The 57,269-nt window shown below is 60.2% G+C and carries 49 protein-coding genes and 13 pseudogenes (2 of these 62 cut by a window edge); 25 read left to right on the forward strand and 37 right to left on the reverse strand.

The window, feature by feature from the left end; all coding sequences use genetic code 11:
• The 8 genes and pseudogenes from kdsB to RPG13_RS34560 form a co-directional block, all read right to left on the reverse strand.
• Nucleotides 1-416, reverse strand: partial view of a 3-deoxy-manno-octulosonate cytidylyltransferase gene (kdsB, locus tag RPG13_RS34525; RefSeq protein WP_337127135.1) — the 5' portion only. Its footprint begins 400 nt before the window's first position; the window shows 416 of its 816 coding nt (coding positions 1-416); its start codon is at nt 414-416; its stop codon lies off the left edge, out of view.
• Nucleotides 417-444: 28 nt separating this feature from the next.
• Complete coding sequence (locus tag RPG13_RS34530) at nt 445-1,704, reverse strand: sialidase family protein (protein ID WP_337127136.1); 1,260 nt, start codon at nt 1,702-1,704, stop codon at nt 445-447.
• A gap of 99 nt (nt 1,705-1,803) precedes the next feature.
• Complete coding sequence (locus RPG13_RS34535) at nt 1,804-2,766, reverse strand: KpsF/GutQ family sugar-phosphate isomerase (protein ID WP_337127137.1); 963 nt, start codon at nt 2,764-2,766, stop codon at nt 1,804-1,806.
• 582 nt (nt 2,767-3,348) lie between these two features.
• On the reverse strand, nt 3,349-4,692 hold the full coding sequence (gene ltrA, locus RPG13_RS34540; RefSeq protein WP_337127138.1) for a group II intron reverse transcriptase/maturase: 1,344 nt from the start codon (nt 4,690-4,692) through the stop codon (nt 3,349-3,351).
• 551 nt (nt 4,693-5,243) lie between these two features.
• Nucleotides 5,244-6,503, reverse strand: a complete 1,260-nt coding sequence (gene ltrA, locus RPG13_RS34545; protein ID WP_337127139.1) for a group II intron reverse transcriptase/maturase — start codon at nt 6,501-6,503, stop codon at nt 5,244-5,246.
• A gap of 574 nt (nt 6,504-7,077) precedes the next feature.
• Nucleotides 7,078-8,250, reverse strand: a pseudogene (locus tag RPG13_RS34550) (IS630 family transposase).
• 95 nt (nt 8,251-8,345) lie between these two features.
• On the reverse strand, nt 8,346-9,377 hold the full coding sequence (locus tag RPG13_RS34555; RefSeq protein WP_337127140.1) for a GlxA family transcriptional regulator: 1,032 nt from the start codon (nt 9,375-9,377) through the stop codon (nt 8,346-8,348).
• Nucleotides 9,378-9,680: 303 nt separating this feature from the next.
• Nucleotides 9,681-11,117, reverse strand: a complete 1,437-nt coding sequence (locus tag RPG13_RS34560; protein ID WP_337127141.1) for an amidase — start codon at nt 11,115-11,117, stop codon at nt 9,681-9,683.
• Nucleotides 11,118-11,785: 668 nt separating this feature from the next.
• Here RPG13_RS34560 and istA point away from each other — a divergent pair.
• The 4 genes and pseudogenes from istA (at nt 11,786) to RPG13_RS34580 (ending at nt 15,100) form a co-directional block, all read left to right on the forward strand.
• On the forward strand, nt 11,786-13,300 hold the full coding sequence (gene istA, locus RPG13_RS34565; RefSeq protein ID WP_442921407.1) for an IS21 family transposase: 1,515 nt from the start codon (nt 11,786-11,788) through the stop codon (nt 13,298-13,300).
• A pseudogene (gene istB, locus RPG13_RS34570) lies at nt 13,297-14,172 on the forward strand (IS21-like element helper ATPase IstB); the annotation flags it as partial. The gene istA and the pseudogene istB, both read left to right, overlap by 4 nt.
• 564 nt (nt 14,173-14,736) lie before the next feature.
• The gene (locus RPG13_RS34575) at nt 14,737-14,895 is read left to right on the forward strand and encodes a hypothetical protein (RefSeq protein ID WP_337127143.1); all 159 of its coding nucleotides are present in this window, start codon (nt 14,737-14,739) and stop codon (nt 14,893-14,895) included.
• Complete coding sequence (locus RPG13_RS34580; RefSeq protein ID WP_337127144.1) at nt 14,888-15,100, forward strand: hypothetical protein; 213 nt, start codon at nt 14,888-14,890, stop codon at nt 15,098-15,100. Before RPG13_RS34575 ends, RPG13_RS34580 begins: the two co-directional genes overlap by 8 nt.
• Nucleotides 15,101-15,307: 207 nt before the next feature.
• Here the strand turns inward: RPG13_RS34580 and RPG13_RS34585 are convergent, their stop codons facing one another.
• Entirely contained in the window at nt 15,308-15,529 is a 222-nt protein-coding gene (locus RPG13_RS34585; RefSeq protein WP_337127145.1) for a hypothetical protein, read from the reverse strand.
• Here RPG13_RS34585 and RPG13_RS34590 point away from each other — a divergent pair.
• On the forward strand, nt 15,528-17,021 hold the full coding sequence (locus RPG13_RS34590; RefSeq protein WP_337127146.1) for a recombinase family protein: 1,494 nt from the start codon (nt 15,528-15,530) through the stop codon (nt 17,019-17,021). The two genes, RPG13_RS34585 and RPG13_RS34590, sit on opposite strands and share 2 nt — an antisense overlap.
• 713 nt (nt 17,022-17,734) lie before the next feature.
• Complete coding sequence (locus RPG13_RS34595) at nt 17,735-17,965, forward strand: hypothetical protein (protein WP_337127147.1); 231 nt, start codon at nt 17,735-17,737, stop codon at nt 17,963-17,965.
• A 76-nt stretch (nt 17,966-18,041) separates the two neighbouring features.
• On the opposite strand, the gene RPG13_RS34600 is transcribed toward RPG13_RS34595, so the two are convergent.
• Nucleotides 18,042-19,274: a tyrosine-type recombinase/integrase gene (locus tag RPG13_RS34600; RefSeq protein WP_337127148.1), complete on the reverse strand. Its 1,233-nt coding sequence runs from the start codon at nt 19,272-19,274 to the stop codon at nt 18,042-18,044.
• 95 nt (nt 19,275-19,369) lie between these two features.
• Between RPG13_RS34600 and RPG13_RS34605 the strand changes: the two are divergent.
• The 3 pseudogenes from RPG13_RS34605 to RPG13_RS34615 all read left to right on the forward strand — a co-directional run.
• A pseudogene (locus RPG13_RS34605) lies at nt 19,370-19,588 on the forward strand (IS21 family transposase); the annotation flags it as partial.
• Between the two features lie 274 nt (nt 19,589-19,862).
• Nucleotides 19,863-20,335, forward strand: a pseudogene (locus tag RPG13_RS34610) (IS21 family transposase); the annotation flags it as partial.
• A gap of 116 nt (nt 20,336-20,451) precedes the next feature.
• A pseudogene (locus RPG13_RS34615) lies at nt 20,452-20,606 on the forward strand (transposase); the annotation flags it as partial.
• Nucleotides 20,607-20,643: 37 nt separating this feature from the next.
• On the opposite strand, the gene purD reads toward RPG13_RS34615, so the two are convergent.
• The 4 genes and pseudogenes from purD to RPG13_RS34635 form a co-directional block, all read right to left on the reverse strand.
• The gene (gene purD / locus RPG13_RS34620; protein WP_337127149.1) at nt 20,644-22,056 is read right to left on the reverse strand and encodes a phosphoribosylamine--glycine ligase; all 1,413 of its coding nucleotides are present in this window, start codon (nt 22,054-22,056) and stop codon (nt 20,644-20,646) included.
• A gap of 266 nt (nt 22,057-22,322) precedes the next feature.
• Nucleotides 22,323-23,000, reverse strand: coding sequence for a class I SAM-dependent methyltransferase (locus RPG13_RS34625; protein WP_337127150.1), 678 nt, complete (start codon nt 22,998-23,000; stop codon nt 22,323-22,325).
• Between the two features lie 693 nt (nt 23,001-23,693).
• The gene (locus RPG13_RS34630) at nt 23,694-24,371 is read right to left on the reverse strand and encodes a GntR family transcriptional regulator (protein ID WP_337127151.1); all 678 of its coding nucleotides are present in this window, start codon (nt 24,369-24,371) and stop codon (nt 23,694-23,696) included.
• 76 nt (nt 24,372-24,447) lie between these two features.
• Nucleotides 24,448-25,445 (reverse strand): annotated as a pseudogene (locus RPG13_RS34635) (D-alanine--D-alanine ligase family protein).
• Nucleotides 25,446-26,042: 597 nt separating this feature from the next.
• On the opposite strand from RPG13_RS34635, the gene RPG13_RS35095 reads away from it, so the two are divergent.
• Nucleotides 26,043-26,240 carry a hypothetical protein gene (locus tag RPG13_RS35095; protein WP_442921408.1) on the forward strand — a complete coding sequence of 66 codons (198 nt, stop codon included), beginning with the start codon at nt 26,043-26,045 and terminating at the stop codon, nt 26,238-26,240.
• A 606-nt stretch (nt 26,241-26,846) separates the two neighbouring features.
• Here RPG13_RS35095 and RPG13_RS34645 read toward each other — a convergent pair.
• The gene (locus RPG13_RS34645) at nt 26,847-27,212 is read right to left on the reverse strand and encodes a DUF2958 domain-containing protein (protein ID WP_337127152.1); all 366 of its coding nucleotides are present in this window, start codon (nt 27,210-27,212) and stop codon (nt 26,847-26,849) included.
• 320 nt (nt 27,213-27,532) lie between these two features.
• Here RPG13_RS34645 and RPG13_RS34650 point away from each other — a divergent pair, with 320 nt between their 5' ends.
• Complete coding sequence (locus tag RPG13_RS34650) at nt 27,533-27,859, forward strand: hypothetical protein (RefSeq protein WP_337127153.1); 327 nt, start codon at nt 27,533-27,535, stop codon at nt 27,857-27,859.
• Between the two features lie 84 nt (nt 27,860-27,943).
• Here the strand turns inward: RPG13_RS34650 and RPG13_RS34655 are convergent, their stop codons facing one another.
• From RPG13_RS34655 to RPG13_RS34680, 6 genes and pseudogenes are all read right to left on the reverse strand, one after another.
• Entirely contained in the window at nt 27,944-28,192 is a 249-nt protein-coding gene (locus RPG13_RS34655) for a DUF736 family protein (RefSeq protein WP_337127247.1), read from the reverse strand.
• A 95-nt stretch (nt 28,193-28,287) separates the two neighbouring features.
• A pseudogene (locus RPG13_RS34660) lies at nt 28,288-29,270 on the reverse strand (tyrosine-type recombinase/integrase); the annotation flags it as partial.
• The gene (locus tag RPG13_RS34665) at nt 29,267-30,187 is read right to left on the reverse strand and encodes a tyrosine-type recombinase/integrase (protein WP_337127154.1); all 921 of its coding nucleotides are present in this window, start codon (nt 30,185-30,187) and stop codon (nt 29,267-29,269) included. The gene RPG13_RS34665 and the pseudogene RPG13_RS34660, both read right to left, overlap by 4 nt.
• A complete protein-coding gene (locus tag RPG13_RS34670) occupies nt 30,181-30,441 on the reverse strand; it encodes a tyrosine-type recombinase/integrase (protein ID WP_442921413.1) in 261 nt (86 codons plus the stop codon). The genes RPG13_RS34665 and RPG13_RS34670 overlap by 7 nt, the downstream gene beginning before the upstream one ends.
• An 81-nt stretch (nt 30,442-30,522) precedes the next feature.
• Nucleotides 30,523-31,557 (reverse strand): IS481 family transposase, encoded by a 1,035-nt coding sequence (locus RPG13_RS34675; protein WP_337127155.1) that lies wholly within the window; start codon nt 31,555-31,557, stop codon nt 30,523-30,525.
• 105 nt (nt 31,558-31,662) lie between these two features.
• Entirely contained in the window at nt 31,663-32,106 is a 444-nt protein-coding gene (locus RPG13_RS34680; RefSeq protein WP_337127156.1) for a tyrosine-type recombinase/integrase, read from the reverse strand.
• A 907-nt stretch (nt 32,107-33,013) separates the two neighbouring features.
• On the opposite strand from RPG13_RS34680, the gene RPG13_RS34685 reads away from it, so the two are divergent.
• Nucleotides 33,014-33,316, forward strand: coding sequence for a DUF736 domain-containing protein (locus tag RPG13_RS34685; protein ID WP_337127157.1), 303 nt, complete (start codon nt 33,014-33,016; stop codon nt 33,314-33,316).
• Nucleotides 33,317-33,444: 128 nt separating this feature from the next.
• Here RPG13_RS34685 and RPG13_RS34690 read toward each other — a convergent pair whose 3' ends face one another.
• On the reverse strand, nt 33,445-33,897 hold the full coding sequence (locus tag RPG13_RS34690) for an RNA polymerase sigma factor (protein ID WP_337127158.1): 453 nt from the start codon (nt 33,895-33,897) through the stop codon (nt 33,445-33,447).
• Nucleotides 33,898-34,630: 733 nt separating this feature from the next.
• Nucleotides 34,631-35,122 (reverse strand): hypothetical protein, encoded by a 492-nt coding sequence (locus RPG13_RS34695; protein WP_337127159.1) that lies wholly within the window; start codon nt 35,120-35,122, stop codon nt 34,631-34,633.
• 307 nt (nt 35,123-35,429) lie between these two features.
• Here RPG13_RS34695 and RPG13_RS34700 point away from each other — a divergent pair.
• Nucleotides 35,430-35,707 (forward strand): annotated as a pseudogene (locus RPG13_RS34700) (TauD/TfdA dioxygenase family protein); the annotation flags it as partial.
• 382 nt (nt 35,708-36,089) lie between these two features.
• Here the strand turns inward: RPG13_RS34700 and RPG13_RS34705 are convergent.
• The 3 genes from RPG13_RS34705 to RPG13_RS34715 are packed head-to-tail and all read right to left on the reverse strand — an operon-like array spanning nt 36,090 to nt 38,609.
• Entirely contained in the window at nt 36,090-36,296 is a 207-nt protein-coding gene (locus RPG13_RS34705) for a hypothetical protein (protein WP_337127160.1), read from the reverse strand.
• 6 nt (nt 36,297-36,302) lie between these two features.
• A complete protein-coding gene (locus RPG13_RS34710; protein WP_337127161.1) occupies nt 36,303-38,204 on the reverse strand; it encodes a relaxase/mobilization nuclease domain-containing protein in 1,902 nt (633 codons plus the stop codon).
• Between the two features lie 3 nt (nt 38,205-38,207).
• Nucleotides 38,208-38,609 carry a MobC family plasmid mobilization relaxosome protein gene (locus RPG13_RS34715; protein ID WP_337127162.1) on the reverse strand — a complete coding sequence of 134 codons (402 nt, stop codon included), beginning with the start codon at nt 38,607-38,609 and terminating at the stop codon, nt 38,208-38,210.
• Nucleotides 38,610-39,284: 675 nt separating this feature from the next.
• Between RPG13_RS34715 and RPG13_RS34720 the strand changes: the two are divergent.
• The 10 genes and pseudogenes from RPG13_RS34720 to RPG13_RS34765 all read left to right on the forward strand — a co-directional run.
• Nucleotides 39,285-39,997 (forward strand): annotated as a pseudogene (locus RPG13_RS34720) (ParA family protein).
• A 112-nt stretch (nt 39,998-40,109) separates the two neighbouring features.
• Nucleotides 40,110-40,430, forward strand: coding sequence for a hypothetical protein (locus RPG13_RS34725; RefSeq protein ID WP_337127163.1), 321 nt, complete (start codon nt 40,110-40,112; stop codon nt 40,428-40,430).
• A gap of 30 nt (nt 40,431-40,460) precedes the next feature.
• Nucleotides 40,461-40,826: a hypothetical protein gene (locus RPG13_RS34730; RefSeq protein WP_337127164.1), complete on the forward strand. Its 366-nt coding sequence runs from the start codon at nt 40,461-40,463 to the stop codon at nt 40,824-40,826.
• Nucleotides 40,827-41,109: 283 nt separating this feature from the next.
• Nucleotides 41,110-41,607, forward strand: a complete 498-nt coding sequence (locus tag RPG13_RS34735; RefSeq protein ID WP_337127165.1) for a helix-turn-helix domain-containing protein — start codon at nt 41,110-41,112, stop codon at nt 41,605-41,607.
• A gap of 109 nt (nt 41,608-41,716) precedes the next feature.
• Nucleotides 41,717-42,059: pseudogene (locus tag RPG13_RS34740) on the forward strand (nucleotidyl transferase AbiEii/AbiGii toxin family protein); the annotation flags it as partial.
• A 257-nt stretch (nt 42,060-42,316) separates the two neighbouring features.
• Complete coding sequence (locus RPG13_RS34745) at nt 42,317-43,429, forward strand: DNA cytosine methyltransferase (protein WP_337127166.1); 1,113 nt, start codon at nt 42,317-42,319, stop codon at nt 43,427-43,429.
• 78 nt (nt 43,430-43,507) lie between these two features.
• Nucleotides 43,508-44,404 (forward strand): annotated as a pseudogene (gene drmB / locus RPG13_RS34750) (DrmB family protein); the annotation flags it as partial.
• 8 nt (nt 44,405-44,412) lie between these two features.
• Nucleotides 44,413-45,174, forward strand: coding sequence for a DISARM system phospholipase D-like protein DrmC (gene drmC, locus RPG13_RS34755; RefSeq protein WP_337127167.1), 762 nt, complete (start codon nt 44,413-44,415; stop codon nt 45,172-45,174).
• 1 nt (nt 45,175) lies between these two features.
• Nucleotides 45,176-45,652 (forward strand): very short patch repair endonuclease, encoded by a 477-nt coding sequence (locus tag RPG13_RS34760; RefSeq protein WP_337127168.1) that lies wholly within the window; start codon nt 45,176-45,178, stop codon nt 45,650-45,652.
• A gap of 88 nt (nt 45,653-45,740) precedes the next feature.
• Nucleotides 45,741-45,933, forward strand: a pseudogene (locus RPG13_RS34765) (hypothetical protein); the annotation flags it as partial.
• Nucleotides 45,934-45,940: 7 nt separating this feature from the next.
• Here RPG13_RS34765 and RPG13_RS34770 read toward each other — a convergent pair.
• The 6 genes from RPG13_RS34770 to RPG13_RS34795 form a co-directional block, all read right to left on the reverse strand.
• The gene (locus tag RPG13_RS34770) at nt 45,941-46,102 is read right to left on the reverse strand and encodes a hypothetical protein (RefSeq protein WP_337127169.1); all 162 of its coding nucleotides are present in this window, start codon (nt 46,100-46,102) and stop codon (nt 45,941-45,943) included.
• A 94-nt stretch (nt 46,103-46,196) separates the two neighbouring features.
• Entirely contained in the window at nt 46,197-46,694 is a 498-nt protein-coding gene (locus RPG13_RS34775) for a hypothetical protein (RefSeq protein ID WP_337127170.1), read from the reverse strand.
• Nucleotides 46,695-46,794: 100 nt separating this feature from the next.
• Nucleotides 46,795-47,850 (reverse strand): DNA cytosine methyltransferase, encoded by a 1,056-nt coding sequence (locus RPG13_RS34780; protein ID WP_337127171.1) that lies wholly within the window; start codon nt 47,848-47,850, stop codon nt 46,795-46,797.
• A complete protein-coding gene (locus RPG13_RS34785) occupies nt 47,847-48,560 on the reverse strand; it encodes an MAE_28990/MAE_18760 family HEPN-like nuclease (protein ID WP_337127172.1) in 714 nt (237 codons plus the stop codon). The genes RPG13_RS34780 and RPG13_RS34785 overlap by 4 nt, the downstream gene beginning before the upstream one ends.
• Nucleotides 48,557-49,654: a DUF262 domain-containing protein gene (locus tag RPG13_RS34790; RefSeq protein ID WP_337127173.1), complete on the reverse strand. Its 1,098-nt coding sequence runs from the start codon at nt 49,652-49,654 to the stop codon at nt 48,557-48,559. Before RPG13_RS34790 ends, RPG13_RS34785 begins: the two co-directional genes overlap by 4 nt.
• Nucleotides 49,655-49,950: 296 nt before the next feature.
• Entirely contained in the window at nt 49,951-51,099 is a 1,149-nt protein-coding gene (locus tag RPG13_RS34795) for an RHE_PE00001 family protein (protein WP_337127174.1), read from the reverse strand.
• Between the two features lie 353 nt (nt 51,100-51,452).
• Between RPG13_RS34795 and RPG13_RS34800 the strand changes: the two genes are divergently transcribed.
• A complete protein-coding gene (locus tag RPG13_RS34800; protein ID WP_337127175.1) occupies nt 51,453-52,547 on the forward strand; it encodes a hypothetical protein in 1,095 nt (364 codons plus the stop codon).
• Between the two features lie 9 nt (nt 52,548-52,556).
• Nucleotides 52,557-53,726, forward strand: coding sequence for a site-specific integrase (locus RPG13_RS34805; RefSeq protein ID WP_337127176.1), 1,170 nt, complete (start codon nt 52,557-52,559; stop codon nt 53,724-53,726).
• 87 nt (nt 53,727-53,813) lie between these two features.
• Here the strand turns inward: RPG13_RS34805 and RPG13_RS34810 are convergent, their stop codons facing one another.
• From RPG13_RS34810 to repC, 5 genes and pseudogenes are all read right to left on the reverse strand, one after another.
• Nucleotides 53,814-54,980: a hypothetical protein gene (locus RPG13_RS34810; RefSeq protein ID WP_337127177.1), complete on the reverse strand. Its 1,167-nt coding sequence runs from the start codon at nt 54,978-54,980 to the stop codon at nt 53,814-53,816.
• Nucleotides 54,980-55,597 carry a hypothetical protein gene (locus RPG13_RS34815; protein ID WP_337127178.1) on the reverse strand — a complete coding sequence of 206 codons (618 nt, stop codon included), beginning with the start codon at nt 55,595-55,597 and terminating at the stop codon, nt 54,980-54,982. Before RPG13_RS34815 ends, RPG13_RS34810 begins: the two co-directional genes overlap by 1 nt.
• Nucleotides 55,598-55,772: 175 nt before the next feature.
• Nucleotides 55,773-56,251: pseudogene (locus RPG13_RS34820) on the reverse strand (RES family NAD+ phosphorylase).
• Nucleotides 56,248-56,676 (reverse strand): DUF2384 domain-containing protein, encoded by a 429-nt coding sequence (locus RPG13_RS34825; protein WP_337127179.1) that lies wholly within the window; start codon nt 56,674-56,676, stop codon nt 56,248-56,250. The pseudogene RPG13_RS34820 and the gene RPG13_RS34825 overlap by 4 nt, the downstream one beginning before the upstream one ends.
• A gap of 90 nt (nt 56,677-56,766) precedes the next feature.
• Nucleotides 56,767-57,269 carry the 3' portion of a plasmid replication protein RepC gene (gene repC, locus RPG13_RS34830; protein WP_337127248.1) on the reverse strand. The gene runs 703 nt beyond the window's last position, so only the last 503 of its 1,206 coding nucleotides appear in the window; its start codon lies beyond the right edge, outside the window — the gene reads right to left on this strand; it ends in the stop codon at nt 56,767-56,769.

Raw genomic sequence — 57,269 nt, forward strand, 5'->3', positions numbered from 1 at the left:
CGCATGTCCATTCGCACCGCGGCAGTAGCGATTTCCACCGTCGGGTTGCGATGCATCTCATCGATCAGAGCGGTAATGGTCCAGGGCGGCGTGAGGACGGCGTCACCCTGGAGATTCAGGACTATGGCAGGCGTCGTGGCGAGCATCTCAGCTGCTCTTAGCACCCGCTCGGTGCCGTTTGCGCATTCTTTGGAGGTTATCACCACATCACCACCAAAGCTTCGGACATGCTCGGCGATGCGCTCATCGTCAGTGGCGACGCAGACCTCGTCGACTCCAGGTACAGCGCGGGCCAATGACCAGATACGATTGATCATGGTCCGGCCAGTGATCATCGCGAGCGGCTTGCCGAGGAAGCGGCTCGAGCCATAGCGAGCCGGAATGATGATGGCGACGGAGCTCGAAGCTTTGGTCATGTTTCCTCACTTTCAGCCACGCAAAAGCTCAGTAGACGAGGTTGCGGAATTCCTTGACGCGATGGAACGTAATCAGGTTTGCATATTGGGGATCCCTCCCCTCGTCATCCGCTGACCGGCACAACACGAGAAGATCATTGCCGTCGAACGCCATGCTCGGGTAGTTCCGTGCGTGACGTTCGGTCTGACCCGCGGCGACTAGTCCTGCAAAGCACCAATCGACGCAGTTTCTGGAGAAGTGAAGTTGCAGCCTGTGGCGCTCATTGTTCGGCAAATTGTAGCGCGCACGCGACATGTGCGTGAGGCGCACCATCGAGTCGGTCGCTTGTGAACTCAGCAACCAGTAGAGCCGGCTCTTGTCATCATAAAGCACAAAGAACTTCAGATGACCTCCCGGGAAAGGAATGAACAGAGCCCTTTTCCCGGACGGCATGGTCTCAAATGCCGTGGCCAGACGACCATCGTGCTGCTCGATAACCTTGACCAGGGCAGCATAGCCCGTTCCGCCCGTATTCGCCCGCAAGAAGAGGTGCAATGTGCGCCCGGCCGGATCGTGCCACAGATGTGCAGGATCCTGGAACTGGACGATATTCGGTTCAAGCCAGCCCATCGGTGCACACAGGCGCCCCGATCCGAGCTCGGCCGGAGCTCGGGTTGGTGTGCTATAGAATGGGATGCCAAAGAGATCGAAATCGCCATGCGACACTATCTCGTTGAACGCAAGGGCCTCCGAAATGGTCCAGCTCTTGGGGTCAAGGAGATCGCCGTCAATTCTCGCGCGCAACACCCGCGGTGCCAAACCGGCTGTGTTCCATCCCTCGATTGAAAGATCGCGCCGCTCGTCCAAGGCGAGGTAAACGTGCCGATTGGAGTAGTGCACGTTGCAGGACGACCCATGCCATTTCATGTTCGAGGTTAGTGCGACCGGCGCGCTCCATGTCTCCCCTTCATCGCCGGAAGCCATGATCATGAGATCGCCGGCATGACCAAGGATGTAGAGCCGCCCTCCAGCTATAAATGGCCGAGCATGCCAGAACGGAAACGTGTTTCGCTCAGCCCAGGAACAGCCACCATCGTCGGACACATAGACCTTGCCCATCCCGAAGCGCGTACCTCGTGCGCGAGACCCCTTCGGCCCGAGGAGATCTCTAACCCCGTCACCGCCTAGATCAAAGGTCGCTACCACTCTGCGCTTCGCCGTGACGGCGAGGCCCGGCGTGTAGCAATAGATATCCTGGGGCCGCTCGGACCGGTAGACGATCTCGAGGTCATCCGCTAAGGCGCGCATCGCCGAATCTCTCCCCTGATCCAGACTGCTGCCAAGAGAGCCGATGCTGTTCCGTCCCAAATGATCGCCGTTTGCACAAGGTTTCCTCACTCTCATTGCTCAGGGTGGACCTAGAATGTCCTGTCGAGAAATCAGGCCGACAAACCTTTCCTGGTCATCGTGCACTGGCAGCAACTCGATTTCGTGCTGACGGAAAAGCTGCACGGCTTGATCGAGAAACGCGTGCCCGGGAATCGCTTTGAGCGGCGGCTGCATGTGCCGCTCCACCGGATCGTTGAGGTCGGGAGTTGCGCCACGCTCGACTAATCGACCGATGGACTCCCCAACCAAGATACCGACGACTTTGAATCGCTCGTCGACGACTGCGGCGACGCCTGACCTTCGGGAGTCACGGCACATCGACAGGAGCGCCTGCGACAGTGGTGTATCTGGCCGGAACACGGGTATCGCCTCAAGTGGCCACATCAGGTCGCGTACTCGCATCAGCTCCCGTCCGAGACTTCCACTCGGGTGAAGACGTGCGAAATCCTGGCGCGTGAACCCACGCCGCTCCTGCAGGATCAGCGCTAGGGCGTCCCCCATCGCGGCCATAGCCGTGGTCGAGGTGGTAGGAGCCAGACCAAGTGCACACGCTTCCTGCATCAGCCCGATGTCGAGCACCACGTCGGCAGCCTGCGCCAAGGACGAGCTGGCGCGTCCCGTGATCGCGGCCACGATGACGGGGAGCTGCCGGACCGGGCGGATGAGTTGCAGAAGTTCAGCAGTCTCCCCAGAATTGGAGAGCGCGAGAATAACATCCCCGGCGCGCACGCGCCCTAGATCTCCATGTAAGGCATCGACTGGGTCGAGCGTGATGGATCGCGTGCCGGTCGATGCCAGAATTGCGGAGATCTTTTCTCCAACCAGTCGCGACTTGCCGATGCCGCACACGACGACAATGCCCGTTGAAGAGAGGATGTAGTCCGCGAGAATGCAGATATTCTCATCGATCCTGTTTGAAAGGCTTTCCAACGCGGCAGCCTCTTGGCGAATGATGGCCCTGGCCCGCTCAAGCATCACCATTTTGCTGTTGCTATGGCCCGCGCCACATCCGGAATGTTGCTGAGCGGGCTCTTCGTGCAGACGCAGGACTGTACGCCTGGGGCTAACAATTGCCTTGATAGCAGCCTCCATTCTAAGCGGCGATGCTCGCCTCTCGCAGTGACATCGAATTGGCGGCAGTATGGCCGACTGCTCGGAAAACGGGGTTATCTTTTGATTAAGTTATTGCTGCAGTTTCGTAACAGGAGGGTCGCTGTCGCTCTCCCATACGGATTACAGTATCAACGGCCAGATCGTCATTGTGAGTGCAGCGTCGAGCTGACTCTCGCCGCTCCTATGGTATCGTATGCGATTTGCGAGCAGCCATGGACGCATCCGCTTTTCACAGCTCGATGCCTTGGCGGATTTGATCAAGGGAGCTCGTGCAGAACCATAAATAAATACTTCACTTTTCGTCTTACGGCCAAGGCCTGCTTGCTGCAGCACACGGCGAGTAGCGGAGACGCTTGCGCGCCTCACCGGGTCACCGGAGGCGGTCGCCCGCCTCCGGTTCCCACAAACATAGCGTGCGGAGCTACCGCACTACGCTCTTCGGCAGTTGGTTCACAGCACGGCGAGTGCTTGCAGCGCCCGGTACGGGAGCCGCAGCTTCGGTCGCAGTATCGGGTTCCGTTCTTTGATCTGGTTGAAAGTATCCCAAGTAAGGCGGCCGCCATCCCGGCTGCGGCTGCGCAACATCCGGCACCAGTAGCGTTCCGTGACCCGATGTACCTTGAGCAACGACCGGAGATTTCCGGCGATGCCATAGCAGGCATAGTGGCCACGAAGAGCAGCGTTGATTTCGCTGACCTGATCGCTGATGCCGTAATGTCGAATACGCCGCATCAGTTCTTGCGCTGACGAGATGCTACGGCGAAGCCGAGACTTCTCCGTTCGCATCCCCACCTTGAAGTTACCCTTCAGGTTCCGCGAGCAGTACAGCGTCATACCCAAAAAATAGATTGTCTCTGGGCGACTTCTGCCGCGTTTGCCCGCGTCTCGCTGCGCGAACCGACCGAACTCGACCAGCTTGGTCTTGGTCGGTTCCAGGGTGAGGCCGAACCTGCCCAACCTGTGACGCAAGGCCTCCTGGACCTGGAGCGCGTCCGATTGATGTTGGAAGCAGATCACAAAGTCGTCGATATAACGTACCAACCGGGCTTCGCCCTTCAGCCGGACCTTCACGACACGCTCGAACCAGAGGTCGAGAACGTAGTGCAGATACACGTTACTCAGCAAAACGCTGATCGATCCGCCTTGTGGCGTTCCTTCATCGCTCGGGTGGACAGCTCCATCCTCCATGACACCTGCTTTCAACCAGCGCCTGATCAAGCTGATCAGACGCGGATCCCCGACTCGATGCTCGACAAACCGGAGCATCCACTCATGGGAAAGACTCTTGAAGAAGTTCTTCAGATCCGCCTCCAGCACCCAGCTGATCTTACCGCCGGCGATGACCTCGTTGAGGGTCGCAAGGGCATGATGGGCGCTGAGCTTCGGCCTGCCACCGAATGAGCAGGGCAAGAAGTCCTGCTCATAGATCGCCGACAGCACCTCGGCCGTGCTGCGCTGGAGCGCCCGGTCGGAAACAGTTGGCACCCCCAACGGGCGCTTTTCCGTCTTCCCGGGCTTGGGAATGTAAACGCGCCAGACAGCCGGCGCGCGATATCCCTGACGGTGAATGGATTGAAGCATCGGCTCTATCCATTCTCCAAAGCTTTCCTTCGCCGCCTCCGCCGTCTGCCCATCCACCCCGACAGCCGAGCGCTTCGGAATCCTCAATAGGTTCCTCTGCACCCGGTCGCGCGTGATATGATGGGCAAGCGACGTGAAGCGGAGTTTCGGTTCGCACCGAGCTTTCGCTGCTATGTGTTCAAGTCCCGTTTCCATGGTCAGCTGATCTTTCATGAAAGGCCGTGACTCCCGTTGGATGGAGCCCATGTTGCCCAAGAACACTTCAACTACCGCTGACCGCTTCCCCATGTGGCCGGCTCTCCCGTCCTCGGAGTACTATCAGTCAGTCTGACTTCCACCCGGCCATCAGGTCCTTCTCGCCTCATCAGCTTGTCGGTCCCTACAAGCTTGCGCTTGAGCCGAATGGATCTCCCTTGTTCACGACAAATCCTTTGGTTGCATGCTGGCGGTACGAACCCCGGAAGCACCTTGGACCACTCGCAGTATCGCGATCCGCGGTTCCGCCTTCCCCTGAGAGCGATAGGGTCGGCTACTCCGCTCACGTTCGATTTCGGGGTTATCTATCCGTTCACATATGTTCCGGCCTACAACCTCCATGTCTACGCTTCGCAGTGGCCGTTGCCGGACACCACGCAAGACTCAGTACACGGCTGCTCGCTAGGCTTTGCCGTGGCCGTCATCCCAGACGGCAGGACTTGCCGCGCTTGCAAGGCGCAATGCTCTCTCAGAACCGTGCGTGAACCTCTCAGCTCACACGGCTCCCATCAGGCAAACCTGCCGATCAGACCGAGTTGCCAGTGCACGAAGAGATCGGTGCGCTGCTCGACGATCCGTTGTAAGAACCGACTTGCTCGCGCCTTACCCCTGCCAAAGCGCTTGAACTTCCGCCTTGCCCACGCAAGCACCGTCTGATTGACGTAGCGAAGTATGGGCTGCAGCCCCGTTGGCGCATACCGTCCATAATAGCTGATCCACCCCCTGAGGAGCGGATTGATCAGCCGGGCGATGTCGTTCAACGAGAGCTGCGTCTGTCGGCGGATGTGCAAGTCCCTGATCTTTTCCCGCATCGCTTTCAGCGCCGAGGAACTGACCGCTGGTGTGAAGCCGCAAAACAGTCGCCCGCTTTGCGTTCCCCATACCGCGCGCGGTCGGAAACAATATCCGAGGAAGTCGAACGTCACGTTCGGATGTTGCCCTCTGCGTTTGGAGTCTCTGCAGTAGATGATCTTGGTCTTCGTCGGGTGCAGTTCCAGTTGGCATTCCGCCAGCCTCGCCTGAAGCGCAGCCTTGACGGCTTCTGCCTCCTGCTCGGTCCGGCAGTGCACCAGCCCGTCATCCGCATACCGACACCATGGGAGGTTGGGATGTGTCCGTTTCATCCACAGATCAAACGCATAGTGCAGAAAAAGATTTGAAAGAATCGGCGAAACTACGCCCCCTTGCGGAGTTCCGCAGTTTCGTTCAATCCTTTGTCCATCCTTCTCCATGGGCGCTGCCAGCCATCTCTCGATGTATAGTAATGCCCATTTGCTCTTTACGTGCCTGCGAACTGCCGTGAGCAAAAGCTCGTGCGAGATGTTGTCAAACAGACCCTTGATGTCGAATTCCAGAACCCAGTCATATTTCCAGCACCGCTGACGCGTGATCCCTACGGCATCGAGTGCCGATTTTCTCGGTCTATAGCCATAAGAATCTGACAGGAAAATCTGATCGAGCTCCGGTTCGATGAGCTGCTTGACCACCATCTGCGCGATCCTGTCGCTCACGGTGGGCACACCCAAAATCCGCTGGCCCCCAGTCTTTTTCGGAATGGGGACGGCACGCACCGGTGGCGGAAAATAACTTCCCGAGCTCATCCTGTTCCAGATCCTGTAGAGATTCCTCCCCAGGTTGGCTTCGAATGCCTCGATCGTCTGCCCGTCCACGCCAGCCGCACCACCATTGGATTTGACCGCTTTGTAGGCTTCGTACACCAGCCGCTTATCGATCATAAACGGCTTGTCTGTCACATCTGTCGTTGTCATCCTGTTGCCAGTTGCTCGAAAAATACGACCACCTGATCCGACCCCTTCGCTCCAGCCCCATTACAGGACCTTCGTCACTACTACGGGTCGATCCGCCCCAACCTCCTGCATCGGTACTCTCGCCTCACGGTGGTGTGCCGCTTGTGCTTCTCCCTTGGCATCAGAAAGCTGGTTCCTGCAGTTCCGCGCAAAAGCCTGCATCCGGCTCATGCCCCCTATACGCCGTCCACTGTCCGCCCAGTCATCAGGCTCCCGACGGACCTGTCCCGAGAGATCCATACGCCCTCGGTTTTAGTGGTGTTAAAGAGTTCTAACGACGCGTCATCGAAGGGTTTGCTTGCGCTCATCTTCCGGATGCCTACCTGCCCCGGATCATGTCCGCGGCTTTTGACCCAACGCTAACCACCATGGCTCTTCTACCACAGCAGCTTGGGCTGGTTTGAGACCCGCTCCTGAAAGCCGATCCCGAGGGGCCTACCCTCATCTCTCACGCAGCTTCTCAGCATATTGTCAGTTCACCATCGAACCTCCTTCTGCTTGCTGCAGCACACTATGGACGGGCACTAGCTAGAATCTAAAGTTCGCCACATAAGGTCCGTTCGGCCGTTCGGCCTTTTGGCAGAAGCGCTTCACGGAGGAGAGGATCTCGTCGGCTGTCTTGGTCCACCTGTAGGGCTTGGGTTCTCGGCACGCTCAATGAAGCTTCGAATGTCGGCCTCAAGCTGGCTGGTTGAGGTGTGAACACCGCGGCGCAATTGCTTGCGGGTCAGTTCAGCGAACCAGCGTTCGACCTGATTGATCCAAGATGCAGATGTGGGCGTGAAGTGGACATGGTAGTGAGGCCGGCGCGCCAGCCATGACCTCACCAGCGCGGATTGTGGGTGGCATAATTATCCATGATGATGTGGACATCGAGACCGGGCGGCACGTTGACTGCGGCGCGGCGATCAGGATGAGATTCTCCCCAGATCGCCGCGCTGTACGTTGACGCCGATCTGCTTGAGAAAGTCCAGAAATTCGCTGGCCCTGTGCCGCTTGTAGCATTTGCCAATCACAAAGCCGGACGCCACATCGAGCGCCGCGAACAGCGAGGTCGTCCCGTGGCGGACATAGCTATGGGTTCGGCGCTCAGGGATGCCCGGCATCATTGGCAGGACAGGTTGCTCGCGGTCGAGTGCCTGGATCTGACTCTTCTCATCCACGCTCAGCACCAGCGCCCGGTTGGGCGGCGAAAGGTAGAGCCCGAAATGTCGCGGACCTTGTCGACGAACAGGGGATCGCTCGACAGCCTGAACGTCTCGAAGCGATGTGACTGCAGTCCGAAGGCGGTCCAGATCCGGCGGATCGTCGTATGCGAGAAGCCTGTCACGGCTGCCATCGAGCGGATCGACCAATGGGTCGCATCGTCGGGCGTTGAGCGCAGCGTCCGCTCAATCAGGGCAGCGACCTGATCATCATCGATCGTCCGGGGTCTGCCCGGCCGGGCCTCGTCCAGCAGACCCTCGATACGATCACGCAGGAAACGCCGCCGCCACTTGCCGACGGTATGCTCATGCACGCCCAACTCGGCCGCAACGACCTTGATCGCAATGCCGTCAGCGCAGCGAAGGATGATTTGACATCGCTCGGACAGAGACCGCGCCACACGTCGCCGTCGAACTTGCCGCTCCAGGTAATCCCGCTCTTCAGCGCTCAATACGAAAGGTGTCGTCGGTCGCCTGTCGCGTTCGCCATCGCTGCGCTCCATCTCAATGCAGCGCAGCCTACAATGAAGCGTACTTCAGTTCCAGATGACTAGATTGTGAAAAGGCTTTCCTGACGTCGATTGTCCGCGCGAGTGGGTCACCCACGACAAGCGCTCGGTGCTGTCCCGAAGACATCGCGGAAGCACTTCGAGAAATGGGAGGAGGAGAGGAAGCCGCTCGCGACCGCAACTTCCAGCAGCGGCAGGTTAGTCTGTTCGATCAGGCGCTTCGCCCACTCCACCCTGACGCGCAAATAGTACCGCTTCGGCGAGCACGAGACATGGCGCTCGAACAGCCGCTCGACTTGACGCCGAGAAAGTCCGACGCATTTCGCGATATCTTGGAGGGGGAGCGGATCTTCGATGTGCTGTTCCATCAGACGGGCGACTTCGGCAACTTTCTTGCTTACGCCAACATATTCCCCGCCGGTCTCCCATTGCCTGCAGGAACCAGAACGCCATTGGCCGGCGGTAGTGTGTCGGCAGACGGCCGATGCGTTGTCTCTCCCGAGGTGATCGGAAATCAGTTCCATCGCAAGATCGAAGGACGCGAACTCACCCGCACAGGTCACCACGTCCCCATCCCGGACAAACAGGCTGTTCGTGACATGCAAACGGCCGAACGTCTCAGACAGCGCCGCCAGCTTGTTCCAGTGAATCGTGCAGGCAGCGTCAGTCAGAATGCCGCTTTCCGCCAGCAGCCAAGTTGCCGTGCCAAGCGCTGAGATCGGAACGCTGTGCCGCCTGTAAAGACGCAGAATGTTCATGAGAGAGGCTGACGCATGCCTTTCGACTTTTTCACCTGCGCAGACAATTACCATATTGGGCAAGCCGTTGCTCCGCAGATAGCTTGCCACGCTTGCAAAAGACTTACCAACGGACACAAAGATGCCACTGGCGCATTCGACCGGCTCTCCGTCCGGACTAGATACTGCCCATTCAAAGAAGGAGCGGCCCGATATCGAGTTCGCTAGCCGGAGCGGGTCAACGAATGATGACAGGCTTAGCTGGGAAAAGCCGGGTAGAAGCAGAATAGCCAGACGATAGACTCCGCACTGATCGTAGCGAGTGACGACCTGCCGCTTTATGTCCCATTCGACTGTGTGCGAGCGGTCTATTGTTGAGTTCATTCAGCATCCATACGATGGCTTTATCCGATAAAGCACCTGACGCGACCAAGGGTCTCCCAGGGCTTTAAGTGGGTGATTAAAATCGACTGAGGCATGGGTTATTCCAGGGGGCGCTAGCGCATAGGCGAAGAGCGGTGGCAGGGAAAGGCTCGTCCCATCGCGTTTCAAGATGTTCGCTCGCGACAACGCGAACACTGGCAAGACTTGGCATAACGCCATCTCTGGTCCGGCAAGTGACGGGTTTCCTGCGATCCTTCCAGCTCCGCTGTCTAGCTTGTGACCAGGGGACACGACAGGGGTTCGTCAGCTTGCTCCGGCACGGATGCTCGGTCGCCGATCGTGCCACGGTCTGGCTTCCTCCAGATCGCGTGCGACGCGGACAAGAGTGGCCTCGTCGCCAAAGCGGCCGACGACCTGAACACCGATCGGAAGCCCACTGGTGCTTTGCGCCAAAGGCAGGGACACCGACGGTTGTCCGGTAACATTGAACACGCCGAGATATTGATAAGATGCGGCATCCGCATCCATGAACTCCTCAGCGCAGATCGTCGGGTGAGTGGCACAGTAGATGCCGCCATGCGGCACGGCCATCGATGGCATCGCTGGGGTCAGAAGAATGTCAAAGGCGTTGATCGCCTCGCCGACCTGCAGTCTCATCTTTCGTATGGCCTCGTGTATCTCCGCGGCATAGGTTAAGGGCAACGTCCGACCATGTTCATGAAGTTTAAGATTCACCGGCTCCAAGGTTTCCGCATTGATTGTGCGGCCCATGGCCCGCGCTGCGGATTCGAGCCAGCTCGCGCGAAAATCCACCATGCCGAGCATTATTCTTCGGTACTCTGCGGGATCATGCGGAGGTTTGATGTCCGTGACCACGTGTCCCATTTCCTCAAGGAGTGCGGCCGTTTCCTCGACCGCGCGCAGAACTTCTGGCTCAATCTCGACCGACCCCCATTTGGTTGTCGCGACGCCAACTCGCAGTGTGCCGGTCAGTTGTGACAATTCCTCGACATAAGGACGGTTCGGCTGAACGATGATGAATGGATCGCCGGGGTGAGGACCGGAAAAGACATCCAGGGCCGCGGCCATATCGCGAACGGATCGACAAACAACAAACAGTCGACCAAGACCAAATGACGAGTCCTGGTTATTCGGACCGCCGGAAACGCGTCCGCGGGACGGGTTCAGACCGACGAGACCACACCAAGCCGCCGGGATCCGTATCGATCCGCTACCATCGCTAGCTGACGCAATCGGCGTTATGCCGGCTGCCACCGCCGCTGCCGAACCCGAGGACGACCCCCCTGCGGAGCGTTTCAAATCCCATGGATTGCCGGTAATGCCGTTTAGAATGGACTCGCTCATCCCGGATGCCCCAAACTCCGGCGATGTTGTTCTTCCAAGCGTCCGAAGCCCCGCTAGCCGGGCGCGACGCATAAAGTAGCTGTCGGTGTCACAGCGCTGACCTCTCAGCAGGCGGCTTCCTACTTCCTCCAAGCGGCCAGCCTCCGTAAAACCGTTATCCTTTCGAAGAAACGGTACGCCATGGAAGGGTCCGGAGTCCGCGCCAGCCACGGTTTCAGCATCTTCATAAAACTCGATGATGGCATTGATGCGAGGATTGACCTCATCATGGGCCTCCCGGGCCAAGCGCGTCAACTCAACAGGAGTCACTTCGCCCGCTCTCACGAGCGAGGCCAGACCAGTAGCATCATAGTTGACGTATTCGCTTAATCTCATCGCGGCTATTCCTTAGTTCTCTGTTTGATGTCTGCGACACGCAGCGTGATCACGACTTGTTTCAAAACCTGGTTCCAACCGGAGGCTGAGGTCTTCCATGTGGTGGCGGAGCGATGCAGCCGATTTCGCGGGTCGATGTTCGGCAAGGCGACGCGGGTGGTTCATTCGCAATCAATGAAATTAGCAATACGATGGATCCCGGCGCCGCTTACCACGCCCAAGGCCCATGGCGTTCCGCAGAAAGAAAGACGCATCAGCTCTTGACTGCTCCCCGCTTAAGGATCGCGCAGCCCGTTATGGGCGAGAGTCTAGTTCCCCTCATTCCTTACCCCTCCACGATGCAACTCTAAGAACTATGTTCTTATAAGAACGATATTCCAGACAAAGCGAAAGGTCAATGCGTTTCTGGCGCGTCCGTAGCGCATCCGACGGCAAGCCCCGGACGTTTCCCTTCCGTCTGTGCTTCACGATGGACCGGCCGGGTGCGGCGCGGCGATCAGGATGAGATTCAGCGTCAATCAAGATGAGACTCGGCGGGGGTGGTGTGACGCAGTGAGGGCGTAGCCCGAACGGAGTTACACCACCCCCGCGGCGTCACTGCCGACGTCTGTTGAGCGCGGTTGGCTGAAGTACCTTGGCGATTTTCTGGAGAATGGAGAATCACCTTTGTGCCAGGCCGTCATGTAACCGACCATCAGATGAGGCTCTTTATGAAGTTACGACAGGAACATACCACCGAGGTTGCCGCGGCCAAGGCGTCGATCAGCAGAGCGACGGCCTATCGCATCAAGAAGAATCCGGACCTGCCATCGCAAAAGCAAAAGGCTCGCGGCCGGCGACGGCCTGACCCTCTCGAGCACATCTTCGATGCCGAGGTCGTTCCCCTTTTGAAGGCGGCGCCAGGCATCCGTGCTGTCGCCATCTACGAAGAGATGCTGCGGCGGCACCCGGAACTGAGCGAGGGCATTCGCCGGACCCTGGAGCGGCGCATTCGGTCATGGCGCGCCATCCACGGCGAAGAGCAGGAGGTTATCTTCCGTCAGCTTCACGAACCCGGCCGGCTCGGACTGTCGGATTTTACTGACATGAGCAGCTTGGGCGTGTCGATCTCGGGCCAGCCGCTCGACCATCTGCTCTACCACTTCCGGCTCGCGTGGTCAGGCTTCGAACACAGCCATGTCATTCTCGGCGGTGAAAGCTTCGTGGCCCTGGCCGAAGGACTGCAGAACGCGCTCTGGTCACTTGGCGGAGCGCCGCTCTATCACCGCAGCGACAGCCTGTCGGCGGCTTTCCGCAATCTCAGTGCCGATGCGAGGGAGGATCTCACGCATCGTTACGAGGAGCTCTGCGCCCATTATCGCATGACGCCGACCCGCAACAACAAGGGCATCGCCCACGAGAACGGGTCGATCGAAAGCAGCCATGGTCATCTCAAGAGCGCCATCCGTGACGCCCTTCTGATGCGCGGCAGCAAGGACTTTGACGATCTCGGTGCGTATCGTGCGTTCATCGATGAGATCGCCAGCCGGCACAACGCCAATCATGGCAAACGCATCGACGCCGAGCGCCCTCATCTGCAGGAGCTCCCCGATCGGCGGACCAGCGACTTCGAGGAGGTGGTCGTGACCGTGTCGCGGACCGGCGGCTTCACCTTGCGCAAGGTCTTCTACACCGTTCCCTCCCGCCTGATCGGACATCGGCTTCGCGTCCGGCTGTTCGACGATCGCCTCGAGGTCTTTGTCGGAGGAACACAGCTGATGACGCTTCCCAGAGGCCGCGGGCATGCGGATGGAAGGCACGATCAGGTCGTCAATTATCGGCACGTCATCCACTCCCTGCGCAAAAAGCCGATGGCGCTTCTTAATCTCGTCTATCGTGACAAGCTCTTCCCGCAGCAGGAATACCGCAGGGCCTTCGATGTGCTCATTGAGCGGCTGCCGGACAGGCAGGCCTGCAAGGTGATGGTCGAATTGCTGGCGCTGGCCCATGATCGGGGCTGCGAGCGCGAACTTGCCGAGCAACTCGCCGAGACCCTCGACGCCGGCGACCTGCCCGATATTGCCGTCTTGCGAACGCTCTTCGGCCCGGATCCCGCACGGCTGCCGACCGTCTCGGTGCAGCTCGCTTCCCTCAACGGCTATGAAGCTCTGATCGGCACGGCCTATGTGGGAGACGCCGCATGAAGGCCGCCCACATCATCGACGAAGCCCGTCTCGGCATCATGCTCAACGACCTCAGATTGCCGACGATCAAGACCCTGTGGCCACAATTTGCCGAACAGGCCGATAAGGAAGGCTGGCCCGCCGCCCGGTTCCTCTCGGCCATTGCCGAGCATGAGTTGGCCGAGCGCGATCGGCGCCGGGTCGAACGTCATCTGGCCGAAGCGCATCTGCCGCCCGGAAAGACACTCGACAGCTTCGCCTTCGACGCCGTACCCATGGTCTCCAAGGCGCAGGTCATGGCCATGACCGCCGGCGACAGCTGGCTCGCAAAGGGTGCCAACATCCTGTTGTTTGGCCCGCCCGGCGGCGGAAAGAGCCATCTCGCCGCAGCTATCGGGCTCGCCCTCATCGAGAACGGCTGGCGCGTGCTGTTCACCCGAACCACCGATCTCGTTCAGAAGCTTCAGGTCGCACGGCGTGAGCTGCAGCTCGAATCCGCCATCGCAAAGCTCGACAAGTTCGATCTGCTGATCCTCGACGATCTGGCCTACGTCACCAAGGACCAGGCCGAAACGAGCGTGCTCTTCGAACTCATCTGTGCAAGATATGAGCGGCGTTCCATCATGATCACCGCCAATCAGCCCTTTGGAGAATGGAACAGGGTCTTTCCCGACCCCGCCATGACCCTCGCCGCGGTCGATCGGCTTGTTCATCACGCAACGATCTTCGAGATGAATGTCGAAAGCTACCGGCGCAGATCCGCCATGGAAGCCAAACGCCAGCGCGGCAGGCCCGCCTCCTACGCGACAATCAAAAACATGCACGAGCTTGTCGCGGAGCGACGATCAGAAAACGACGAAAACCTTGCCAGCCACAATCAGCATGATAATTTGCCCATGACCCGCGCTCTGAGAGTCTCATCCAGATTGTCGCGCAGGTCTCTCCCAGATCGCCGCGCTATAGGCCGGGCGAGGAGCGGGGTGATTTCCCCTTGGGGGTGCCCCTTTCCGTCGCTTGCTTCTCGCCGCTCTCAAGAACGCCAGCCCGATTAGCGGTAGGTTTCGAGATCAGCAATCCTGTGCGCCATCATCCCCAGCAGCCACATCGTGGTTGACCGAGCCGAAGGAAACATCTCCAGACTACCCATCACCAGGACCTTCCCGCCTCGGCAACGATCATGCGGGAGGGCCACGCCTTTGAAGGGCGGCCTCTGGCTGTAATCAGCCGACTCAAACGCCGGGGCGAGCCAACGCTGCTTGTAGAATTGCCGGACGGCAGCCGGACCTACATTCCCGTCGCGTGGACGGATCTCGGGGGCATGGGTGGTGATTCCACGGTCTCGCCGGCAAATCACTCCAGCATTGGGCGGCTTTCAGACCTTCTGCATCTGCGCCTTCTGACCGACGCTCTTCTTGAGCGGCGCGGCGAGTCGCCGCCCGATGACAAGGAGGAGCGACATGCAACTGAAGCTGAGATTCGCCGAGGAAGACCGCAAGCGGCCTCCCGACCCACCCGCCTGGGAGAAGCTGGACGCCGAGGCGCGGGCGGAGGCGTTGCGCCGGCTCGCCCTCGTGATCGCGCGCATGCTGACAGTGAGGGAAGCCGGTCATGACTGAACACAGCAAAATCACCGCCGGTCACCAGGTCCGGCTGGCTGTCGTCTACCTGCGCCAGTCGAGTGCCTCGCAGGTGGAGAACAACCGTGAATCGACGGAGCGACAATACGCGCTGGCCGAGCGGGCGCGCGAACTGGGTTGGCCGGACGAGCGTGTCCTGGTCATCGACGAGGACCTCTGTCATCGGGCGATGAATATTCCCTGATTGTGGGCATCGAAAATTCCCTAGTTGGCGGGGCTGACCGATACGCTGATTGGAGATGCCGACGGGATCTACCACCCGGCCCTCTTCAACGATAGACTTTTGCTCGGCTTGAAAGGCGCCATGAGCGAGGCCGAATTGCACGTCCTGCGCGCCCGCCTCAATGGCGGAATCCGCAACAAGGCAGCGCGCGGCGAATTGCGCCGCGGCCTACCGGTCGGCTTCGTCTGGGGTGAAGAAGACGGCGAGATCCTGATCCATCCCGACGAGGCGGTCGTCCATGTCATCCGCACCATCTTCGCCCGTTTCGTCGAACTGGGCTCGGCGCGCCGCGTCTGGCTGTGGTTCCGCGAGCAAGGGATGAAGTTCCCACTGTGGCTTGGTGGACAGCACGAACTGCGCTGGGGCGAAGCCAGCTACCACGCCGTTCATGCCGTGCCTTGCCAATCCGGTCTATGCCGGCGCCTATGTCTATGGCAAGAATCGCCGGGAGACGGCGCTCGACGAAACCGGCGCGCGGCGCAAGCGGGTGCGCAAGCTGCCGATGGAAGACTGGCAAGTGCTGATCAAGGACCACCACCAGGGCTATATCGACTGGCCGACCTTCGAGGCCAATCGAGAGCGCATGGCGGCCAACACCCAGCCCCGGACGCACGCCAAGGTGCAGGAACAGGCCGGTGGCGCCGCCAGAGAGGGCGGCGCCCTGCTGCAGGGCATTGCCCGCTGCGGCCATTGCGGGCGACGGCTGCACACCCATTATCGCGGCCGTACCGTGACGCCGGGCTACCATTGTCCCGGCAAGGTGGTCGTCGAGGGCAGAGGCGTCCATTGCCTCAATGTCGGCGGCGGGCAGATCGATGAAGCCGTGATGGCGGCCTTCCTGGAAGCGCTGGAGCCGGTGCGCTTGGCCGCCACGCTCGAAGCGGCCGAGCGGCTGGAGAACGATCGCGAGGCGGCCCTCAAGCAATGGCGGCTCGACGTGGAGCGCGCCACCTTCGCCGTCAACCGCGCCGAGCGCCGCTATCGCGCCGTCGATCCCGACAATCGCCTGGTCGCCCGCAGGCTCGAGCAGGAGTGGGAGGAGGCGCTGCGCGCCCTGGAGGCGGCGAAGGCGGAACTGGCGCGGCGCCAGGAGCAGCGTCCGCGCGTCCTGTCGGCCACGGACCGGGAAAAGCTGCTTGCCCTTGGGGCCGATCTGGCGAGCGCGTGGCACGCACCCACCACCACGCCGCGTGACCGTAAGGAATTGCTGCGCACGCTCCTTGAGGAGGTCACCCTCCATGTTGATCGCGGCGAGGCAGCGGCGCATCTGGTGCTGCGCTGGAATGGCGATGCTACGAGCCGCCTCACCGTCGCCTTGCCGCGCTCGCGGCCGGCGACGGTTCGTACCGACGAGGATACGCTGGCACTGCTGCGGCGGCTGGCACCGCATTACCCCGACGCCGTCATCGCCGGCATTCTCAACAAACAAGGCCGCCGAACGGCGTACGGCCACCGCTTCGACGCCAACCGCGTCGGCTATCTGCGCAACCACTGGAAGATCCCTGTCTGCAAGGCCAAGCCACCGGCCGCCGACGGCGACATCGTCACCGTCCGTCAGGCCGCCGCCACCCTCGGCGTGGCGCCGTCGACGCTCCACCGCCACATCAACGACGGCCTCATCCACGGCGAACAGATCACGCCCGGCGCGCCTTGGCGCATTCGCCTGACGGCGGAACTCAAGGCCCGCTTCCTCGCCACACCCGGCGACGGCTTTGAACCGATCCGCGACGCCATGGAGACGCTCGGTCTGTCGTGCCAAAGTCTGTTGCAGCGGATCAAGCGCGGCGAGCTGGAAGCCGTCCATGTCGTCCGCGGACAGAGAAAAGGTCTATGGATCAAGATCATAGATCACAATCCCACCCTCTTCGAACACACCTCATGAACCAGGGGGGGACAATCGATCCAAGAAGGTGCGAATGCCGGCATCGAGCACCCAGTTCACACGCTGGCTCATGATCGCTGTATGCAGTGCATCAACGCCATGTGAGGGTTTCGCCCCGGCCCGGAAGCCCGTAGAACCCCAGGATGTCGGCCTAGTAGACAGCCTCGGCCACCGCATTAGATGATCTTGTCTTCCAGCGGTGGCCGAGATGCCTCCGCTATCCCTCGTTAGAAAGTCGCTCTTCTTCTTCAGTGCGTCGATCCAGCCAGTCAGCTAATAGATGTGGGCTAGGTGTTTGATCCGAGCTTTGATCCGGCGATATCAATCGGGAGAGGTCGACTATCATATCCCGACGTGGCGATCGGGTAGGCTTCAAACGAGCCGCAGTTGCCGTAGCATGCGGATTCCGATGTGAAGCCGGCCGCCATTCCGATCAAACACCGGCCACCATTCCGGTATGAAGCCGGCCACCGTTCCAACCAAAGACCGGCCGGTTTTCGGCACTGAAGATTACCTCCTGGGTGAGCAACTTTGGCATCAGTTACCTCGCGATGAACGAGGAGATTTTGATGCCGGCAAAGAAGGCTGACCATGAGACAGTTGAGACAAATGCTTCGGCTTGCCGGAAGCGGGACCAGCTCCCGCGAGATTGCGGTCGTGCTGGGAATAGCACGCATTACGGGTGCAGGATAATCTGCAGCGCGGCAATCGGGTTGAGCTGGCCCCTGCCAAGCGGGCTGACCGATGACGCGCTTGAGAACAAACTCTTCGCTCGCAATGGCGTCAAACAGGGCACGCGGCGGCGCACAGAGCCGAACTGGGCCCATCTTGCCGTCGAGCTCAAGAAGCCGGGCGTCACGCTCCTCATTTTGTGGGAGGAGTATCGAGGAAGTCATCCCGATGGATATGGCTACAGCCGTTATCTTGCCGCCAAACTTATGTAGTGGCTGTCGGGTCGAGCCAGGGATGTGGGCGGTTTCCGTGGCCCGGCCCGCAACGTAAGAAGGCGACGGTTGGCGTCTACAAGGCTTTTACGAATGCCATCAATGACGGCAGAGAACGTTGCCGAGGCGGCCCCCTCAAGCTGCTGATATCAAGCTTGGCCAATGCCTTAGCCTTCGCCTCCATGTCGACCTCGGCGTAGATATGCATGGTGTCCAACGACACGTGGCCCAGCCAAGCGCGGATGGTGTTGATGTCGACACCGGCGCGCAGGAGGTGGACGGCTGTTGTGTGCCTAATCGTATGCGGACTTACACGCTTCGCGGTCAACGTCGGCACGGCTTCGCTCGCCATAGCAGCGACACGTTGTATTCCGAACCGTGTCAAAGGCTCCTTCGTCCGCCCCAGAAAGACCGCGTCACTCTTGTCCCGCCCAGTCACGAGGCGGGCCAGAGACGTTGCCGTCGTTGGCCACAATGGGCAGATTCGGACCTTGCCATGAAGGCGCACTGACGGGGACGCGCCCAATTGGAGATCGCCGACCGTCAATTTTGCTGCCTCATCGGCGCGAGCAACGCTGTTGTACAGGAATAGCAGCACAGCATGGTCGCGCACCCCAAGGCTGGTGCGTCTGTCGGGTTGACTGAGCAACGCGTCCATCTCGGCCTTTTCGAGATATCCGATCGCCGTCTTGGCCGTCTTCTTGAACGGCACTGCCCGTATCTCGGAACACCAGGCCAGGTGGACCGGCGAACGCGTGCCGATGAAGCGCGCCAGGGAATGGATGGTCGCAAGCCGTTGATTGCGGGTTGCGTCGCTGCGTTGGCGATCGTGTTCCATGTGGTCCAGGAATTTGCGGACAATTGCCGGAGTCAGATCTTCTACGGTCATGCGGTCGATGGCACAGCCTCCCATCCTGCTTGCAAACGGCAGCAACAGCGTCAGCGTGTCGCGGTAGCTGGCTTGGGTGTTGCGGGAAAGATTGCGCTCGGCGACCAGATGCTCCAATAGGAAACGACGTATCCACGGGCCAAGGAGGCACCCTTCATGGTCGGTCCCCATCGCGTACTGCGCAAAGCACTGGCTGGCTGTCTCGAGGAGATCCGGCGTCATCTGCAAATAGCGCTGGGTTGAACGAATATCGATGTGGCCAAGATAGGTTGCGAGTTGCGGAAGTAACCGCTGCACGTCTTGACCGGAGCGATACCATGCGATCACCCGGTGCACGGCGGCCGTGTGACGAATATTCGTGCAGTCGTGGCGGCCGAAGCTCGCCGATAGGGCAACTGATTCCGGCGGCTCGTCGGACATGCTGGAACCAGGAAATGACCCGCACGTAGTGCCACGCCCGGCCATCGCGCGTGATGAACAACGGGGATTCTTCCCGCGCGGCAAAGGGAGAAGGCGCCGGCGACAAGGTCTGCATGGACTATTCCGGCAAGAAGATCCCGATCGTTGATCGAGACACCGGCGATATCCGTGAGGCGGAGATCTTCGTGGCAGTCCTGGGTGCGTCCAGCTTCACCTATGCCGAAGCAACCTGGATCCAGACACTGCCTGATTGGATTGGTTCACACGTCAGGATGTTTCGTTTCTTTGATGGCGTTCCCCGACTGATCGTCCCCGGTTACGTGCCCGGGCACGTAATCGTTAGTTTTGTGTCCCGAACGGTTATGTGCCCCGCAGCCTGTTGATCCAACCGTTCTCGATGACGGCGAGGCACATAACGATCAGAGGCCGGCGAGCCATTCGAGAAGTTTTGGCTCGCTTTGCCAGACTGGTCTTCGGGGCGGTCCCACCGAAGAAGTCGAAGGCACCTGACAGGCCTCAAGCGCCTCCTGCTTCATCTTGATGCTGATCTCGGCATATCGGTTGGTCGTATCCAGGCTGACGTGGCCAAGCCAAGCGTCGATCAGCAGAGCGACGGCCTATCGCATCAAGAAGAATCCGGACCTGCCATCGCAAAAGCAAAGGCTCGCGGCCGGCGACGGCCTGACCCTCTCGAGCACATCTTCGATGCCGAGGTCGTTCCCCTTTTGAAGGTGGCGCCAGGCATCCGTGCTGTCGCCATCTACGAAGAGATGCTGCGGCGGCACCCGGAACTGAGCGAGGGCATTCGCCGGACCCTGGAGCGGCGCATTCGGTCATGGCGCGCCATCCACGGCGAAGAGCAGGAGGTCATCTTCCGTCAGGTTCACGAGCCCGGCCGGCTCGGGCTGTCGGATTTTACCGACATGAGCAGCCTGGGCGTGTCGATCGCTGGCCAGCCGCTCGATCATCTGCTCTACCACTTCCGGCTCGCCTGGTCGGGCTTCGAACACACCCATGTCATTCTCGGTGGCGAGAGCTTCGTGGCCCTGGCCGAAGGACTGCTATAGCGCGACGATCAGGATGAGACGGCGCATTGCCTCGTCTGAATGGTTCCTGAATAGTAAGTCGTTGCCTCATCTGATCTGCTCCCGGCAATGGTGTGGCGGGAGCAGATCAAATGAGGCGTGTAAGCATGGCAACTCGCGATGAATTGGTGGGTGCGGTAAGGCAGCGCTATATTGGGGGTGGCCGTGCCGAAAAGGTGCGGATTCTCGATGAGTCTGTTGCCGTGAGTGGCTTTCACGCAAGCACGCAATGCGGCTGCTTCGCAACGGTTCGCTGGCAGCTCGCAGAGATCCGCACCCGGTTATTAGGGATGGGCTTCGTGGGACATTTGCCACATCCCGTGCCGCGCCAGGCTCTCCCCACTCTGCCGCATCGCATCACCGGGGTCGTAGATCACGCCAATGTCGGAGCGGTAGGACATGCCTGCGAAGCGTATCTTCTCGATGTTCGTATAGGCATGGTGGACGGCTTGCGCAAAATTGTCAGCGACGCCCGTGACATGCAGCACGCGACCGCCTGACGTTACAAAACGGCCCTGGTCATCGCGGCGGACATCAGCGAAGAACAGACGGCAGTTACGACGGTCTAGCGCATCGAGTCCGGAAACGGGAAAGCCGACCTCAAAATTTCCATACGGCCAGCCAGGGTAGCGGATCTCGCGGCCGCCCTCTTCCAATTGTATCGTCGCCCCTTGTCCGGCCACCACATTGCAATAGCATTTATCATCTGTCTCCAGAGACATAGAGCCAAGGGTCCTGTGAAGGACGCTTTCGCAAAGCCGGACGAAATTACTCTGCAACTTGGGCAGGACGACCTCGGCCTCCGAGTCGCCAAAGCGGACATTGATCTCGAGGACTTTGATGCCGTCATGGCATAGCATGGCGCCGACATATATGAAGCCTGTATAGTTCAGGCACTCTCCCAGGATTGCAGCTCGTAGCGGCTCCAGAATCTCGGTCCGTATCTCACGGTAAAGCGCCTTGTCCGCGAGCGGATGCGGGGAGATGGACCCCATGCCTTCGCAATTGACGCCCTTGTTGCCGTCATCTGAGCGCTTGTAGTCCAGTGCTGCCGGACAGACCAAGAAGTCCTTTCCGTCGAAGAGAGCGAAGATTGATATCTCCACTCCGGAGAGACGCTCCTCAACAACTATGCGGTTTCCAGCGTCCTTGTGCGCCCGCTCGAGCATGATTGTTTCGACGGCTTGAATCGCTGACGTTTGATCATCGCAAACATAGGCGCCTTTGCCTCCGCACAGTCCGTCCGCCTTCACGACAACCTCATAGTCAAGCGTGCGGATATATCGCTTGGCCAGTTCGGGCCGGTCGAAGACCTCGAAGCGCGGCGTATTCACACCATACCTCTTAAGGAGCCCCTTCGTGAACGCCTTGCTCGCCTCAAGTCGAGTTGCACCACGGTCCGGACCGATTGTCGGGATCCCACTGGCCCTCAAGAAGTCTACATAGCCGGAAGAGAGCGCGTCCATGTGAGAGACAAAGACGAAGTCTATCCTACGGGCTTGGCAAAATCGCACCGCCGATGCCGGATCGCCTAGCGAAACCTCAGGCACCGTGCAGATGCGCTCGTCAGCTACCGATGAGTTCCCCGGCCCATAGAAGACCCGTACGGACGGATCCGTGCGCTGGAAGAGGTCAGCCAACGCGTGCCCCCTTCCCGTCGAATCGATAAGCAGCACGTTGCGGTTGAGATTCGTCATGGCTTACTCCTCGGTTGTCCGACAACATGGCCTGTTACGTGGATCGCGATCCCTCCCACATTGCGTCTCCAGGGAAGGAAACGCCCGACAAACCACGTAGCCCCGATTAGAGACCGAATGTCCTTGTCAACAGCCTGAGCAACGCGCCCGAGCGATCGTTGGGCACGCGATCAATGAACTGGACAAGGATGATGCCCTCGCAACTCAACCTTCATGGGGTCCGTTGGACGAAATGGCAGTCAAGGCACAATGTAACGATTCTAAGATCATGCGGCGGGGGCACTTTTGCGGAGTGAGAACATCCTAAAGATCCCGCCGCCATGAGGGTAGGTGCCGTACTTGAGAAGTACGGAGGCGAGACCGTTTGCGACGATGATTTCCGAGAGGAGATCGTCCCGCGCGTCACTGGCGAAACCTAAGAGGATGCTGCCCGATTCTGTGAGGAATTCTGGGCCTTCCGATAGAAAGCGGCCGAGCAATTTATAACCCGGATTGATGGCTCCTCGTTCGAGGTTGTCCCTATACTCGTAATCGACCTCCGCAAAGATAGTTGGACAGTTCCAAAATATAAAATCGAATTTTCGGTGGGGTGGAATATTGCTAAATATATCGCTTTCGATTACCTCGACGTTTTGGATGCCGTTTCTTGCCGCATTTTCCAACGTATTAGCGACCGCCTTAGGATCAATATCACAAGCGACCAAGGAGGCTGCGCCGAATTTCGCAAGGTACAGTCCTGGGAGGCCGAAGCCGCACCCGATCTCAAGGATGCTTTTTCCGGCAAAAGGAGGAAAATTCTCAGTATGCCAGCGCCAACTTTGGAAATCTTGTGGTGGAAAGACGCCTTCATGTATAGTCAAGTCTAGTCCAAATTCCTGCATATACATCGGAAAAGTATACTGCTGGCTGAGTTCGAGCCTCGTCTTGGTCTGATCAAGGTCCATCGATTCATGCCCTCCTTGAGCTTCGCACTATAGACGCCGCGAACGGCTCACAACCCTCTGTAGACTTTGGCGCGTCAGCAAAAACCGTCTTATTCACGTCATACCTGTCCCATATAGATATGAGTGAACGGATTCATAAGAAAAAACAAGCATCATATTCGAATATATTTTCGAATATATTTCATAATAACTGGCAGCCACTTCGCAACAATGTTCAGAATGGACAAGTGCCGGGGTGACCTTGCCCATCCTATTCATGAGGAGTGTGGTTACTTCGCCACCAGCGCTCGGCCATGAAGGTGTGAGGCCCGCTTCCACCGCAGCTTTGGAACGCACTGGCGGGTCAAGGTATCGGGTTCGACGGGGCTTTGATGCCCCGGCAGTCACGGCCTGCGGGCTGCAGTGTGAGAGCGATTGTCGGAACAGGCTGGCCTCGGGGACACGCGGCGGCGGAGGCCAGCGGATGCGCGAGAGGGTTTCGATGACCCGGTGCTTAAGGAGGCGCCCTGCCGCCGCAAGCGGGATATTGGGTGCAGCCGCCTCAAGCGGCGACCGTATGTGAGCTTGACTAGGCTCGATTAACCGAGCCGTGTCACGCAATCGGGCCCAGCTCTGGATTCCGCTGCCAATTGGAGCAACCCGATGCCGCCCTAACACACCTCTTGACCTCAGCATCGTCATGTGAGCTCGGGATCACACACCTAAAGAGCGAGCAATACCCTCCCTGACAAGATCATTCATTCGAGCAAGCTTCTTGTCGCGCTGATGCCGCAGATTGACCATTGCAGCCGTAACATCTTGACGTTCCAATGCACTAATGAGGGCAGTCATGTCCAAAGTGATTTCATCGAGGTTGTTCTCCGTTTCCAAGTATATTAGACGCACGAAGCGGGTCTGGTCGTTAAAATTACGGATGGAATTGAGCATGACTCCATTTCCGCTGAGCGCCGCAATATGAATATAGAGTCCCTCGATAAATTTTGCGAAACATACTAGCGTTTCATCTGTCTCGTGGTTGGCTAACACACCACCTCGAACAATTGAATTTTCTGGACGTATCATTTCCATTATAAATTCGCCACGCCTATGCTCAAGTGCATGAATTGAAATCTGGAATGCGAATTCATAAAGATCGCTCATTTTTTTTTCATTGAGCGTCTTTGCAAAGAAACCTCGATTTGACGTTAAGTCAACGAGATCTTCGCCATGGAGACGCGCCAACGCTTCTCGCACTGGCGTCGCACTAACGTGCAGTCGATCTGCAATGCTCATAGGGCTTAGCGGCTCTCCGGGGCGGAACCGATAATTCACGACGAGCTCCTTCAGTCTGTGGTAGGTCGACTCGGTTTTGTCTCGAGCAATTCCTGCCATAGGCTATCTCATCTCCTCCGCCGTTCGCGCGTGCCAGGTGCCTGTCGGCGGAAGCCTTATCTCCTCGCCAGCCGTTCTAGACCATGCCGATTCCGAAATACCGCGTTTGAGCGACATCGAGGATGCGATTAAGCAAGCTCAAGAAGCTGTATCCGGCGGTCTTTGCGGCCAAGACATAGGTGGCGCTCATAGCGAGTGCCGGATTGGGGTTGATCTCCAGGACAAAGGGCTGGCCAGAGCGGTCGATCCGGAGATCAACGCGGGCGTAATCTCGGGACTGGGAGGCATGGAAGGTCGCAACCGAAATATCCCGCAACATCGTCGCAAGCTCGCTCCCGATGTGCGCCGGGCAAACTTCGGCGCCGCCGTCACCGCTATGTCCTTCTTGTCTTCCCATGTGACCAGGTGCGTTTCGCGGCCGCCGAAGTCATACTCCACCAGAGGCAGCACCTCGAGTTCGCCGTTTCCCAGCAGCGGAACGCAGAGTTCCCGCCCCTCGATGTATTCTTCCACGAGCGCATCCTGCGAATACCGCGCAACGATCACTTCTACCGCCTTCCTCAAGTGAGCGGGCTCATGTACGAGTTGCAATCCGAAACTGACGGATTCGTGACGCGGCTTCACTACCACTGGGAATCGTAGGTCGCTAGTACTCTCGGTGCCGTGACGCATCACGCGAAAGTTCGGCGTCGGCACGCCGCTATCCCGGATAAGCCTCTTGGTGATGACTTTGTCGAGCGCCAGCCCATGCCCAAGCGGACCCGGTCCGGTGTACGGAACGCCGGCCATTGCAAGCATGGCCGGAACGTGAGTGCTAGGATACTCGCCCTGAATTCCGTTGGCCATGTTGAAGACGATTCCCGAGGGACGGCCTTGCGGATCAGGTGGCATGAACCGCTCTAGTATAGCGAGCAGTCCTTTATCCCCTTCGCACAGCAGCGTCTCATGGCCGCCCTCTTGCAGTGCCGCCACCACGCTTTCGACCTGCTCGCGGTCGTCGAACTCCGGGCGAGGCTGTCCGAACCGGTTGATTACGCCAGTATTATCATGGTTCCACACGACGGCTACCCGCATCAGCTACTACCTGGATGTTTGCCCGCTGTCACATTCATTCGCGCGCATTTGGTTGATCGAGGGGAAAACTCTTCTGGACCTCGGAGCCTTAACTGTGCCCCATGCAATCGGCGTGCCACCGAAGAGGTTTTGCGAGCAAAAGGAGAAAACCATATATTTTCGTGCAGCGCCGACGGAATACCTGCTTGTCAGCGTGTCGGGTTTCGAACGTAGACGTCTTCAATCGGACACGGCTGTATGCGAGACACGGAACGTCGAATGATAACGGTCGCCTCTCGTCGCGAACGTCTGCTCGACAGTGATACTCCCCAATAGCTCCGCGGCGGACTTCAGCGAGTGAGAAGGTCAAACGGAGAGTATGGCGCAACGGTCAAATGGCAGCGGGAAACCAGATCATGGATACAGGCCATGAGCGCGCCAGATTGAATTGGGCCCGTTCCGCGAACCCCCATTACGGGCCGGCGGTATGTGACAGCCGCATACATGTTAATCGGCTCGTCGAGACGGGCGATTTCAGACAGGTCGGTACCGCAGAGAACCATCGATTGCCGCTGGCGAAACAACGACCACCCGGCAGGAGCCGTCCACGTCGATGCGATGGAGCGCAGCGTCCAAAGCATCGAGCAAGACGGGATTTATCACGTTGAGCTTGGCGGGCCGGTTGAGTTTCAGCGTGACGATCCCGTCTTCGCTCGCCGCACGAAGCCCTTCACCTCCAAGACCATCGGCAAGGCCGAGCGCTTCATCCAGGCTGCTCTGATAGAATGGGCCTACGGCAAGGCCTATGACGCCTAGCCAAGGCGATGCGCTCGTCGCTGCTCACGCTAGACCAGCTTTTGCGCAAGACGGATGTAGAAACGTTGCCGAAAGGACACAGATGATGAACGCATTCGAATACTCGGCTAAATCGCCGATGATGCACTGGATTTGGTTTCTCATGATTCTTGTGCTGCCCTTTTCGTATATATACCGAACGGTGAAATTAAGGCCGTTCTGGGAGCGCTGCTCCTTACTCTGCTTGTAATAGCATTCTTCAATGTCGCGCCGCCTTTCGTGACGCGCAGGGAAGTCGAGCATGCAAACAAAAACCGAAAAATTGCTGGTTCTTGGTTCGAAGAGGGGCCTGTATTGGCAACATTGTTACATAGGGTCGTGATCGTGTGGGAGGACGGTGGCAAACGAGAACGACAGTCGATAGGGGCGACGTGGGCCACTGTCAGATAACCAATTCCAGAAAGGGCAGGATGACAGGGGTAGGTTTCTGACCAGTCAAGGGCGTTTTGTTTCGAGGCAGGACGGGAAGCGCCATTGCTGCCAAGCAGGTTCATCGCGATTGCATGATGTTGACCAGTCAGCATTTGTGGTGAAAGGGGCCTGGGCGGAAGCCCAGGCCCCTTTCGATTACGCGGCGATGAAACCGCGACGGCGAGCGTCGTCGGCATAAGCCGAAATGGGCTTGCTGGCGACAAAGGTCATATCGTAGTCGACGAGGCTGCCAAACGGCCCGCGCAAGCTGTCTAGGTCTGACAAGGCGACATAGCCCAGTTCCGGGCATCCCATGCCAAGGTCGCAAAGGCCGAAAAACACTTCGGAATCGCGGTCGAACTCGGTCAGGAGCCAAGTGGCCCGGCCGGTCGGCACGATAAGCTTCACAACGGGCTTATGATCAAGCTCGGGGTGTTCGACCTCGCGGGCAACGCAATTCGCTTGGTAATTACGCTCCGGGCGGGCGATCATTTCTGCAGGAAGGCGTGAGAGTAGTGCCATGGTAAGATCTCCTTTCGTCTCGATGACGGAAGGGCCGTACTTCACGTGCGAAGCGGGTCAGGGACCGCAGAGCGGCCGCCAGCGGCGGGCGACGGGGGAGCCGATTTTTTCGGCCAGGGCGCTAGCCCGATCTTGGGCCGGAAAAATCGGGGGGACCGTCGATCCTTTACCCGCGACAAGCGGGAAGTACGATGCGAGGTCATTGAGAGGGGGCAACCAAGGCCGCGACTAGCGGCCTTGTCCGAATAGAACTTGTCCGTATAGAAACTGGGGGAGGGGGCGCATGGAGGATTTCGGCGATCTCAGACGAAACTGACGAGTTGGCAGAAACGCTGGTTCATACGATGGCAATTATTTATGCCAGCGATCCACCATCAAGACAGCGGATTGCAGATGCCTACCGCGATGCGCAAAGTCTGATATGCGCGATCGCCAAAGACGGCTCGGCCCGGCCTCGTGTCGTCGCATGCCTAGAGCGCTATGAAGCTTACAGACAGGCTGGTGATACTGCTGCTGCCGGCTGGATGTTGGCGGCGGTTACGGAACGGTTGAACGAGCGGAACTTACACGATTGGAAAAAGCTGAAGCGCGTCGTCGACAAAGCGTTGCTGTTGCTACCATCGTCGGGCGCCACGGCGCTGCATTGAGAAAATAGGGCCGCCGCCGACGCGGCGGCACGATCAGGACCGGCTCTAAGCGCGCGGAAAGCCCGCCTATCGGCGGGCTCGCTGTTAGTTCTTGGGGCGGTTCCAGATGATGGCGAACACGTCGTCGTCATCCTGTCCCGGCGCTGGTCCCAAGTTCGCGTGAAGCTTGCGGGGCAGCTCGGGCGCGTCGATCGTCAGCGAGATATGCGTTTTGCCGGTTTCCTCGTTCTCGTTGAGCCAAGCCGCTCCAACGCCGGTTTTCCGGGGCTTTCGACCTCGTTGCGCTCCACATAATATCGGCGCCGGAGCCGCGACGCCTCGCTGCGTAAGCAGGCGCCGCGGGTGCGATCAGCGCGACCAGATGAGCGCATGCTCGCCATCTTCGCCCTCGAAGAGATTGGCGTAGATCGGCGCGGCGCCGGTGGCATGTCGGCCAGCAGCGACGCGATCAGCGCATCCGGCGCCTTGAACCGACCGCGGCGCAGAGCGGGCGGCAACACCGCCTCGACGGCCTCGAGCTTTTCGGACGGATCCATCTGGAGGTACACTTCGGTGGTACGAATATCGGCGTGGCCGAGCCACAGTGCGACCTTGCGGATATCGCGCGTGGCTTGGAGCATCAGCACCGCGCAGCTGTGCCGCAGCAGATGCGGCGTCAGTGTGCGCCCGACCAGCGTCGGGCAGGAGCAGGCAGCAACGGCACCATGCCCAGGATATATTCGAAGCCGGCGCGGGTCATGGCCAGCCCTTGCGCATTGACGAACAGCTCCGGCGCTGATGCCGTTCCGCGTATCGCGAGCCACGCGCGCATGTCGCGAGCGGTCTCCTTCCAGAGCGGAAGGCTGCGCTCGCGGCGACCCTTGCCGTGGACCAGGATGCTGGGCGACGGCTGCAAGGTAATGTTCTCCAGCGTGAGCCCGACCAACTCGGAGACGCGCAGGCCGGCGGCGAAGCACAGATGGAGCATCGCCCGGTCACGGATGCCCAGGCGTGTCGTCAGATCTGGCGCATCGAGCACGGTGCGCACCTCCGCCATCGTCAGATGGCGGATCAGCTTCTGGCCATGACGCTTGCCCGGGATGGCGTTGATCTGCGCGACCTGCATTAGCGCGCTCGGACACTTGAGCTCGATGTAACGCATGAACGCCTTGATCGCGGCGAGCCGCAGATTGCGTGTCGCCGGGCTGTTGCCGCGATCCTGCTCGATGTGGGACAGGAACGCGAGCACCATATCGGCGTCGATCTGCTCAAGCGCGAGCCGCGACGGGCGCGTGTGCAGCCGCCGCGCTGCAAACGCGAACAGCAGCTTGAAGCTGTGCGCGTAGGCCTCGCAGCTGTGCGGACTATAGCCGCGCTGGCGCGGCATGTGCTCACGCAGGAAGTTCGTGATGAGCGGGGCGATCGGCGTCATGCGACCTCCCCGGCGACGAGCGCCTCGGCGGCCGAGGCGATATCGCCCATTAGATCGGGCGTGGCCTCCAGATACCAGTAGGTGTGCTTGATGTGCCCGTGGCCGAGGTAGGTGGAGAGCGCGACGAAGTCGCGCGCCACATCGTCGCGCCGCGTCGCGCAATGCTCCAGTACGCGCGTCGCGAAGGTGTGACGCAGGTCGTGGGTGCGCGGACGGCGTGATCGGCCTTGGCCGATGCCCGCCTTGCGCAGGATGACCTGGAAGTTGCTACGCACCGTGCCATGACCGAGTTGCTTCCCGTCCACCGACAGGAAGACATGGTCGCCGGTTCCGGCGACGCGCCGGCGGATCTCAAGATAAGTGTGCAGCGCTTCGACCACGCTGGGATGCATCGGGACGAGCCGGCTCCTGTTGAACTTGGTCTGACGGATGTGCAGCACGCCATCGGGTAGCAGGTCGCCAAGCCTCAGGTTCAATGCTTCGGAGACGCGCAAGCCAGTCGATGCGAGCAGCCCCAGCAACATCACATAGACATGCCGCCTGAGCGGACTTGGTTTCTGGCGCCGCAGATTGCCCGCAGCATCTAGCATGCGGGCGAGTTCCACGGGCGTATAGATATACGGCGCCGGCCGCGACCGTGAGCGGTAGTAGAGATGATGCCGCGGCACCTCGTGCGCAGGATCCTCTGCATGGAGGAAGCGCGCGAAGAGCGCTACTTCCTGAAGCCGCCGATAGTGGCTGTCCTGGGTCGAAGAGACTGCCACCGCCCAGGCCAGCGCCGTCGCGGCGCGGACATGGGTATCCCCGTGTTCCATTGCATGGTGCGCGAACGCTGTGAGGTGGCGCGCGGTCTTTTCGAGCTTGAAGCCGAGCGATCGGCGCAGCACGATGTAACGATCAGCATCATCGATCAGCATGGCAGCCTCCCGGGCCAGGGCTGCGCGATCGCCGATAAAAGCGCGATGTCGACCTTGGCGTAATGTGCGGTCATCGCCGGCGCACGATGCCGCAGCACGGTGCCGACGCCCGCCAGGCTGACGCCATGACGCAGCATCGCGGTCGCGGCCGAGTGGCGCAGCATATGCGCGCCCTTGTAGTGACTTTCAACGCCGCCGCGCTCCAGCGCGCGTTTCACTACGCACTTGACCGTGATGCGATCGATCGGCCGCAGCGGCGCATTTTCGGTGTAGAAGTTTGCACTTGATCGGACAGTTGGCGTCTGAGAATGGTCGGTTTTGCCTGTCCGATGGGATCAGGCAGCGATCATTTTCTCCTTCGCCAGCGGGGCCGTGTCAAGGAAGGTCTGCATCGGCGTCTTGCCAAAACACCAGCGGCCCTGATGTGGGCGCTCCTCATTGTAACTTCTGACCCATTCATCCAGATCGGCCTGCAGCTCCTCGATCGAGCCGTAGATCTTCTTCCTGAAGGCGACCCGGTAGAACTCGTCCAGCACCGTCTTGTGGAACCGTTCAACGATGCCATTGGTCTGCGGGTTCTTGGTCTTGGTGCGGGAATGATCCACGTCCTCGACCGCCAGATAGAGCTCGTACTCGTGGTGTTCGGGATTGCCGCAATATTCGGTGCCGCGGTCGGTCAGCACCCGGCTTAGCTTCACCTCGTGGGCGTCGAAGAACGGCACCACGCGGTCGTTGAGGAGATCGGCGGCGATGATCGGCGTCTTGCGATCATAGAGCTTGGCGAAGGCGACCTTCGAATAGGTGTCGAGGAAGGTCTGCTGGTAGATGCGTCCGACCCCTTTCATGTTGCCGACATAGAAGGTGTCCTGGCCGCCGCAATAGCCCGGGCATTCACTCTCGAACTCACCATGCGCCTCCTTGTCCAGCTTGGCCTTTTCCAGCGCCGCCAATTGGCTCTCGGTGAGCACGACACCGTCCTCGGCGACCTTGGCCTCCAGCGCCTTCAGCCGCTTCTTCATCGTCTCCAGATCGTGACGCTGCCACACCCCGCGGACGCCCGACGGCGAGACCGAGTGGCCGAGCTTGCGCATTTCGTTGGCGATGCGGGTCTGCCCATAGGCGGGATATTCCAGCGTCAGCTCGAGGATGATCGCCTCGACCTCGGGCGGCGTGCGGTTGGCCAACAGCGGTTTCCTGCGCGTCAGTTCCTGCAGCGCCAGTTCGCCGCCGGTCTCGTAAAGCTCCTTGAAGCGGTAGAAGCTGTCGCGCGAATAGCCCATCATCTTGCAGGCCTGGCTGACATTGCCGAGCTGTTTGGCCAGCTCCAGCAGCCCCACCTTGGCGCGGATGATCTTTTGGTCCTTGGTCATGTCAGTGTCCTTTCTAACGCCGAGGCCGGGCGCTGCGAACCCTGACCACTCCGCGCCCGGCCTCGGCTCAAGCTTCAGCCTAGGACACCGTCTGTCAGATAAAGTTTAAACTTTTACATTTTCGGTCAGGAACAGCGCGCGTGCCGGCAGCGCCGCGCGCCCGCGCTCGAGATAGGCGATGAGCGCGTCGCCGACCTCCTGGGTCAGCGGGAGCAGTTCCTCGCGACGGCCCTTTCCGTACAGGCGGATGCTCCCCTGCAGCCAGTCGATATCGTCGAAGCTGAGCCGCGCCACCTCGCTCGCGCGCAGGCCGAGCCGGACGAGCAGCAGGATAATGGCGCGATCGCGCAGACGGCGTTCGCCGTCGCATGCGGCGATGATCCGCGCGATATCAGCTTCGGGCAGGAACCGCGGGATGGACGCGAGCCGCCACCCCGCTGCATCGGGCATCGCATGGTCCAGCCCCGGCAGGCACCGCCCCGTCGCGATCAGGAAGCGCAGGAACGCGCGGATGGCAACGCCGATGCCTTTCAGGCGCGCGACGGACACGGTCCCGACGCGCCCAAGCATATGCCCGGATTGCGGTAGCGTCATATGCCGCCGGGTCCTCGCCAAGCACCTCGACGAATGGGGCGATGGCGCCTCGGTATGTGCCCAGGGTCGTTTCGGCCAAGCCATGTTGCTCGCGCGCCCAGGCTGTGAACTCGGTCACGAGTGGCGGCTCCGGTTTTGCCGGCAAGCACGGCAACACGCCTCGATCCTCGAGATAGCTGATGAACAGTTTGGCGGTCCCGACCGCGTCATTGTTGACGTCGCCGCGGAAGCGCGGCGGATGTCCCGCTTGGATCAAGGCGAACGATGCCGCGTATGCCTCGCGGATCACAGCGAGCGTGTAGCCTTCCGCGCGTGCCCAGTGCGTCCAACTCGCAAGCAGCCGCATCCTCTCGACGATGGTAAGCGGCGTATATCGCCGCTCACGAAGCCATTCAGCAAAGTCCGCCGCGTGGTCTGCGGCCATTCCCGCCTTCAAGCGGTCCCAGACCGCGTTCTTACGAACATAAACACCTGTCGGCATGTCGCCTCTTTTGCATGTGGAAGCGGGACTATGTCAGGGCGGCTTTTATTCGGAACGTCAGCGGTGTGCCTAGTGCTGTCGTACAATGCGAGAACAGCCGAAGACGTGTGGTATTTCTCCCGGAATGCTGTGGTGCCTCGCGACCGACGGGCCTTGTTCGGGCGGATCGGCCCCGGAGATGCGGTCTTCGACCCAGCCTTCCCCGCAACGGCACACGGCCATCTTCTTCCCCGCGGCTGCGCCGCTCCTCGCGCAGCAACAAGACGCTTACCGCCCTCCGCTCACGCTGCGGCCCTGCGGGTGCGGGTCGGCCGTCCCGGGGTTCCAGATCGCCACAAGGCCGCGATGGTCGCGGGCTTGAGCACAGCGAAGGAGACTATCATGACCCAGATCGGTTCGTTCACCCGCGGCGCCGACGGCATCTACACCGGCACCATCAAGACGCTCGCGTTCGACGTCAAAGCCCGCCTCGTGCCCAGCGACCCCTCCACCACAAGCGAGAAAGCGCCCGACCTCCGGGTGGTCGTCTCTGGGGTCGAAATCGGTGCCGCATGGCGCCGGACCTCGAAGGACGACAGGCCCTACCACTCGGTGAAGCTCGACGATCCCTCGTTCGCCGGGCCGATCTACGCCAATCTCTTCGAGGGCGAAGATGGCGAGCATGCGCTCATCTGGTCGCGCTGATCGCACCCGCGGCGCCTGCTTACGCAGCGAGGCGTCGCGGCTCCGGCGCCGATATTATGTGGAGCGCAACGAGGTCGAAAGCCCCGGAAAACCGGCATTCCCAGCACCCAACTCCGCATAATCCCGCACTACGCATAATCGGCGCGACCGGACATGGTGCGCCAGCTCGGGGCGTCCTTCTTCGTCTTCTCGATCGGAACCATCTGGGCAAGGGCCAGCCTGTCGGAGACCTCCATCTCCGGAGAGGGACGCGGGTCCGCAGCAATCTCTGCCTCGGACTGATTGAGACCGATCATGCCTTTCCGGCGTCGGGCTCGCCCGACATGATCGGCGGCCACGTTGTATGCCACGCGATAGACCCAGGTCCGCAGCGAGCAGCGTCCGTCAAAAGACTTCAGACTGCGCCAGAGCTGAAGATGGATGTCCTGCACGAGATCCTGCCGCTCGGCGGGATCGGCTTCATATGCTGCCGCCAGCCGCGCCAGCGCGCCGCCCAGCAGTTCCACCGCCAGCGCGTAGCGTTGGTCGACGTCTTCCGGCACAACGGGCTCGGTCTCGCCTCTCTTGTCTTGGCGTACCATGGTCATCTTCAGATAGTCGTGCCCGAGCGGAATTTCTTACACGTCGCCGAAGCGGTCGTTGGGCCGTTTGTTTGACAGCGGGCTTGCCCGCCTGCACGATGCGATCGTTACCCGCATGGGAGAAACCGCTTGCGGGTTCGGTGAGCGCAGCGAATAGAGCGCGGTCGCCTAGCGACGTGCCCCCCGACATCTCTCGAAAACTTGCCGAAAAGACGCCTTCTGCTGCTGCCGCGGCTAGCGGTCAAACTTTCCTGCGGGAGGTGTGCGTTGCCGGCGCCAGCGATCTCGGAGAGCTGGAGCGGCGGGGCTTTTTGCATTTCAGCCATCATTCAGCGCAGGTGTTCGGGATCGACATGATGTAGTTCGAGCGGCCCGGCAACCCTATTGGGGGTGACCACTAGCCGACCGCCGAGCCTGACCGGCTGGCAGTGAGGGACGGCCGCCGGCTGGGGCGAATTATAGGCCATCGCAAGGCGAAGGTCTGAGGTCTGGACGCTCGCGTTTTGCTCGACGCCACCCCGAGGATGGCGTTGTGCACCGTAACGAATGTTACGTCCGGTTGCTGCCGAGCCGTCCTGGACGTCCCAATGCAGTACTCGAATAGCTTATACACGCCCCTCATCATTGAAAAATGGCTTGTAGTCTCGACGCGCCGCCGCTCGAAAAGTTCCATGTTCGCCTTTGGCAACAGCTGCCTTGGTCATGCGACCTTCTGCCGTGTCTACGGCGGCGGCTATTGCAACAAATCGCTCGTCGCCAGCCACCGCGCCCGCGCCATGTGCGACGCCCAGGCGCGACGTGCCCGTTCCGGCTGGCGCTCTGGGTCGATGTTCAGGGTGGCTCGTGCCACGATGCGCCAGTCGGCGCCCTTGGCCTCCGCCATCAGCAGGACGGCGTAGATCGGGAGGTGCGCCACGTCGTAAGGCGTGACGTCGGCCAACTCGGGCGCCTCATTATCGATCCAGTCTTCCTCTTCCATTGGAGGCGCGTCGATGTAGCGGCCAATCGAGGCCAGGTGCGCCGCAATCTGGTAACGCAGGTGATCGCGGCTGCCGTAGCGCGCGTCGATTTCGCCGAGCTTCTTGTACAATCCCCTACGCTTGTCGCGCGGAACATCGGTATCACCAAAGCAGTAACAACTCGGACCGACGGCGCAGATGTCGCAGCCGGTTGCGACCACCTCCTGCACGAACGCGGGAATGTCCTTTTCTTGCATGCGCTTCATTTCAAGAGGCCTCTTCTCGCATCACATTCCCTATCACAAACCAGCCAATTTGCAACCCTGCCGTGCAGTCGTACCCTGGCTGGGGCGCGCGAGGCCAATTCGCGCCCTATCTGGCGTCGCGAATTCGAGACCAGTTGGTTCCGGATCCCGACGTGCCTCAGGCGGACATTGCTATCGCCCGCGGCCAGTGGCGCTCTTCGAGCCGAGTTTCTAACGCAAATCTGGGCTGAAGCGCCTCCTCCAGCCCTGTCCGGGTCTTCGAGAAAGTCAGCCGCCACCGAAAGCTCAATTCGCCTGGAGACTACCCATGACCAAGCCTGCTTTCATTGATGCAACCATTCCGGAAGCCGATGTTGCTCCACTCACAGCACGCGTCGGCGCAGAGATTAGCAACGTTCGTCTATCCGGTAATCTACCCCACACTTTTGTGGTGGCAATCAACCAGCTTCTGCTCCGCCACAAGGTCGTGTTCTTCCGCGACCGGGGCACCTTGACGATGCCGAGCAGGAGCGTTTCGCCCAGCGGCTCGGCGACTTGGTGCCGCATCCGACCCAAGGCCCAATCGTCGGCACGGCCTCAATACTCTGATCGCCGCGTCGCAACGGTTGATCAGTTACGCATTTCAACGACTCGCTTACCGAGGCTGAGCGCGCGAACTGGCTGGCCCGGGCGGATTCGGCAGTGCCCGCTGAGGCTTGGGCAGCAAATAAACGTCAAGCGCGGCTCGATCTACAACCTGCTGCGGGGATCCACTAAAACAATTTGCTTTCAGTTCCGATGAGATTCTGGCGTAAAGCCCAGGCTGGGTAGTGATTTCTTCGCGCGCAGCCATGATCCAAAATGACGGGATTCGGCCCCTCTGGCTAAGACGTTTGTTCGCGTCTCTGGCGAGTCCTGAAGCGGACGACAGACGTGTTCTCAGGGATAGCGGCTGAGCGCGGTCAGCTTGCCGGAGGCCCGGAACTGTTCAGAACGGCCAAAAGCCGGCCAAAAAGGCCAGCATTTCGCTGCCCCACCGTTCGGCGTATTGGTACCAACCAGACACCGTTTCATAAGCAACCTGCAGTGCACCCAGGAAGAAAACGAAACAGATGACGACAGCAAATACCTTGCCAAACCCCTCGTCACCCTTCGGGTCGCTGCTCTGGTAAACGTAATCCTGTCGATTAAACATGATCCTCTAATGGTCCCGGTCGTCACGGTCGCGTTCCCTTCTTTCCAACTCCTCGCGCTCCAGTTCCTCAAGGCGAGGAATATGCTGTTGCGCCGGATCGGTCCGCGTCGTTTCACCGCCGCGTTGTGCGGCCTCCTTGTCCCTGTTTAACTTATCCTGCAGCCGATTTGTAGCATCTACGGTCGACGTCAGTTCGTGAGCCTGCTCGGCCGGTTCGTCCGGCCGGCGCTCGGCCTCCTCGGGGCGAGGATCTCGCTGCTGTTCGGTCACGGCATCGACATTTGCAGGGGTTTTGCCCTGCACTTCTGCTTTCTGCAAGGTTACCAGATTGGCGCGGAATTTCGATCTGAAATCTGCGTGGACGACATTTACGCTCGCTTCCGCCTGACCAGCCGAAAGGCTTGCTGTCAAATGATCTCGCTGCTGTTCTGCATAGGCGACAACACGCCGATCACCGCTGGCGAGCGCAATTTTCTCCCAACTCTGCGTTGCCTTTATGGCATACTCCCGGCTTCTTTCGGCCTTCGCCAGACTGCGCCGTCCGCCCCGCTTGGCGTCATAGCGTCCCTGCGCCGCCTCGCTGGTCCCGACGTGCTCGGTCCGCCCTTCACTGCTCACCGGCCTCACCTGATTGCGGGTAAACGCGGGCGGACTGGCGAACTCGCGGCGATCGGTCATCTCCATCGCTATTCCATGCGCCCGAGCCTTCTCCGCCATTGTGGCCCGCCACTCCCGAAACACATGCGGGGTCGTCTCGATCCGATCGCCCGATTCCGATCGCATGGTGATGATCGCGTGCGCATGGACATGTGGCCGCTTGCCCCCCTCGCCTTCTTCCTTCGGATCATTGGCCGGATCATGCATGGCAAACACGTAGCGATGGCCGGCGAACTGCTCGGCAAGGAAGTCGCGTGCAGCGTTTTCAAACGCCTCGACATTCGTGCCGGCCCGGGCCGACATGATCAGGTGCATCACGTCGCGGCCTTTGCGGCTGTGCAAATCACCGCGCCATTCCTTTTGCACCAGATCACCAGCATGTTTATCGTCACCAACGATTTGGCCGCGGTCGTCGCGAACGTTGCCGTCATGACGTTCGACCAGGCTCCGCAATCTGCTGGCGCCATACTCGACACCGTTGCCGTAGCCCTGGAACGAGAACCGCGCAGCCACTCCCTGCGCGGCCGCACTCGCGTCATATCGCGCCTGAATAATGCTGGCGGCCTTGTCGTCGCCAGTTAGCCGCTCCCCCTGCCCGCTTCTGAGCACGACCGCTCCTTGAACCGTCAGCGCGCCGTCGGCCTGGCGCGTGACCGTGTAAGCATAGCGTCGATCGCCGAATGCGCTCGTCAAACTATTCCTGACCAGCTCATGCATCGCCTCGTCTGACGAAACCGCCGCAGTCGCAATCTCAACCGTGAAGCTTCCGATATCGCGGCTCTCTGCGCGGTTCTGGAACAGATGGTTCCAGTCTCCCCGCAACCGTGCTAGATCCTCGCGGCTACTGATGCGCTCGCCGTTCTCGTTCTCGACGGCGAGCTCGCCGCCACGCGACACATAATTCAGCATCGCTCCCACCCTCGCGCCGGCGCCATAGGATGCCATTTTGACAACCGCGGGCTGGCTGCCCTGGGCAACCGCCGCCAGCCGCGCTTCTATTGAACGGGACGCCTCCGCTGCCCGCGTATCGGCCGCGAAGATCGGCCGGGCGGCCGCCCGCTGCATTTTCGGCCGGCTGCCACTGCCGCCACCAGCACCACCTCCGTCGCCAAGCTCGGCCATCGCTTTCAATCGACGCTTCATTTCGTCTTCGGCCGACGAACGGCGTTTTGGCCCAAGCGACAGCTCATGCAGCAGCGCCGCGCGGCGCTGCTCCCATTCGCTCGTGAAGGCGCCGAAGAAGATTTCCACGCCTTACCCCTCCCCTCGCCGCTTATGGCCGGCGCGCTTCGCCAGCGATCGCAACTCCGTCATAACGGCCGCCTGGACGCGCTGCACGTTCCCGAGATTGATATCGACGTCGCTCGGATGAACGCCTTTGCCGCTGTTGAGCGCCCGCGCGACCTGATTGAGGTTCACGCCGATCGCGCGCATATCCTCCAGCAGCAATGCCATCACGAGGCGGTCTTCCTCGGTAAGGAATGGCCGTGCGCCCGCTCCCTCGATGATCAGCGACCGGAAGAATCCGGAAACCGTCATGTCGGCCGCCTTGGCGGCCTTTTCGATCGCCGCATATTCGTCCGCGCTGACGCGGGCATGCACCATTCGACCCTTCCGGTCCGGCTCGAGCCGGACCTCGAATTTCGCGTCGTCCATTGGCCTTGGGCCCCTCTCTCTGGCGCTTGCCGCAGGCATCGAGGGCTTGTTCCTCGATCGTCGAGAAAAATGTCGCACATTTTTCCGTATCCTGCCACCATCAATAGACGTAAAATTTTGACTCAATGAAACCAACTTTTCGACCGACCCCCATTTCGCTCATCCACATCGAAACGTTGGGCAGGGCCTCCGTCCCTGCCCATTCAAACGCTAAAACGCTCTCCAGGGTTCACCTCCAGGACCGCTTTGTCGGCCTTTGTGTGCCCCTCGTACTCGCCCGCAAGGGACGCTCCGCTCTTCGCCCTGGCGGACTACGTGCGAGCGTCACAGACGGCCTTGGCGCGGCTCCGGGGTTCACCACAGAAGGAGCGGGAAGGCCGGGGCCTACTTCATCGGAACCAGGGGAATTCGGCGACCGTCGAGACTTCCAGGATGGCGCAAGCGGCTGCACATGCCGATCCCATTTCACACGACTTGTTCACACGATGTGTTCACATGCCACGACGTTACGATGTGAAAGCAAGATGTGATTGAAGTATCACCCGCTAGGGTAGTGAGGCGTGATCGCATCGTGTAAAAACGCCATGCGAAAACAAGCGTCCACTTCGTTTGGAAATGCTGTGTGACAACGCCCTGCCGCATTGAAGCCTTGGAGACGGCAAAGAGGGATCGAACATGCCTCGAAGGATTTGCGCGATCAGCGGAAAAGGCGGCGCCGGGAAGACGACGGTCATTATCCTCGTTGCCGGCGAGTACGCTATTCAAGGAAAGAAGGTTCTTCTGATCGACGCCGACCCGCGCCAGAATCTCGCCGAATGGTGGAAGCGATGTGAGGCCAAGGACAACTTTCCGGCCGACATCGAGCTGCACAGCGCGGCAACCCAGCGAAGCATTGAACCGTGCTGGCCGAACAAGACGGCGTCTATGACGTAATCCTGATGGACTCACCGGGCGTCGACAGTGTCATCCGCGACACGATCATCCGCAACTCCGACCTCGTGCTCACGCCAATTCAGCCGAACCAGGATGAAATCAAGGCGGCCGGCGAAGCCGCCACCGTGACGGCGGATATTGGCGACAGGGAGGGGCGCACGATTCCCCACGTCAACGTGGTGACGCGCATCGCCCTTCCGGGCCGCGTTCTCGAGGCTTACAGGCTGATCCGTCCGTTCATCGCCAATCTTCGCGACAATGGCTATGAATCGACGCTGATGGAAACCGAGCTCACCGAACGCAATTGCTACCGCGAAATCCGCAACGGCCTCGGCACCTTGCAGATGCTCGAGCTGACCGACCCGGTCATGAAGGGTCGCGCGGAGGTCGCGGCGTTTGTGGCCGAGCTCGATCGCCATATCGCGGCAAACCGGGAAAAGGTGGGAAATGTCTAAACCAGGCAAACTGTCCGTCTCTGACTTTCCGATCGCACCGCGACGGCCGAAGCCGGGCACATCCAAAACCACAATGAAACAAGCCTCTGTGTCGAAAGAGGCAGAGGCGGGAATGACTGCACAGGGACCAACAGCGCCGCCGGTTTCAGAAGCGGATGCGACAAGAGAACGGCCGCGGCGCGGACTGCCGAACCCGAGCAGTGAAGAGCGCAAGAGCAAGTCGATCGAGCGTGCTCTGGCTCAGGAGGAGGGACGCTATCGCCTGCGCGACTTGAAACGAGCGCACACGCGGGAAGCCAAGCACTACGTCAATTGCCCGCTGGACTACGACACGAAGATGCGGCTGCAAAAGGCCGCCTTCGACAACGACATCAAGATGACGGTGATCATAAAGGCTGCCATCGACCAGTTCCTCCGAGACAACGGCTATTGACCCGTGAGCGGTCGAGGCTTCCTGCTCGGGATGACGATCGGTATCATTATTGGCATCTACGCCGCACCGTTGGTCGGTCGCCAAGGCTTCGACTTTGGTGAAAGCTCAAAAGCCGCTTCCTCATTGAACGGGCTTATGGAATCCGCTCTCGATGCATACGTCCGGCCATCTGACGAAACCGCCAAAGGCGAGCTGTTTCGCTTATCCAATTGGGATATCTCAAAGCACGGGACTGGATCGACGGTTGCCGTGAAGCGATGTATTAGTATTGGCAAAGATTCTATCGCGTGCGAACTCCTGGCGCATCTGGGGTGGGTCAATGGGGAACAACTTGTCGAAGCTGTGTTCGAGGGAAAGCCGGGTACTTGGCGAATGGTTGCAGCCAGGGCGCGCTGATTTTCTCTCGGTGGGTAGTGCCCTTCCCCGCGCCAGCTCAAGGGCGTTATGAATGCAGGCTTCCGTTGGAAAGAGCCATGCAAGGCGAGCGCGGCACGGCTCTGACGGTTGCTTTTTGAGAGTAGCGGAAAGCGCCGACTTCACTCCCCGCTTCTGGAAAATCGCTGTGCAAAAGAGTGCCGGGGCGTCCTTGGGTCAACCCCGTTTTCAAATGTTTTGATTGAGATCGTCGCCCTGTCCGCGACTAGAAAAACGCAAGAAGGGAGAGGACGTGCCTAAGGATATGGACGCCTATAAAAACAAAATGGGATTGGTGGAAACGATCGATCCCGAGATCGACAAGCCTGTTTTCCGCCGCCCGGGATTCGAAGACATCAAAACCCTCGGCGAGATCGATGAAAGAATTGCCGCCTTCATCCGCAAGGCGCGCGAGGATAAGGACCTGACGCGCGCCGAGCTCGCGCCCTTGCTTGGCCTTTCGATGCAGGTTTATGGCCGCTATGAGCGCGCATTCTCAAAAATGCACGTCACCCGCATGATCCACCTGTGCGAAATCCTCGGGTTCATGCCGATGGACATGCTGTTCAGCGCTGCCCCGCATCTATGGGGCCGCACGCCAGAGGAAGCGCGCGACACCATGGAACTCGCGCAACAGGTCGTGTCTCTGCCGCACGGCACCAAGCGCGATCTGCTGGCCCTGGTCAAGAAAATGGTCGCCCTGGAGCGGGCCGCAGACGGGGCGGCGGGGGAAATGCAGAAGGGCGAAGAAGGACGTGTTTAGGGGCCTCGCGCTGCGATGAATGGCGCGGGGCGGGAGCCTCACCGCGAGGCATTAGTAGGGCCGCACCTTAAGCGTGTCGCATCCGTACTTTGCGCCTGGGCTATCCCCGCGCGGAGAGCGATTCGCCCGCCATTGGCACGATCTGGCGCGGCTCGATGACGCCGGTTTGGCGGCGGCGGCGAACGCCGACCGCGGCCTCGCCGATGCGGTGGCCGCTATCGGCGATGTTCTTCGCCGAGAAGGACGCTGCCCGCCTCGCCATCGACTATCACGCGGCGGTGAACGGAGGACTGACCCTTGTCCCCGAAGGCACGGCCCGCGACGCCTTGGCCGAAGACTACGCGAGAATGGTCGAAGACGGACTGCTGCTCGATGAAGCCGAGAAATACGACGTCCTCATGGACCGATGCGCCGACATCGCAGAGCGAGCAAATGCCGCGGCCAAGCGATGATCGGTCTGTATGAACGCCTGCGTAGCACCATTCATGGCTTCACCGCCGCAATCCGTCAAAAGAAATATCGGGAGAACCGCACCCCGCGCCCGACCCGGGTTGCAGCATCTACCCCGGCCTGTTCTATGGCTGAAAACATGGGCGACCCGTCATAGTGGTTCTGGCCGTAGAAGAGTATGAAAGACTCCGGACATTGAAAGTTCGGCACACCAAGCGAGGCAAGTCGACAACGACAAAAAACTGAGAAGGGGGGCACCATGCCGCAAGGCGGCCAGCGTAAGCAGCGCTCGAATATCTCCCGCGCCGCAACGTCCACTATCAAGGGCGTGGATTTATTCTGTGGCGCAGGAGGCCTTACAAAAGGGTTGGAGGCCGCAGGGATCGATATCGTGTTTGGAGTCGATGTCGACCCCGACTGCGAATATCCCTATGAAGCCAACAACAATGCACGCTTTGTCTTGAAGCCGGTCGAAGCATTGACCGTTTCCGACTTTTCGAAAGCGTTTAAGGGCCGTGATGTAACATTGCTCGCCGGCTGCGCGCCCTGCCAGCCCTTTTCGACCTATAGTCAGGGCAATACCGGGCCATCCGACGAACGGTGGCATCTTCTCCAGCATTTCGGTCGACTCGTCCAAGAAGCGGAGCCCGATCTAGTCACGATGGAGAACGTCCCGCGGCTTGCGAAGCAGCGGGTGTTCTCTGATTTCGTTGCGTTGCTTGAGGACGAAGGATTCCATGTCTCCTATAGCGTCGTGAACTGGATGGGATATGGAGTTCCGCAACTCCGACAGCGCCTGGTGCTCCTCGCATCGAGGCTGGGTCCGATCAACATGATCGAACGCTCAACCGAGGAAGTCGATTATCTCACCGTTCGAGAAGCCATCGAGAATTTGCCGCCGTTGAAAGCGGGCGAGGTGTGCTCGACGGACCCGCTTCACCAAGCCTGCGAACTGTCGCCACTGAATCTCAAACGCATACGAGCCTCCAAACCGGGTGGGTCGTGGCGCGATTGGGACAAGCGTTTGGTGGCGGATTGCCACAAGAAACCGTCGGGAAAGACCTATCCGAGTGTGTGCGGCAGGATGTCCTGGGACGAGCCGGCTCCAACCATGACGACGCAGTTCTACGGGTTCGGTAACGGGCGTTTCGGTCACCCCGAGCAGGATCGGGCCATTTCCTTGAGAGAGGGGGCGATCATTCAGGGCTTTCCCCGGAGTTACAAATTTGTCCCGATCGGTGCGCCGATCTATCGGAAACCGATCGGGCGCCTGATCGGCAATGCAATGCCCGTCAATCTAGCCAAAGCCATCGGCAAGACCATCGTCCGACACGTTCGTGAGTGCGAACAAGCCAAGAAGCGAGCTGCTTGATGACGCTCGCTAACGCCAAATCCGCTCCTGCGGGTGCCAGTTTCGTATTGGCGACGCCGGAGCCTGGCCAACTCGTCGATCCAATCCATCAAAGCGGGCACTGCCACGACCGGAGTTACCGAAGCCGAGATCAAAGGACCGGAATGGGAGGTCTTGACCGATCCGAATCCCCCGACCGACTGGCCGCACTTCCTGAGCAAGACGGTGAAGCCGCCCAAGGAATTCACCAGGCAAATCGCGGGCGTCCTTCTTCTTGAGCGGCTGCGCGAGGTGAATGCGTTGCTGGGCTTCACGCGTGTCGAAGCGCCCGAAGAGACCGCCAATCCTGCCGAGCGTCCCCCAAGGGCCAGCTTGTGCAAAGCCGCTCCGGAATGGGTGCCCGCGACACAGGTCCACGGCGAAGGTATTTTCATCAGATTCGACGAGGCCGAAATCACGAAGTGGGAAGGGCTAGCCGGAGTACAGGGCAGGAGTGCGAAGCTGCTTGCGGGTCATCGCGGCTGGCGGAATTCCAGGAAACTCGACCCGGACGAAGCCTATCCAGGCATTCGCTATGCAATGCTCCATACGCTATCGCATCTTCTCATCAGGGAGCTTGCCCTCGAATGCGGCTACAACGCCGCGAGCATCCGCGAGCGCATCTATGGCGATACCGAAGGCGACCGGCGCCAAGCGGGGATATTGATCTACACCGCCGCTGCGGACTCGGACGGCACTCTCGGAGGCCTGGTCGAACTCGGCAGGCCGGAGAATCTGGGCCGGCTGCTCAAACAGGCGCTAAACCGCGCGGGCATTTGTTCGTCCGATCCGCTTTGCTCCGAGCACAAACCCGAAGACGACCGGTCGCTGCACGCTGCTGCGTGTCATGCATGCTCGTTCGTGTCGGAAACGTCCTGTGAAATCGGCAATCGTTACATCGACCGCGCTCTGCTGGTTCCGACGCTCGAGGTCGGCGACGCGGCATTTTTCGACTGAGGGGCGCTGTGCAGAAGTTACTCGAAGCAATTATCGAACTGGTCTCGAATAGCCCTCCGAACAAAGCCGAGCAACTCGCGCGATCGGTCGCGAAACTGCCGTCGCCGCAAGGCGCCTCGGCGCTGACCGGATGGGCAGTGACCCCGAGCGCCAAGACTCGACTGGCGACGCTAGTCGCTGCATGGCAGGACACAAGCATTCCGCCTGCCGAAGTCGCTGGAATGCTTATCGGCGCCGACGCGGCCTATCACCATGCGAAGGCCGAGCAGGAAATCGAACTCGTCTGGACCGGTCCGTCGAGCAAACTCATCGCGACGCGAAAGACGGAGCAGGCGCTTCTCCAGGTCATCGACTCCGCTACGTCGAGACTCTTCATCACCAGTTTCGTCGCATATAACGTCTCCTCGATCATGAAGGCCCTGGAAAGGGCGGCCGAACGCGGCGCTCTGATTTCCATGCTGCTCGAAGCCAGCGACAAACATGGCGGCGGGGTTTCGATCGACGCGATCGCCAATATGAAGGCTGCGCTTCCTACGACCCGGATATTCTCATGGGTGGAGAAGGGTGACGCATTCTCCGGCGGGAAAGTTCACGCTAAAGTCGCCGTTGCGGACGAGAATTTTTGCTTCATTTCCAGCGCAAATTTGACTGGCCATGCCATGGAAAGGAATATGGAGGCCGGTGTCCTCATCAGGGGCGGCGCGACCCCGCGCGACCTGCAAAAGCATCTGGAAGCGCTGCAAACCACTCTCGTCATTAAGCGAGTTTGAATTGGATACGGTCGATCGTCAGACCCGGGCAAAGATCATGGCCAGCGTCGGCCAAAAGAACACCGGCGCCGAACTGCTATTGCGCCGCGCTCTCCACAAGATTGGACTGCGATATCGCCTGCACGACCGTGCGCTTCCCGGTAGCCCGGACCTGGTTTTCCGTCGGTTCGGTGCCGTCGCGTTCATCCACGGCTGCTATTGGCACTCGCACGATTGCTATCGCGCGACGGTTCCGAAGGAACGGCATGAATTCTGGGTTGACAAGTTTCAGACGAACCGTGCGCGCGACCAACGAAACGTCGACTTGCTCCTAGGCAAGTCGTGGCGCGTTCTGACAGTGTGGGAATGCGCGCTACTCGGAAAACACGCGAAAGGCGGTGAAGCGGTGGCACTCGAAGTGCGAAATTGGCTGAACGGCGGCGCCAGGGAAGGTCTGATCGAGGGCGAAAAAGCCCGTGAGATGCTTCCGCCCAAGTGACACTGATGTGTGCTCCCGTCTCGCTTATGAACTGCCCAGTGCACTTCGGCGGCCAAGGAGAAAACGATGAGCGGCGTGCTGCCTGATGGAGATTCCGCAGATTGCTTTCAAGCCTGACTGGACGAAGCACGCCAAAGCCGCGCCGTTCAGACGCAACGATCAGATGGTCGCCGTCCTGCCGATCGGCGTGATGGTGTTCCCCGGCACCGGCATTCAGGACAATCTCGCCGATAAGGCGCGTAAGCATTCCGGTCTGGAAGTTCGGCAGTGGCGGCGCGTGAGCGCCGCCTAGCCCAACTCGACGCCCCAGAATTTCAGCACGCCGATGACCTCCTCCTTCGGATAGTGCAGGAACGTCGCGTTTTCGATATCGATCTTGATCTTCCGTTTGCGCTTGGCGATCTCGCGCGCGATCCGCTCGCTGAACGGCGCGGTGCCTGGCGGCAGCACGCCAGGGCGATCAGGACTCGGCCAACTCTTCGGATACCCCTCAGGAATCCATCCAGACGTCACTTTACCGGCCTGCTCGGCGACCGAGGGATGCTCACAAGCCCATCCATAGAGATGGAAAGCGCAGACCCTGAGCATGGCCTTGATTTCGGGGAGCGTGTCGGTGAAGCCTTTTCAGCGGCGTGGGCAACCACACCATGTTGGCGACGCACGAGAAATATCGCGGATCTTGCACGACGCTGCTCTGCTGCGCGAACGACGGATCGTCGTATCCCCAGATATGGCAGACGGTCCAATTCTTGGGCTTGGGCGACGCTACATCGAGGGCGGCCACCAGCGCCTGCAGCGCAGCGACGTTGCCTTCGAACTTCTCTGCGGTGACCCCTGTGGCCTTTCGGGTGTTGGTATAGCGGCGGGTCCATCCCGCATCGTAGAGCGGTTGTCCGCGAGCAGTGTGCGGCGCCCACACCGGCAAGCGCCGGAATGTCTCCGGATTGACCCACCGCGCGGTTCGCTCGATCAGCTCCACGACCGCCGGGATGTCGTCCCGAAGTACCTCATTGCCGTCTGATATGTAGAATCCGTCAGTCACTCTCCGCTACCATCCTCGTGTCATCTGCCCCGACAAGCGGGCATCGATAACCCGGCACGATGATGGTGCGGGAGCGAACTGGGTCGATTTCGGTCGGTCATCACAGCGCTTCAACATGTTCCAGAAGGATTCGACCGATCGCCTCAGCGAGCGTAACAGGAACCGCGTTGCCGATCAGCCGACCCAACTTGGCGAAGCTTACGGATTCGTCCTCAGGTATAAACGAGTATCCTTTCGGAAAACCTTGGAGCATCGCTGCTTCCCGCAGACTGATCGCGCGGTCCTGCTTAGGATGACCAAACCGGCCGTTTCCGTATCCAAAGCATTGCGTTGTGATGGTTGGTGCAGGCCCGCGCCATTCCATGCGCCCGTATACGGAAGGATAAGTCGCGCCGGTCTCCCTCTCGTGACAAGCAGCGCGCAGCGCATCCGGCCAATCTCGCCAAGTTCCGCCGGGTATCGAAGCCCGTATACGTTCTAGATTGACTTTGCTCAGCTTACTAGCACGATGAAGTCGATCGTTTGGGTCCGCTCCGCCTGCTGAAATCTCCGGGAGATCACCGATCGTGTCCCAGACTGTCGACCGTTCCATATCGAACTCCGGAATACGGATTGGTCCGAGCTTCGACGCTATGAGCACCAACCGTTTCCGCGTCTGCGGCAGGCCGATTGTTTGGCATTCGATGATACGGTAGTCGACCGAATAGCCCTCCAGATCGGCGAGTAGTTGCTCGAAGACAGGCTGCCGCTCCAAAGGAGGGACGTTCTCCATGGTCACCAGATCGGGCTCGGTCTCGCGCACAAAAGTCCCGAACCGTTCGACCAGTTTCCAGTCGTCCCGGCCGCCGCGACCTCGCCGAGAAACGCCCTCCCGTTTGGCCCCGCGAGCGTAGGTCGAGAAGGGCTGGCACGGTGCACAGCCGGCGAGAAGGCTCACATCCCCTCCTTGCAGGGCGCTTGCTACGATGCTCGGGTCAAGGCTCGCGACGTCTGCCTTTAGGAAACGTGCTTTTGTGTTCTTCTCAATGGGATGTTCGCACGCTGATTCGATATCGACACCCAAGCGGACGCTGATGCCAGCGGTTTCGAGACCATAAGTAAGCCCGCCGACGCCGCAGAAGAGATCGACGGCAGCGATATCCTTTGTACCACTCATGAAACCAACACCAGATAATGGCTCCGATCGACGTAACTTTGAAATGCGGCCGCGGCCTCATCGACGTAATCCAGCGTCACGTCCGCGATTTCGCGTATCTGTGTGAGCGTGAGATCATTCGCCCCCTCTTCGAATGATCGGCGGCCGTGCGCGAGCGCGTTCCTTCGATCTGCGAGGAATTCGAGTGGACTCTTGTCCCGAAACTCTGGCCTCGGCGCGATTCGACGCCACATTGCTTCGGATAGCCTGAACTCAACGCCCAAGCGCTCGGCGAAGATCGCGATGTGTTTGTCCGTCCAAGTGCCCGACGGCTTCTTCAATTGCTGAGGACCGAGTGCGGCATCGCCTAAAAGGCGAAGCGATATATTGTGCACGGTAGTCAGCCGCGAGTCTTCGCCTCCATCGACTCGCGCAACGGCGTATTCACGAAGCCACTCCCTTAGAGCATTCTCTGACCAACGGCGTGGCGGTACCGTCCCGACGGCACTGCCTACCAATTCGGTCGCGCGAAACATAGTTGCCTCTACGATATTGTAGAGATGCACTATCAGCCCCGACTTCATCGTCAGCAAATGACGTGACGACAGCTTAGTCTCACCAATTGACACGTCAGCGCCCGCAAAAATGCGATCCTCCAATGCCACCGCGACTGCATAGTGGGTATCAAATTCTTCCCGACGTTCATCAATTGACGTACGAATCGCGGTCATGCTTGAGTCAGGATCGATTTAACTAGGTCGATTCGATTTTCCAGCTTCGCCCGTACGTTGGCACCGTCCGAGACCACGATCTTGTCGAACTCCCTCTCCTTCATAAGTCGCTCTACCTCGCCCGGATCAATATTGAGATCGGGATTATCGCGCAGCGCGAGAGCCGACCCGACTGATATTGCCTCGAATCTCACACGTGGTACTGCAGGCCCACCACCGTTCTTCCGAAAGCCTTGACGGAACGTCTCCTGGACAAACGCGAGCATTCGCTCGAACTCACTTCTTTTTTCGCCCACCAGGCCGGGATCTGCCCTCGTGCGGTCGTTAGCGGCCTTCAGATAATCGTAGAGGAACTTCTTCGGACGATCGCGATAGCCTGGAAACCGACCTTCCTCGGTGTCGGAGGTATCAGTGTAGGCGAAAAAGCGGGTGACCAACTCTTCTCTTTCCCGCTGATCGACAGCCCGAGGAGAGATCGGTGTCATCTTCTCGAACGCTGGCGACTCTGCGAGTTCCTTTAGGAGATCGGTGACCGGACCCGGCAGCGAACCGCGGCGGATTTCTGCCTCGTTCGCTGCCGTCCCCGCTCGGTTGATACGGGCGAACATCTCGGCGCGTGTAGATGGATCGGTGTCCGTGTCGAGAACGATAGTGCGTATCGACACGTCCTCGAGTTTGTTGCGCCGATCCACTGGCAGATCGCTGAAGCGGAAGCCGTTCAATTCCGGAACGAGCACCAGTTCTCGCAAACGGAGATCTTCCTTGAGAAACGCTCGCATCGCTCGCATGCGCTGCGAGCCGTCGACGATCTCCATTCGGCCGCCGGGAGTCTGGTAGAAAAACATGAACGGAATGGGTAGGCCGACGAGTAACGACTCCATGAACTGCGATTTCTGCTCGTCGTTCCATGCTAGCTTGCGCTGATACTCTGGTACGAAGTAACGGTCGTTCACGTCGTCGCTGAAGCGGCTCACATAAACTGATACCGGGTACTCAGAAATATTAAACTTTACTTGCCTTGAGACAGCCGCAACAGCCTCTTCAGCACGAGAAATTTGCTCGCTGCTCGGACCAGCCTTTACCTTTTTTGCCATTGCCGCCCTCAACAGCTGACCATGGAACTACCTTCGGTCAGGTGGAATTGTGATTCGCTGTATCCAAAGGTTACTATTCGAAGGGGCGCAAGGCACATAGCCCAACGCAACTTATTTGTGCACCTCCAGTGAACGTCCGATATCGAGAAGAGCCGAGAAGGTCCGCTCCTGGCGCGACCGAGCCGGCCGAAGGATTCGGTTCTGCCGGAGCAGCGTTCAAAATGAGCGCCCATCAAGGCCTGCTTATCACCGCGCGATCGCCGTGCAGGAGCCCATCGGCTGCACGGACAGAATTATTAGAGGATCCCCCACGCCCGGTAACGTCCCCTGCCCGTGATCTCGCGCAGGCCGAGTTCGGCGACGAGATTAAGCGCCCCACGCGTCGTCACCTTCAGGTCCTTTTCAATCATCGCGCTGGAGACGACCGGCCGCGCAAGAACGAGGTCGACGAGTTGCGGCAGCTTCGAATGTCCCCGCCGGCCGCGCAGGCGGCGCCCCATCTGCTCCCGGGCGAGCATCAGACGATCGTGTTCCTTCAGCCCGGCGACGGCCGCTTCAGTGACGCCCTCCAGAAACCCGATCAGCCGCGCCGTCCTGTCGCGGGCGCGCCGCCTTTCGCGCGGAATGGCGCGCAGCCCGGTGTTGAGACAGACGAGGTGGGCGCTCGTTTTTCGGACCTGCCTGAGCATGGCGCCGACGAGCAGGTGTCCGAGCCAGGGCAGATGCTGCAGCGGTTCTTTTGTTTCCCACGCATCCCATAGCAGGGCGGCGCTCAGCACGGGCGGCTGGCCAGTGGTCCGGTTCAACATGGCCCGCCAGTCCGCCAGCCGTTCCTCCTCGTCCCAGTCGGGATCGTAGACGAGCGGATTTTTTTCGTCCGTCGGGACCTGTTGCGGTCGCGAAACCGGCGCGGCGGCGAGTCCGTCGAGCACGTTGCGCGTGCGATCGAGCAGCGCATCGATGGCGGCAAATTCGGCGCCGAGGCCATCGTTCAGATCGTCATTGGCCGACTGGTCCGCCTTTTCATCGCCGGCGCCCTCCGCTGCCGTCGCGTGACGCTCCGGTGGCAAAGCGTTCTGGGCGCTAGCGCCACGCCCGCGCAATTGGCCTAGGCCGTTCGGGCTCAGCGCCCAGTCCGGCCTGTTGGCTACAATCAGCCGCCGTGCCCGCAGCACCGCATGAGCACGGGTGAGCTCGTGGGTCGGCGTGCGGATGTCCATGTGGGTGTCGTGCAGGACCAGATCCTCGACATGGACAAGCTCGCCCTCGAGCCACAGCGCGGCGGCGGCGTCGTAGAAATGCGTGCGCGCGACAAAACCCTCGCGCACCGGACTTCTGGCCAGCCGCTCGTCGAGGCGCGCCAAAGAATCCTCTGCGGTGACGAGTGGTCCCGCGAGGTCGCGCCACGGGATTGCATCGGTACGGTCAAGGTCAAAAAGAGTCATCGGGCGTCGTTCCGGCCTTCGCTCTGGCGCCAATTGAAAGCGTTAGGCAAAAATCGGCGCACCCGCTCGCGGGCCGCCGCCAGCCTCTCTTGATGCAAACTGGTGACGTCGTAAGCCATTGATATCGTTTTAGCTGATTCGACTTGCTGAAGCTATCTTTCGCTTTACTTCACTCACGCCGGGTCTTCCTGACCGCCATTCTCACAATCGATAATGACCTCTTATCGATAGTGATTGATCTCGCCGCCCAAATCAGTCATTTTCGGCCCCAGGATGGCCGCCGGCGACGTCCCGCGCGGCCGCGAACGACATAGGGAAGGCGGCTTTCCGCCGCACGAGAGAGGGCGCCCGGCATGTCCGACCAAAAACCCGTCCGCCTGCCCGACCCCGCTTCCGTCGAAACCGTGCTCGCATCTCTGGAGGCGCCGTCGGCCGACGCCGAACTCGCCCCCGCCCTCAACATGGCCTTTCCAGGCTTTGCCTTCACCGTCGCGACAATCGACGATCCCTATTGGCGCAACCCTCACGCTGTTGTCGCTGCCGACGGCACGCGCCGCGGCGATCATCGCGCCTGGGTCGAACGCGAGCTGGCCGAACTGGGCGGCGATCTGGCCGCGTTCTGGAACCGGCATCGCCAGGACGGGACAAAATTCGCCGAATGGCGCGGCGCTAGCGCCTTCGCCTCTGCGCCGACCGGGCCGGGCGTCGCCGACTTCGTGCAACTCTCGCTCGGCCGCGAGATCGAGGTCCTGGCCGGCCCCGTAGTTGATCCCGACTACCGCCCCAACAGCGTCGACCATCTCTTCGAGCCGACCTGGGTTTCTCGTGATTCCGCTGCTGAGGCGCAGCAGCTCGCAGGACCAGTCTACCGGCTGCGCGGCCGCGCCGGCGGCGGCGTCGTTCACATGCGGAGTTTCTTGGCGCGCCGGGCGCGCATCGGCAAGGAACAGCGCGAGGCAAGCCGTCCCGAACTCGGAGACCGCATCATCCGTGAGGTCGGCCCCGACGGCACGCGCGACACCGCGTTTTTAGACGCCAATCCGGACTGGTTCGATTTTGTGCCGCGCGAGAACCGCTTTTTTGCCGACTGGGAGCGGTCGAGCGCTTGCGCCCACCGCATTTTTGACCATTGGGCCTTCGACATCCACGATCTTGAAGATCGTGGCCGGCGCGAGATCGGTTTTATCCCGCGGCCGCTCAAAATGCCGGCCGGGAAGCTGGCGTTGGAAGGAGGTACTTCGGTGCACCGCCTGATGGAGCGGACCGGGGCGATCGACGCGGAGGTGGGCCTGCCCTTCGCCTGGTTCTTTTTTATGACGCACGGGCACTGGGTCGATCCGGACGTCGGCCAGACCATCGCCGACGGATTGCGTGCCGGCCGCGTGCGCCTGCCAGACCGCGATGCAGCCGTGCTGCTCGCCTGGGCAGACAAAAAATATCTGTTCTGAGCCGCCGTCATGGATCTTCGCCTGCCAAAACCCGTACCAAACCAAAAACTGCGCCGTGCGGAGGCGCTCGATGCGCTGGATTCGGTGCTGCCATTCGACCGGCGCGATTTTCTGGCCGAACTTTTGACCGACGACGACGTCGCCACACTGCGCCATCTCGCCAAAGAAGGCATCGGCGAGAATTCCCTGCGTGCCCTGGCCTCGGATCTCGGTTACCTCGAAGCATGGTCTCTGGCCGCGACCGGTTTTCCGCTGCCCTGGCCGGCGCCGGAGGCGCTGCTGCTAAAGTTCGTCGCCCATCACCTGTGGGATCCCGCAAAGCGTGAGACCGACGTTTCGCACGGCATGCCGGAAGACGTGACCGCGGCGTTGAAGTCGGCCAAACTGTTGCGCGTCGATGGACCGCACGCGCCGAACACCGTGCGCCGGCGTCTGTCCAGCTGGTCGACGCTGACCGGCTGGCGCGGTCTTGCGGGAAATTTTTCGGCGCCCGGCCTGCGCAGCGCCATAAAACTCGCCGTGCGTGCCAGCGCCCGCCCCCGTGCGCAAAAAAGCAAAAAGGCGGTGACCGCCGATGTTTTGACCACCCTGCTCAACACCTGCGCCGGCGACCGTCTCGTCGACGTGCGCGACCGCGCCCTTCTCATCACCGCCTTCGCCTCAGGCGGCCGCCGCCGCAGCGAGATTGCTTCGCTCAGGTTCGAGCAGATCGTCGAAGAACAGCCGGCCCCCACCGATCCCAAGGCTCCCGACGGCGAGAAACTGCCGTGCCTGTCGATCCGGCTTGGCCGCACCAAGACGACCCAGGCCGATGGGAATGCTTTCGTGCTACTGGTTGGCCGACCGGTGTTGGTCTTGAAGGAATGGCTCGAGCGCGCCGGGATCAGCGAGGGCGCCGTGTTTCGCGGCATCGATCGCTGGGGCAATCTCGAAAAACGCGCGCTGACGCCACAGGCCGTCAATCTGATCCTCAAGCGCCGCATCGCCGAGGCTGGGTTTGATCCGATGGCGTTTTCCGCCCACGGCCTGCGCTCCGGCTATCTCACCGAAACCGCCCGCCGCGGCATTCCGCTGCCGGAAGCCATGCAGCAGTCGCAGCACCGTTCCGTACAGCAGGCCTCGAATTACTATAACGACGCCGAACGGACGCTCGGTCGAGCGGCCAGGATTCTTGCCTGACAAGATTGCCAGATGCCTGAGATACTCTTGGTTCTAGGGCATTCACTCGACGTGATCTGCCGACGGCGCCGAGCAGCGGTGCGGCCGTCATCGTTCAATCTCAATGACCTCGACTCTTGTCCCGCCAGCGTGCTTGGAGCCCAAATGTTTGGTTTTGAATCCAACGAGATCAGCAATGCCGTCCCTATCGGTCAGCAAGACGACACGTTCATGATCTTCGAGTAGGCTGCTGATGGGATCGTGCAGGCTTGTGTGGCCGCGACGAGAGCGTCCAATGTCGTTGGTGACGAGGTCGAGCTGGCCGACGCTTTGAATCTCGGAGTCGACCAGGGCTACGGCTGCTGTGCGCCCTTCCGCAACCGAGGATAAAAGCTCGGCGAAGTCTGGCGCATCGATCGCAGCCGACATCGACGCTGATACATCGACCGCAAGCATAAGAAGCGGTCCCGCATCGACACCAGTCCTGCGGAAGACTGGCTCGCCCACGTAGTCCCGAACAATCTCCTTCAATGTTTCGCGCTGTCTCAGGTGGCTTGGCGTCAAATCACCGATGACGATGCATCGGCCGCTGACGTCGCGATCGACTGCGTGGAAGCTCTCGCGCCCCGGGCCATGATTGACGAGTAAGACCTTCGCGGCGCGATGCGCCCGAGCATAGTCGATTAGCGCCTCGCGGAATCGTGCCGGCGACCCGCGCTTGTAATGCTTCACCTCGATCACAAGACCGCACTCTTCCCCATCCCCGGAGCGGCGCCACAGACTGTAATCAGGTTGAACGTGGCCCGTGCGGCCATGCCCGATTGGCGCGATGAGAGGGCTGCGCCGCTCGGCGAATAACCTTACTTTCGGGTGACTCGAACGCACTGTCGCAATGACAGACTCTCGAAACGCGAAGGTGATGCGGCCTTTCTCGTGATGGAGCTCGCAATCGTGGTCGTCGAGGGCGTTGACGATCTCGGTCGCGATCCAAACGGCATAGAGCTCGTGGCGACGCTGCCAGATAGGCAGAGATAGAATACGCTCCAATTCCGGCAGTTCCGCCCGAATGCCAATCTTGCGTCTCGGATAGCGGCTTAACGCAATAGCGAGCCGTTGCCCGATCACGCGTTGGCTTGCCTCATCCAACGACACATACCGCCCGAGCTGCGCCACTATGAAGCCAAGTTGAAAGTCAGTCTCGTGCTGGGCGATAGTTCCTAAGTTGAAGCCGTCGCCGCTCTCGAACCCAAGCCTGCGATCCCAATAGTCTCGCATCATTGTCTCGCGATCTGGCCAAGCACGGCGAACGCTGTCAGCCAGAACGGAGGCGATAGAGATCGCATCCCGAAACCCAGCCGAGACACGATTGGCGTGGAGCGAGCGAGGGAAAGGGAAGTAAAGTCCCCTATCATGATACATTTGCTGCTAATGATCGCATCAGGGACACCAGTCTTCGCGCGCCATTCTGCATCGATTAGGTCATCACCCGCCCGCAAGATTGCCGAAGCGCCGTCGGAATCGACAGCTGGAACATCCACTTCGCAATCGAGCGCGTTCCAAGTCTCGAGAAACTTCTCAAAATGCTTCAGTTCGAAGTGATCCTCCTCGATATGGATATCCCATTGGGAGCGCCCCTGCTGCACTCCCGCAGCCTGGAAGAAGCTCAGAATGGCGCGGAACATGGCCACGAAGGGCTCCGCCAAGTCAAAAACAGCTCTGACGAGATGATCGGTGGAACTGGAGCGCAGCGCCTCCTCTAATGTGGCGGCCGATGGTGAAAGCGCGATGCGTAGGTTCTCCCCGAAATCGGCATCGCGATCGTCGAGCTCAAGCCCGCCCGCCGCGCAAAGCCTGCTCCATGCCTCGAAGCTGCCGCGCGCCACACTGGTCACGTTTTTCCTCCGCAAAGATGCGCGTCGATGCTAGACGAGAAGCCTCAGCCTGTCCTTGCCTTGTTTGATCGGCTTTGCGCCCGCAGCGCCGCAATCAGCATCGGCGGTACGGGCGCCAGCTGTTGCTTTTCGGCAGGCACACGCTGATAGCGACAGAAGCCCCTCCCTTCCCCCGTTACGCGCCAAACAGCCGCCGGTCCCAGTAGACCGGCTGGTGCAGGCTCGTGTGGATCTTTGAAAACTCCGGATGCGCCGGATTGATCAGCACATTGCAATCGAGACGCGCCACGACACTCGGCACCAGCAGGCGCTGCGCCGGTCTAAACACCAGGTTTCGCCGAATCCCTGGCTCACCATCGCCGGCATTGTGTCCCAGCCGGGCAGTGACGGCTGGGAAAAGACCTCGTAGCTCAGTCCGCGCGGGATTGTGACTTCGATGTAGTGCTGGTTGGGCGGCAGTCGGCCGCTGCCATGCACCAGCTTTTCCAACAGGGTCGTCGAATAGTGCTCGCTGGTGTAGATGATAGGACTTCCGGGCGTGTTCCACCGCCCTGGCGCGATTGTCGAGCCGGTCGCATCGAAGATCGGGTAGGTGCCGGCCAGATCGCCGATACGAAAGGACGATAGAGTGCGATCGAGTATCTGCGCCGTCACGCAGCACTGCCGTACTTCAGACCTGCGAGAATATCGACCACCATTTCGGCACCGAACTCGCTCATGATAACGACGTCGATCGGTCGCTTGTCCTCAATCATCGGGTGCGGCCGAAACAAGAAATCACGCGCTTCCTCTTCGTTCTGCCAGACATCGACAGCAAGGCCCCAGACGCGCGCGACGCGGGCCAATCGTGTGCCCTCGTCCGACGAGAGACGATGTACCGCCTTGCGCCGCTCATAGGTCGCCTTGGGGATCAGATATTTGAACTGAGCATCGCCAGGCGCCAGAAGATGCGCAACGCGCTCAAGTGCGCCAATGGGAAGTCCATCCTCGATCCGGGAGATCAGCCCGAAAGGCGACCGCGCCGCCACCTCTTTAACGGGCAGCCCCAAAACGTCGGCGACATTTCCGAGCGCTAGCATTTCACTCTCCACTCCATGTGAGGCAAAATATAGCCTCACATGATGCAGCATACCAGCCCCTGCATCAGCGCGAACCGATCCGCCAAACAGTTACCCTGTCATCTTTGCAGTCGCGCCGTTCGCTCGCAATGCCGCCATCAGCATCGGCCCGACCGAAAACTCCCCTGCCCTCGCCTTCTCGGTGAGAACGCGCAGATAGCCACCAGCTGACTCGATGTGCTGTGCCCGCTGCAGAATGCAGGCAATCACCACCGCGGCGATTTCCTGACCCATGACATGGCAGGCATCCTCATACGCCGACGGCGAAACGCCCAGGTATCCCCGCACCTGGGCGGCGGTTACCATGAAATCCCGCCAGTTGCCGACGCCGTCGACGGCGTAGTCCGCGATTTCGGGGCAGGCCTTCAGCACTAGCCCCAGCGGATAGGTTTTCGGCGGCTCTGCGGTCCCCGTTAGTGGCTCGGCCGCCGCCCCGCTTTTTTCCAAAGCAGGTTCAAATTCAAAAATAGAGTCGGTATTTGAATCAGATTGCTGCCGCTCGCTTTGGGACTCATTGGCGCTCGGAATCGTAGATTCCATATGGATTTCCAGCA

Origin of the sequence: Mesorhizobium sp. ISC15 (assembly GCF_037162615.1) — a bacterium.
Taxonomy (GTDB): Bacteria; Pseudomonadota; Alphaproteobacteria; order Rhizobiales; family Rhizobiaceae; genus Mesorhizobium; species Mesorhizobium mediterraneum.

What these genes read in the sequence shown, in the direction of transcription:
- RPG13_RS34530 (WP_337127136.1), bottom strand. Translation starts at nt 1,704, where the DNA reads ATGCGCGCCTTAGCGGATGACCTCGAGATCGTCTACCGGTCCGAGCGG.
- RPG13_RS34535 (WP_337127137.1), bottom strand. Translation starts at nt 2,766, where the DNA reads ATGGTGATGCTTGAGCGGGCCAGGGCCATCATTCGCCAAGAGGCTGCC.
- ltrA (WP_337127138.1), bottom strand. Translation starts at nt 4,692, where the DNA reads ATGAAAGATCAGCTGACCATGGAAACGGGACTTGAACACATAGCAGCG.
- ltrA (WP_337127139.1), bottom strand. Translation starts at nt 6,503, where the DNA reads ATGACAACGACAGATGTGACAGACAAGCCGTTTATGATCGATAAGCGG.
- RPG13_RS34555 (WP_337127140.1), bottom strand. Translation starts at nt 9,377, where the DNA reads ATGAACTCAACAATAGACCGCTCGCACACAGTCGAATGGGACATAAAG.
- RPG13_RS34560 (WP_337127141.1), bottom strand. Translation starts at nt 11,117, where the DNA reads ATGAGATTAAGCGAATACGTCAACTATGATGCTACTGGTCTGGCCTCG.
- RPG13_RS34575 (WP_337127143.1), top strand. Translation starts at nt 14,737, where the DNA reads ATGCAACTGAAGCTGAGATTCGCCGAGGAAGACCGCAAGCGGCCTCCC.
- RPG13_RS34580 (WP_337127144.1), top strand. Translation starts at nt 14,888, where the DNA reads ATGACTGAACACAGCAAAATCACCGCCGGTCACCAGGTCCGGCTGGCT.
- RPG13_RS34590 (WP_337127146.1), top strand. Translation starts at nt 15,528, where the DNA reads ATGCCGTGCCTTGCCAATCCGGTCTATGCCGGCGCCTATGTCTATGGC.
- RPG13_RS34585 (WP_337127145.1), bottom strand. Translation starts at nt 15,529, where the DNA reads ATGAACGGCGTGGTAGCTGGCTTCGCCCCAGCGCAGTTCGTGCTGTCC.
- RPG13_RS34600 (WP_337127148.1), bottom strand. Translation starts at nt 19,274, where the DNA reads ATGTCCGACGAGCCGCCGGAATCAGTTGCCCTATCGGCGAGCTTCGGC.
- purD (WP_337127149.1), bottom strand. Translation starts at nt 22,056, where the DNA reads ATGACGAATCTCAACCGCAACGTGCTGCTTATCGATTCGACGGGAAGG.
- RPG13_RS34625 (WP_337127150.1), bottom strand. Translation starts at nt 23,000, where the DNA reads ATGGACCTTGATCAGACCAAGACGAGGCTCGAACTCAGCCAGCAGTAT.
- RPG13_RS34630 (WP_337127151.1), bottom strand. Translation starts at nt 24,371, where the DNA reads ATGGCAGGAATTGCTCGAGACAAAACCGAGTCGACCTACCACAGACTG.
- RPG13_RS35095 (WP_442921408.1), top strand. Translation starts at nt 26,043, where the DNA reads ATGGAGCGCAGCGTCCAAAGCATCGAGCAAGACGGGATTTATCACGTT.
- RPG13_RS34645 (WP_337127152.1), bottom strand. Translation starts at nt 27,212, where the DNA reads ATGGCACTACTCTCACGCCTTCCTGCAGAAATGATCGCCCGCCCGGAG.
- RPG13_RS34665 (WP_337127154.1), bottom strand. Translation starts at nt 30,187, where the DNA reads ATGCTGATCGATGATGCTGATCGTTACATCGTGCTGCGCCGATCGCTC.
- RPG13_RS34675 (WP_337127155.1), bottom strand. Translation starts at nt 31,557, where the DNA reads ATGACCAAGGACCAAAAGATCATCCGCGCCAAGGTGGGGCTGCTGGAG.
- RPG13_RS34685 (WP_337127157.1), top strand. Translation starts at nt 33,014, where the DNA reads ATGACCCAGATCGGTTCGTTCACCCGCGGCGCCGACGGCATCTACACC.
- RPG13_RS34690 (WP_337127158.1), bottom strand. Translation starts at nt 33,897, where the DNA reads ATGGTACGCCAAGACAAGAGAGGCGAGACCGAGCCCGTTGTGCCGGAA.
- RPG13_RS34695 (WP_337127159.1), bottom strand. Translation starts at nt 35,122, where the DNA reads ATGAAGCGCATGCAAGAAAAGGACATTCCCGCGTTCGTGCAGGAGGTG.
- RPG13_RS34705 (WP_337127160.1), bottom strand. Translation starts at nt 36,296, where the DNA reads ATGTTTAATCGACAGGATTACGTTTACCAGAGCAGCGACCCGAAGGGT.
- RPG13_RS34715 (WP_337127162.1), bottom strand. Translation starts at nt 38,609, where the DNA reads ATGGACGACGCGAAATTCGAGGTCCGGCTCGAGCCGGACCGGAAGGGT.
- RPG13_RS34725 (WP_337127163.1), top strand. Translation starts at nt 40,110, where the DNA reads ATGACTGCACAGGGACCAACAGCGCCGCCGGTTTCAGAAGCGGATGCG.
- RPG13_RS34730 (WP_337127164.1), top strand. Translation starts at nt 40,461, where the DNA reads ATGACGATCGGTATCATTATTGGCATCTACGCCGCACCGTTGGTCGGT.
- RPG13_RS34735 (WP_337127165.1), top strand. Translation starts at nt 41,110, where the DNA reads ATGGACGCCTATAAAAACAAAATGGGATTGGTGGAAACGATCGATCCC.
- RPG13_RS34745 (WP_337127166.1), top strand. Translation starts at nt 42,317, where the DNA reads ATGCCGCAAGGCGGCCAGCGTAAGCAGCGCTCGAATATCTCCCGCGCC.
- RPG13_RS34780 (WP_337127171.1), bottom strand. Translation starts at nt 47,850, where the DNA reads ATGAGTGGTACAAAGGATATCGCTGCCGTCGATCTCTTCTGCGGCGTC.
- RPG13_RS34785 (WP_337127172.1), bottom strand. Translation starts at nt 48,560, where the DNA reads ATGACCGCGATTCGTACGTCAATTGATGAACGTCGGGAAGAATTTGAT.
- RPG13_RS34790 (WP_337127173.1), bottom strand. Translation starts at nt 49,654, where the DNA reads ATGGCAAAAAAGGTAAAGGCTGGTCCGAGCAGCGAGCAAATTTCTCGT.
- RPG13_RS34795 (WP_337127174.1), bottom strand. Translation starts at nt 51,099, where the DNA reads ATGACTCTTTTTGACCTTGACCGTACCGATGCAATCCCGTGGCGCGAC.
- RPG13_RS34800 (WP_337127175.1), top strand. Translation starts at nt 51,453, where the DNA reads ATGTCCGACCAAAAACCCGTCCGCCTGCCCGACCCCGCTTCCGTCGAA.
- RPG13_RS34805 (WP_337127176.1), top strand. Translation starts at nt 52,557, where the DNA reads ATGGATCTTCGCCTGCCAAAACCCGTACCAAACCAAAAACTGCGCCGT.
- RPG13_RS34810 (WP_337127177.1), bottom strand. Translation starts at nt 54,980, where the DNA reads ATGCGAGACTATTGGGATCGCAGGCTTGGGTTCGAGAGCGGCGACGGC.
- RPG13_RS34825 (WP_337127179.1), bottom strand. Translation starts at nt 56,676, where the DNA reads ATGCTAGCGCTCGGAAATGTCGCCGACGTTTTGGGGCTGCCCGTTAAA.